Genomic DNA, 51,537 nt, shown 5'->3' with positions numbered 1-51,537 from the left:
GGTTCCCGGCGGCGAGCGAGGTCAGCGCGCCGCTGCTCGCCAGGTGGACGACCTTGTCCCCCGTCCTGGCGGCGAACGCGGTGTCCCCCGGCTTGCCGCGCAGCTTCACTCCGGCCTTCCAGTGGACGTTGACCGTGCCCTCGAAGATGTCCTTGCGGTTGGCGGGCGCCGACGCGTAGTCGCTCGCGTACGACGAATTCACCCCCCTGGACTGAACGCGGAACAGACCGCGCCCCGGCCAGAGCCAGCCGCCCTTGCCCGCACCCGAGGTCATCCCGTCCTCGTCCCAGTCGGAGCCGTCCGGGGTGAGAGTGTCGTAAAGGGTGTTCGCGTCGGGTTTGTAGACGAACTTGGTCGCCTCCTTGCCCGCGCCGCGCAGGATCAGGTAGTCGGCGTCGACGTGGATCTCGTGCGTGACGTCGAACCGGCCGGCCGGGAAGGTGATCGTGCTCAGTCTGCTGTAGCTCCCGGACGGCGAGCACGCGCTCTTGATGCCGTCGATCGCCGCCTGGATCCCGTTCGTGTCGTCGGCGCCGTCGCCGGGTTTGACGTTGTACTGGCTCGCCAGCTCCGCCGCGGTGACCTGACAGGTCGCGTCAGGGTTCACTTCGGCGGAGCCGGGCAGCGCGGCGCCGCCCCGATATCCGGCCTTGGACCAGTCGTAGAGCCCCGCGACCGGCGCGCGGCGATTGGCCGCGCCGACGTCGAGACCGGGCAGCGCGCCGGGTCCCGGCGCCGCGTCCGCCACATCGGGCGGTACCTGCAAGAGCGCGGCGGTGGCGACCACGGCGGCGGCCGCCGGTAGGACGGCACGACGAAGAGGACTTTTTCGGGACACCCGAAACCTCCGTGACGGACTGACGGAAGGTGTTGCGGCGTGTACACCCGGACTCACTCTTTATAGTTCACGTTCCTGTCACCCGTCAACGGATGTGAATAGCGTCCACGTATGTGAACGAGGTCAGTTCTCTCCCGACCGGAAACGGTCGAGCACCCGGCGCTCCCGTTTGGTCGGCCGGCCCGCACCCCGTTCCCGTCGCGCGACCGGCACGGCGGACTCGGGCGGCGGCGCGGGAGTCCGGTCGATGAAACAGGTCGCCGCGTCGGCGGCGCCGACACGTTTCTGGATCACCCGCGTCACTTCCAGGATCCGAGTGGTGTCGTGGACCCGAGCGCGCACCTCGTCACCCGCCACGACCGTGGTGGCGGGTTTGGCGGGTTTGCCGTTCACGCGGACATGGCCGCCGCGGCAAGCCGCCGCGGCATCCGGGCGCGTCTTGGTGAGCCGGACGGCCCACAGCCAGCGATCAACTCGAGTGGACTCCACAGCAGTACATAGTGGCCCATCCACCGGCACGATGCCCGGCCACCTGGGCCGGACGCCCGGAAAGAACTCCCACCTTTATTGCCACCCGACAGGGCCGCAGGTATAACTTGTTCTAAATCCCTCAACGGTGAGGAAGATCACGTGAGCGACGAAGCCATGTGGAGAAGCCCTTCCGGACAGTTATCCCGCCGTCTTTTCATTGCTGGAACTGGTTCTATCTTAGGAGCAGCCGCCCTGGGCGGGACCGCCTCCGCGAAAAGTTCGATCACCGATGCCGCGCGAATTCCGGCGCTCGTCGTAGGTTCCGGCTACGGCGGTTGCGTCGCCGCGCTCCGGCTCGCCGAGGCGGGCGTCGACGTCCACCTCGTCGAACTCGGCAAGGCGTGGGACACCCCGGGTACGGACGGCAAGATCTTCGCCAACACCACCACTCCCGACTATCGGTCCTTCTGGCTGCGGACGAGGACCAAACAGCCGTTGAGCAACTTCCTCGGCTTCCCGCTGGACAAGGACGTCCCGCGCCACACCGGGATCCTCGACGCCGAGGAGTTCAGCGGCATCACCGTCTACCAAGGTCGCGGCCTCGGCGGCGGTTCGCTGGTCAACGGCGGCATGGCCGTCACACCGAAGCGCGAGAACTTCGGCTCCGTCCTGCCCACGGTCAACGCCGACGAGATGTACGGCGTCTACTACCCGCGCGCCAACGCGGGCCTCGGCGTCGCCACCATCGACCCGAACTGGTTCGAGACCGCCGAGTGCTACCAGTACGCGCGGGTCGGCCGGAAACACGCGCAGCGGTCGGGTTTCCCGTTCCTGTTCGTCCCGGACGTGTACGACTGGGACTACATGAAGAAGGAGCAGGCGGGCACGGTCCCGAGGTCCGCGCTGGCCGGGGAGATCCTCTACGGCAACAACGCGGGCAAGAAATCGTTGCAGCAGACCTACCTCCCGCGGATCAAGGCGACCGGCCGGGTGACGATCTCGGCGCTGCACCGCGTCACCTCGGTCACGCCGGCTTCCGGCGGCGGGTACACCGTGGTGATGGAGCAGCTCGACACCGCCGGCACGGTCACCGGGACGAAATCCGTCACCGCGGACAAGGTGTTCTTCGCCGCGGGCAGCGTCGGCACCAGCAAGCTCCTGGTGAAACTCAAGGCCACCGGAGCCTTGCCCAACCTCAACAACGAGGTCGGGAAGGGCTGGGGTGACAACGGCAACATCATGTGCGGCCGGGCCAACCACATGTGGGACGCCACCGGTGCACTGCAATCGTCCATCCCAACGGCGGGCATCGACAACTGGGCCGCGGGCGGCGCGTTCGCCGAAGTCGCGCCCTTGCCGACCGGCATCGAGACCTACGCCTCGTTCTACCTGTCGATCACCAAGAACCCCAACCGCGGGACGTTCTCGTGGAACGCCGGAGCGAACAAGGTCGACCTCGATTGGCAGACCGCGTGGAAGCAGCCGTCGATCGCCATGGCGAAGACGATCTTCGACAAGATCAACGCCAAGGAAGGCACGATCTACCGGACGGACCTTTTCGGCGTGTACAAGATCTGGGGCGACCATCTCACCTATCACCCGCTCGGCGGCGCGGTGCTCGGCAAGGCGACCGACAATTACGGCAGGCTCCACGGCTATCCGGGACTTTACGTCATCGACGGCGCGCTGATTCCGGGTAATACCTCGGTGAACCCGTTCGTCACCATTACCGCGCTGGCGGAAAGGAACATCGAAAAGATCGTCGCGACCGACCTGTGAGTCCGCTCGCGTTCGCCGTTTTCGAGTGCCGCGAAAGCCACTTTCGGGACGTCTGATGTCCTGAAAGTGGCTTTCGCGACGTCGGGTTCTGGTGGAGCGCATCGGAGCGTGGCGCCCGGGACACTCCCCGCCGGGCTCAGAACTTCGGGAGCACGCAGACCGTGTCGATCCCCAGGACGTGATTCAGCCGCCCGAAGGCGAGCCAGGAACCGATGCTCATACTCAGTTCCACGATTTCCTTCTGGCTGTAGTGCTCGGCCATCCGCTTCCAGAACTCGTCGTCGATGCCATGGTGGTCGATGGCGTAGCGTTCGGCGTACTCGGCGGCCAGCCGGGTCCGCTCGTCGAACGCGTCGGTGGTGCGCCAGTCGGTCACCGCGTCGGCGAACTCTTCTTCGACCTTCACGCCGTCGCGTTCGGTCCGCCAGTCCAGGCAGAAGACGCAGCCGTTGATCTGCGCGATCCGCAGCCGCGCCGCCTCGAACTCGCGGAGTCCCAGCGTGGTGTGCGCGTAGACCGCGAGCGAGAGATTCGACGCCGCGACACCGATCCCGGGCACCATCTCGCCCCATACGTAGCCGATCGGGTCCTTGCCCTCGGGAATGTCGATGTTCATCGCGCGCTCCTTCCGAGCTTGCCGGTGGCCGGTCGCAGGGGGACGTCGAGTGCGTCGTAGAGGCCGGGTTTGGCGTCCGCGAGCCAATCGATGGCGCCGACCAGCCTGCCGACCGCGGTCGCGTTGCCGCCGGCCGACCGGTTTTCGCCCTCGTCGGTGGCCTCGACCGAGACTTCGATCCGGGGACGGCCTTCGATGATCACCCGATGCGCCCCGTCACCGCTGGGCGGCGTCGGCCAGTCCGGCGCGCACGACGCGTGGATACGGGTGACGTGCTCGATGACGATGCGGGGTTCTCCGTCCACGATCCCCTGCACTTCGAATCGGACCGCGCCCTGTGTACCCGCCTCGAACTCCCCCATCGCCCGCGTGGTCACGGTTTCGTCGAGCGGACGGCGGTCGAGCGTCTCGCGGATCTCGTCCAGTTCGACACCGAGGCCGCGGGCGATCAATCGCACCTGCCCGCCCCACACCATCGTCGGGACCGACGGGGCCAGCATCGGCGGCTGATAGTCCATCGGCTGTCCCATGCCGACCAGGTAGCGAACCGAGTCCGGCTGGTCGTAGGTGGAGTAGTCGAAGATCTCCTGGCAGCGGACCGCGTCCACGGTGGTGCCGAGTCCGCTGATCAGCAAGGGGAGGATGTCGTTGCCCCAGCCCGGATCGACACCGGAGACGAACAGCGAGCCGCCACCCTCGGCGATCGCCGCGAGCACCGGCTCCCGCAGTTCTTCCGGCGCGTTTCGCTGGTCGTACAACGCGTAGAGCGCGGGGGTCACCACCACCGCCCCCGCCCGGATCGCGCGGACGATGTCGGCCAGCGCCTCCGCGGGCCGAATGTCACCGGAAGCCGCGTACACCACCGCCCGCGGACCCGCCGCCAGAACCGCTTCGACGTCATCGGTCGCCGCCACACCCAGTTCGCCGTCGACTCCCGCGAGCGCGGCCGCGTCGCGACCGACCTTCGCGGAGTCGTGTACGAGCACACCGGTGAGTTCCAGCGCCGGATGCGCGTCGACGGCCCGGATGGAGGCACGGCCGATGTTGCCTGTACCCCAGACAACTGTGGGAATCATGAAGTCGAGGTTAACCGAATCCCGGATCGGTTCCCAGTACCGAAACAATCACGAAAACCGCAGGTCAGAGTGCATTACTCGGGTTCATTCGAGGCGGCAACGAAAGCGTTCCGGCACGCGGAACGAGCGCCGTTTTCGTCGGTGAGCGGCAATCCTCTCGACGGCCACCGACGGCCCTGTGTAGTGTGCGGTCTCGTGACGAGCCCCGAGTCGGACAGAACCTCGCCGCCGGTCGTCCGGCGGCGTGTCGTCCTGTCCGGCCGTTAGGTAGCGGCCTTCTTCGCTTTCCGATGACCCGCTTTCCGATGACCGAGCGCCGTTCCGTGCGCCCGGCCGGGTTTCCTCCTGTCCTGTGCACGGCTTCCTCCTGCTCGTCTTCTGTTTGGGAGTCGTCCGTTGCCTCTGTTCGTCTATGTCCTCGGCCTTGCCGTTTTCGCGCAAGGCACCTCCGAATTCATGGCCTCCGGTCTCGTGCCGGGGATCGCCGGTGAGCTGTCCGTCCCGGTGGGCGCGGCGGCCGCGCTGACGTCCGCGTACGCCGTCGGAATGATCGTCGGCGCTCCCGCCATGGCCGTACTCAGCGCGCGCTGGTCTCGCCGCCGGGCCTTGGCCGGGTTTCTGACCGCCTTCGTCGCGGTGCACGTCGTCGGCGCCGTTACGACGAGCTTTCCGGTGTTGTTCGGCACGCGGATCGTCGCGGCGATCGTCAACGCCGGGTTTCTCGCCGTCGCCATGCCTGTCGCGGTCGCCTTGGCGCCACCGGGAAAACAGGCACGAGCGACCTCGGTGCTGCTGGCAGGCATCACGCTGTCTTGCGTCGCCGGCGTACCCGCCGGAGCCATCTTGGGCGATCTCGCGGGCTGGCGATCCGCGTTCTGGGCGGTCGCCGCGTTGTGCCTACCCGCGCTGGTGCTGGTGTTCCGTTCGGCGCCCGCCGACGCGGCGGGCCCGCATGACGTCTCCATCAGGCGCGAAGTACGCGAGGTGAAGGCGCCTCCCGTCCGGCGCGCGATGGTCCTCGCAGCCTTGGTCAACGGCGCGACCTTCGCAACGTTCGCGTTCCTCGCGGTGATCGCGACGGAGGTCGCCCATCTCCCCGCCGGCGCGGTTTCCGCCTTGCTGGCGGCATTCGGTGTCGGCGCGTTCGTCGGGGTCACCGTGGCGGGCCGTACGGGCGATGGTGAACTCAAGCGCGGCTTGGTCGTCGCGTTGTGCGCCCTGCCGGTCGGCTGGGCGGTGCTCGCCGCGACCGGAGCGCATCCGGTCGCCCTGTTCGTCATGGCGACCGTCCAAGGTGGACTGTCCTTCGGTTGCGGTTCCGCGCTCGTGGCGCGGGTCATGCACGTGGCTCCCGGCGCGCCGACACTCGGTGGTTCGTTCGCGACGGTCGCGCTCAACGCGGGCGCGTTCCTGGGGCCGGTCCTCGCCGGTTTCGTCACGGAAGCGACAGGCGACTATCGCCACGCGGTCTGGATCAGCGCGTCGATCGCCCTCGTTCCGCTTCTGCTCGTCCGACGGAAGGAAGTACCACTCTCTGGGTAGCATCGGCGGATCATGGAGATGATCACCGTGCCGGCGGGCGAGGTCACGCTTTCGGACCGGCGGACGCAGCGGAGCTGGACTGTCGGCGTCGAGTCCTTCCTGCTCGCGCCCTGTCCGGTCACCCGCGGGTCCGGCCGTTTCCCTCTCGTCGAGGTCTCCTGGGAGGACACCCTCCGGTTCTGCAACACGGCGTCCGAACGTGAAGGGCTGACTCCGGCCTACCGGCTGGAGCCCGAGGTGACCTGGGACCGGACCGCGAACGGCTACCGCCTCCCCACCGAGGCGGAGTGGGAGCACGCCTGCCGCGCCGGCACGACCGGACCTCGCTACGGTCCGCTCGACGAGATCGCCTGGTACCGCGAGAACTCGGCGGAGTCCGTGCACGAGGTCGGCGGGAAGACGCCCAACGCCTGGGGCCTGCACGACATGCTGGGCAACGTCTGGGAATGGTGCTGGGACGTGTACGACGCGGAGGTGTACGGCGAGTACCGGGTGCTGCGGGGCGGTGGCTGGTTCGACGAACAGTGGAGTTGCCGGGCCTCGGTGCGGCGCCGCAGTCACCCGGCCTTCCACGTCGACGACGTCGGCTTCCGTCTCGCCAGATCACTGTGACCCCGGCTGGAGTCCTTGATGATCACGCGATTGAATGACGTCACGGACACCCCGCCGGGGTGCCGGAACCTGGAGGAAACCGTGACCGCTCCCCGAGACGTCGAACGCGTCTATTCCACCGCCGACGTCGTCGCGAAACTGCGCCGGCTCGCCGACGCTCTCGAGTCCGAGACCTCGTTCCGTATCCAGATCGCCGGAGAACGGTTCCGCGTCCCCGCCCGCGCGCAGTTCTCGATCGAGCACGAGCGCGGCGACGGCGAGGAAGAGGTCGAGTTCCAGCTGAAGTGGAAGATCGAGGAGACCGACTCGGACGACGACTCCGAAGGCACCGTCGTCTGATCTTCCATCCACAAAGGACTTGATGAGGCGGGCCCGTATCTCGATGGCGGGTCCGCTTCTTCCTTGCCGCTCCCCTGATGCCCTCTTCGCCCCTGCTTTCAGACGATGCCGCCGTTGGCGCGGAGAACCTGACCGTTGACCCAGCGGGCCGGGCCCGCGAGGAACGAGACGACCTCGGCGATGTCTGTCGGCGTACCGAGGCGTTCGAGCGGCGGCTGCGCGGCCATGCGCGCGACGGTCTCCTCGTCCTTGCCGTCGAGGAACAGCGCCGTGGCTGTCGGACCGGGGGCCACCGCGTTCACCGTGATGTCGCGGCCGCGCAGTTCGCGGGCGAGGACCAGGGTGATCGCCTCGACCGCACCCTTCGTGGCGGCATAGGCCGCGTACCCGGGAAGGGCGAGACCGAGCACCGAGGTGGAGAAGTTGACGATCGCGCCGCCGTCGCGCACGCGGCGCGCGGCCTGCTGGTCGACCACGAAGGTGCCGCGGATGTTGGTGCGGTGCAACCGGTCCAGCCGGTCGAGATCCAGTTCGGCCACCGACGCCAGATACATGGTCCCGGCGGCGTGGACGACGACGTCGATCCCGCCGAAGGTCTTCTCGGCGGTGTCGAACAGCGCCGAGACGGCGCTCTCGTCGGCAACGTCGGCCTGGACCGCGATCGCCTGGCCGCCCGAAGCGGTGATCGCGTCGACCGCGGCCCGCGCCTCGTCCTTGTTGCCGCCGTATCCGACGACGACCGCGAATCCGTCGGACGCCAGCCGCTCGGCGGACTCCCTGCCGATGCCCCGCGATCCGCCGGTGACGATCGCTACGCGTGTCATGATGCACTCCCATCAGGCGTTTCCATTGATAACATCATCAAGATATCACCGATATCGAACCAGCGCTACCGGCTTGGTGTTATCGTTGATACATGACGTTGACGACGAAAGACCGGCTGGTCCGCGCGGCGGCGGAACTTCTGCTGGAGGGCGGGCGAGACGCGTTGTCGACGCGTGCGGTCAGCGCCGCCGCGGGAGTGCAAGCACCCACGCTCTACCGCACCTTCGGCGACAAGGACGGTCTCCTCGACGCTGTCGCCACCTATGGCTTCCAGAGTTACCTGTGCGAGAAGCACCATCTCGGCGAGACCGAGGACCCGGTGGACGACCTCCGGCGCGGCTGGGATCTGCATGTCGAATTCGGCCTGTCCCAGCCCGCGTTCTACATGCTCATGTACGGCGAACCCCGCGTCCGCGAAGCACGCCAGGAGGCGGACGCGATGCTCCGCCGGATCGTCGAACGCATCGCCGAGGCCGGAAGACTGCGCGTACCGGTCGAACGAGCCGCCCAGTTGGTGCACGCGACCGGGATGGGCGTGATCCTCTCGCTCATCGCGAGCCCACCCGAAGAGCGCGACGCGGACCTGATCACCGCCGCGCGCGAACACGTCATCGCGACCATCACCGCCGAAAGCTTGGAGGCCGCTTCGGACATCCCCAGTCGTGCGATCGCGCTCAAAGCCGCCCTGGAGAAGGATCCCGGGGACGCGCTGACCCCGGCCGAGCACGCGATGCTCGCCGAGTGGCTCGATCGCGTCGCGCGGTGAGCTACCGGCCGACGGCCCTTGCCGCCGCGACGGCCTGCCCGGCGTAGGACCGTCCGAAAAGGACGGTGTGCACCAGGAGCGGGAACAGTTGATGCGCGCCGATCCGGTCGGTCCAGCCCTCGGCGAGCGGGGCGACCTCCTGGTAGGCGGCCAGCACCCGGTCGAGCAGCGGACAGCCGAACAACTGCAGCATCGCCAGATCGGTCTCACGATGACCGCCGTGTGCGGCCGGGTCGATCAAGGCCGCCTCGACGGCACCCCACAGAACGTTGCCGTTCCACAGATCCCCGTGCAGACGGGCAGGAGGTTCGGCCGGTCCGGAAATCTCCGGAAGCCGCGTGCAAGCCTGTTCGATCGCGGCCGCTTCGTCGGCGTCCAACGTGCCCTCGTCGACAGCGCGGCGGACATACGGCAGGACGCGGTGCTCGGCATACCACCGCGGCCATTCCTCCCCCTGCGCGTTCTCCATCGGAGCGACACCGATCCACGCGTCGACGGGCCCCTCCGGCGGAGCCGCGCCGAACGCGGGCGCTCCGGCCGCGTGCAACGCCGCGAGCCCCCGCCCCAGCCGTTCCGCCGCGTGGTGTGTCGGCCGACCTCCGCCGACCAGTTCCGTGACGAGCCATTCGTCGTCGTGGCCGCGGACCTCTGGCACCCGGACGGCTTCGGCCTCACCCAGCCACCGCAGTCCCGCCGCCTCCGCGGACGTCGCGTTCCGGGCATGCCCCCGTTTGACGACCACCGTGTCGCCGCTGTCCAACACCACTTCGGTGACCGCGCCCGAGAGCCCCCTCTCCTCGGCGACCGCTCGTCCGGTGATCCGCATGGCCGCCTCGGCAGGCATCGAAACCTGGGTCATGCCCAGCAACCTACCTCCACCGATCGGGTGAACGCTCGTTGTCTAGGGTGCTTTCAGGGGAACTCCAGGTGTTTTTCGTTTCCGAGGGGAGATCGGCCGTGCCCGAACGTCCGAGAATTCGTCATGCCGTCATCGCCGTGATGGCCGGCGTCGCGCTGGTCGGCTGCACGCCACCGTCGAACATCGGCCAGGCCAGAAGCGCCGCCGCCACGACGTCCGGAGAGGCGCCCGCCGGCCCGTCGCCGACGACGACGGAGATGCCGTACCTGACCACCACCCCCACGCTGGAAGTCACCGGCGACGCGGTCAAACCGGGTACGAAACTCAAATTCGGCGAGCAGGCGATCATCCCGTTCTACAGCCGGTACGCGAAGGGCGTCGTCGGGCTCACCGTCACCGTCGAATCGGTGAAGGCACCCGACGCCGACATCGACGGTCTGCCGCTCAAGGACGAAGACAAGGCCAAACTGCGCGGAAAGAACTTCTTCTTCTTACCTAACCAGGTAGACTTCTCGGGGTACTAGCAGGTCAGAGCACCGAGGCTAGACGACCCGCTAGGGCAATCCATGCGATATCCATGCCTTACGGAGACGACCATGCCCCGGAAGCCCCTACCTCTCGGCAGCCACGGCGACATCCGCCTCTACGGCTACCGCGACAACCTCTGGATTCCGAAGGGAGACCTTCCGGAGAGAATTCGTCTGCCTCGTTGGCGGGCAGTTACCAACTACCGAGGTTTCAACGGCCAGACCCGCCAGATCGAACGCACTGGTACCAGTGCCACCGACGCCACCGACCGCCTACGGCGTCATGTTGCCGAGCTGAACGCCATGCATGCCGTCGCCTCTGTATCGCCCACGTCCGCCCTCACCATCACAGAAGCGGATCCAGCGGACCTCTCCAACGTCGATCGCTATCTCCTCACTTTGATTCCCCAGCTGACTCTCGGTGCCCCCCTAAGCATCACCTCCCGCGTAGCCGATGGAATCCCCACCTACCTCGCCCGGGTCAAGGATGAGTGCACAGTCAGAACCGTTGATCGGTACATCAGCACGTTGCGAACTCACGTCGTTCCTCAGCTCGGGCGGCTTCTGTACACCGAATGCACTGTCAACCGGCTTCAGCTGTTTGACTCGGGGCTCGTCAGCCATCGCCGCGTCAAGCCGAAGAACGGCAAGACCAAGCAGGCCGCGACCAAGCTCACGCCCAGGAGTCGGCAGGTCGTGCGTGAGGTCGTCCGCGGGCTCATGCAGGTCGCTGTCGATGAGGGCATTCTTGACCACAATCCGGTCAAGTCGATGCGTCGCATCAAGGGTGGCGCTCAGAACCCCGCGAGGGCCTTGCCAGCTGAGACCGTGCCGGCTTTCTTTGCCGCGGTCGACAACGACCAGCGGGCTGTGGATCAGGATCTTTCCGCGATCATCCGGGCGCTGTTCGGACTTGGCACTCGCATCGGGGAGACCCTGGCGATCACCTGGCGGTATGTAAACCTGTCGGACGCACCGATCAGGCGAACCGCCTTCGAGGGAACCCCTGACGAAAGCCACCGAACGATCCCGCCCCGATACATCTGGATCAACGGCAACATCACCGAGCCGGACCTGGCGCCACGGTACCGGGCACCAGTCAAGACGAAGCGGTCGAACCGAGTAGTCGCAATCCCCGACTTCCTGTATCTGCTGCTCACTCTTCGTAAGAGCGCGGACGCCTCAGATGACGAGCCCGTGTTCCTGAACCCTGGACCTGATACCTGGCGCTCGCCGAAGCGTGTGAGTGACGCCGTCTGTGCGTTGCGAGAGCGCATCGGCATACCCGGTTTGAAGACCCACACTGGCCGCAAGACCGCATCGACAGTGCTCTACAACAACGGCTTCCGGGACACGGACCTTTCGGACCAGTTCGGGCATGCCACCGCTGACTTCACCCGTTCCAATTACGTCGACCCTGCACCAGCAAATCCTGAGGCCGCAGTGGTCCTTGACCGTGCCTACAGCGAGGAACCCTAGGCAAGACGAGAGCGTCGACCCCCGAAAGGTCGACGCTCTCGTGTATCTCGCCCGTCGGTCGTCCCTACCAGCCCTGCTGGAACGCCCTGCAGTGAAAAGGGTAGCGCAGGGCCTGCATGGAACCAGGAATGCAAAAAGCCCCGCCAAGCGGCCAGCTCGACGGGGCAAAACCGCGGCACCCTCCTCAGTGGAGCTTCGCTGCCACCTCACGAATCAGCGCGGCCGATCGCTTCGGCGACAACGCCGCCGATTGCAGCAACTCGAACTGCCGCAGGTACACCTGGATCTGCGACGGGTCGACGACGTTGTGCTCGCCGGCCTGCGCCTCGATCGACACCATGTTCTCGTCGTAGATCGCGAACGTCGCCAGCGGGTACACCGGCCATGCCGTCGTGAACGGAATCACACGGAGGTCGATGGACGGCACCGTGAGTGCCTGCTCGGCCATCTGCTCCAGCTGGTCGATGAGGGTCTCGGTGGTACCGAACCGGGCCCAGAGCGCCGCCTCGCCGAGCACGAACTTGAAGGACCTGCCTGGTTCGGTCAGGGCTTTCTGGCGGGCCATGCGCGCGGCGACGATCTTTTCACGCTCGGCCTCGTCGGCGCCGAACGCGGCTGGACCGCCCGGGATGGAGAGCGCTTCGCGCGCGTACGCCTCGGTGTGGAGGATGCCGGGGCACATCCCGTGAAGGAAGTCGCGGCTCACCTTGGTCATGCGCTCGATGCTGCCGATCGCCTCCTGCGCATTGGCGCCTCCGCCGCGGGCGTAGAAGGTGTGCAGCCAGCTCTTGTGCTCGTGGTGGGCAGCCTCGGCGAGCTGGTGCAGTTCGTCCCGGATGCCGGCGTCGAGCTGTAGTTTGTCAGCCCACGCGTCGACGTCCTCGTGGGTGGCGGTCTGCCGCCCGGTCTCGAGCTTGGACACCCGGGACTGTGTCCAGGTGAGACGGCGGGCGAGTTCGCTGCCGGAGATGTCGGTGGCCGCCCGGAGTTCGTGCATGCGGGCGGCCAGCCGAGCCTGGTTGGGGAGGATGGGCCTGGGCACTGGTTATCGCCTCAGCTCGCCACCGGCAGGTGCACGGCCAGCTCCGGCCGCGCCGAGACATAGTCCCTCCAAGGGATGCCGCGGTCGAGCGCTGTTTCGCGCCACGCCTCGGCCTGGGCAAGCCGTGTGGGGTCGTCGACGAGTCGGGATCCGAGCCAGCTTCGCCGCTCGTCGTCGGCATAGACCATCTCGTAGAGGCGGTCGTCGAGGAGCCAGTAGTCGTGGTTTTCCGGTAGGTCGGCTGGCCACGGGTCATTGGCCGCGAGCGGGATGATGCGGACGTCTTCGCCGGCGTCGACGTTCGGCGCGTACGCCCACGTGAGTTCGTATCGGAGGTAGTCGGTCAGGGGTTCGCGAACGACGTGGACGCGGCTCATCGACCGTCCGGCCGCAGCGGCGGGGCGGACGACGTCGGTGACCCACCAGTCGTTCTCGGGATCGAGGTCGAAGTCGACGCCGGCGAGGAACGCCGCGTAGGCGGCGTCCTCGTCGGGCGACCCGTAGGACTGCAGCGTTTCCAGCCGGTAGGCCCGGTTGGTGAACGTGCGGAAGAGGTCGTCGAACTCTGACCCGATCGGGATCAGAGAAGTCACAGAAGGCCTCGCTCCTTCGCGATCTTCATTGCGGCGACGAGGATCTGCGGGTCGATCTTCACTCCGCCCTCGTCGGGCAGGTAGCTCGGCAGTTCGGAGTTGGGTACGTGCGTCCCCTGGACGACGAACGTGCCGTCGTCCGCGTCCACGTGGACGGAGGGGCAGCCGTTCTTCCCCGACTGCGGGTCCTTGGCGAGAAGCTCCAGTCGCATGTTCCGACCTTCCTATGCGAGGGGTATTCGACTCGCTCATGGTGTCTCCTCGGGTCGTCATGGTCAACAGTCGGCCGATCGGGTCACGCCCTCTTGACCCTAGGATACCCCTCGAATAGTGTCAGCCTCGATGACGCCGGAGGGTGTCTGAACAACTCCAAGACCTGTCGCAGGCTCGGGCTGGACCCCGACCGCCCCCGAGCCTGCGGCATCCCACTCGACACCCCGTAGCGGATCTTGTGCATGCAGTTGTGGTCACGGTGGGTCATTGCGCGTAACGGGTGTTGCTCCATCCGGCTGGCATGGCGTCAGGCAAGATGCGTAGTGCAAGGCCAAATGGTGAACTGGATCTCATTTACGGTCAGAACTGAATGCTTTTCACGCCCCGGCTCCAACCAGTAACGGTCGGTGCGCAACACGACGAACCGTCCGCTACCGGACATCCTGGGGAGGGTGAGGCAGATGACGCACACGCAGACTCCGGCCGCCACCGTAAGAGGCATGCAGGGCCAGATCTTCGACATCTGCGTGGAGAAGGGTCTCGCCCCGAGCGACAGCTGGAACCTGGGCGCACTCGCACTTGCGCACACCGCGTATTACGAGGACGGCGAGATCCACGAACGCTGTATCACCCTGAAGCCACGCGGCATGTCGGAAGAGCAGCTTGAGGCGATCCTCGAGCGTGCGCTGGCTGACGTTCGCCAGCGCCGAGCCGTGGATTAGCTCGTCGCCTCCTGCGATCGCACCATCTCGATCGATCGCCCCTCGAACTCATCTGCTTCAAGAATCTCCTCGGCATCAACGCCGGCACGCTCCGCCTGTTCGGCCAGCAACGTCTTCCGCATCAAGTACAAGTGAGCCTTCCGCGAGGGCTCACTGAGCTGCTGGAACACTGACGCGACTTCGCGCTGCGAGATTGTCGGCCCGCCAGGCCGCTCAGGCGCGAGCCCCGGGTCGAGGCCTCCGAGTCTGAGCAGTTCGGCCGCGTCCAGGCCTACGACCTGGGCGGCGGAAACGACGTTGTCGGGAGTCGGCGTGTACTCGACGACGATCCCCTTTGCGACCGTCCTCTCCCCTTTTTCGATGTGCTGCCACGTTGCCGCGGAGAAACCAGCAGCATCGCTCGCCGCACGCAAGCTCAGCTTGGCTTCTTCCCGCTTTCGCTTGAGGAGCTCCCCGAGCGGCCATGGACCGCGTCGCCCCTGTGTTTCTGTCACGGTCAGCAATGATGAGGCAACCCTTGCTTTCACGCCACGTGAACACCTGTTCGACTCACCGTGTTTACACAGCTCAGAAGGGGTTTGGACACGAGAACTTTCGTAAACATTGCATGTTTACAAAAGTTCACATAGCCTTTCGTTCATGACCGATACGCCACTCGTCACCACCCGCCCCTGGGTCGAGCTGAAACGGATCATCGAGCTCGATGGCAACTGGAAGCAGGACGCCCTCGCCGAGGGCGTCGGCGTCTCCAAGGCCTACATCTCGCAGCTCCTCACCGGGCACCGACCGCCGAGCCGCAGCATGATCCAGCGCTTCGCCGAACTGCTCCGAGTTCCCTGCACGATGATCGAGCCACCGAACCCGCCCACCCGGTGGGCTTACCGACTCGACGAGGTGGCCGCGCGGATCGGCCTCACCGAGAAGGACGTCCTGGACCTCGTCCAGTCCCGTCAGCTGACCCCGCTGCTCGCCGGCGGGCACGTCCTCATCACCGACAAGGCCCTCGACGACTTCTTCAGCCGCGAGGCCGAAAGTGACGACGTTTCCTGCGGTGATGCCGCATGAGCGACACCAGGCCTGCTCCCGCCGTCCTCGCCGGCATCGACCCCACAGCGTGGATGTCGCCCCGCGAAGTAGGCGAGATCATCGGCAAGTCGAAGTGGACCGTGCACACCATGTGCAAGAACGGTGTGCTCGGCGCCCGCCGCGTCGGGAACCGGTGGAAGATCTCCGGCGCCCACGTCATCGCGCTGCTGACCGGCACGGACAATCAGGCCGCGCCCGCGACGGAGGCGTCGTGAACCGCGCCGTGTACTCCGCCGAGGCCAAGACGGCGACCCTGGTTGTTCCTGAAACGCCCGACGACTGCAAGCACTGCGGGATGCTCGGCACGCCCGCGGTCGCCGGTGTCTACTGGGAATCCGCGACCAGCACGACGTTCGGCTACACGGAACCCTGCGCTTCCTGTCTCCCCCAGGTTGTCGAGGACGCCCTCGCCGACAGCTGCACAGGTACCCGCGTAACCGTCGAGCAGTTCATCGTCGAACCGGCTGACGCCAGGATCATGGCGGCCGCCGCATGACAACCGCCACGCACCTGCATCAACTCGGCATCGACCCGACGATCGCTGAGCTCGTCCTTCCGCCTGGCGCAGATCGGCGCGAATGGCTCCGTGTTCGGCGGTCCGGCATCGGCGGCTCGGACGCCTCGACACTCGTCGGGCTGTCGAAGTACACGTCGGTCGTCGAACTTTGGATGGACAAGTCCGGCCAGCTTCCGCTGATCACCGACGAAACTCCTTCCGAGGCCGCCGAGATGGGCCAGCTGCTGGAGCCGATCGTGCGGGACCGTTTCGCTCGGCTTCACGACGTCTCCGTCGAACTGGCCGGAACCTACCGGTCTCGCGAGTTCCCGTGGATGCTGGCGAACCCGGATGGCATCGTCAACCGTGCCCGCGGCTACGAGGGCAAGACCTGCAACCAGTTCGTCGGGCACGAGTGGGCGAACGGACAGACCGCCGACCACGCTGAACTGCAGGCGCAGTGGGGCATGGCCGTGACCGGTCTCCCGGCATGGCACGTCGCTGTCCTGATCGGCGGGCAGCACAACGAGTACCGGCTCATCGAGCGCGACAACGAACTGATCGAGGTTCTCGTCGACGTGTCCCGGCGGTTCTGGTTCGACCACGTCAAAACCGGTGAGGCGCCGGAGTGGGATGGCTCGGACGCCGCGACGAAGTTCCTCGCCGAGCGGTATCCGACGTCGCTCGGCGGCGATGTCGACATCGACCCGGACGAGCGCGACGACATCCTGCTCACCCGCGCAAAGACCACTGCGGCCGCCAAGGCCGCCTCGGCAGACGAGGACGCGGTGAAGAACCGGGTCCGCGGCCTCATCGGCGACGGCGACCGGCTGATGTGCGGCGACCAGGAAATCGCGACCTGGCGCAACACCGGGAAGTTCTTGGAAAAACGGTTCCGCGCCCAGCATCCCGACCTCGCCGCCGCCTACACCCACACCGTCCAAACGACGGAACTCGACACTGAGCGGCTCGCCGCCGAACATCCCGCCGCCTATGCGGCATGCCGGGCGCGGGTCCTCAACTTCAAGTCCTGACGCATCAACAGCCAGCCCACCGTCATTCAGGGAGCACTATCCACATGGGAACTGACCTGACCCAGCGCGTCCGCCGCAACACCAGCGGCGAGAAGGCGCCTGCCCGTACCGACGCTGACGAGAAGGCCACGCGCGAAGAAGCCGGACGAAAGATGCTCGGCACGCAGATCGCGCAGATGCAGAACTCGTTCCAGGCGGCGATGCCGCGCGGGACCGAGGCAGCGCAGCTTGTGCGGGACGCGATGACCTGCCTCCGCCAGACCCCCAAGCTCGCAACGTGCGAGCCCCAGTCTGTGCTCGGCGCGCTGATGACCTGCGCACAGCTCGGTCTCCGGCCCGGTGTGCTTGGCCACGCATGGGTGCTGCCGTTCTGGGACAACCGGTTCGAGTGGCTCGACGACCGCGGCCGCAAGCGCACCGGTGGTTTCCGGGCGCAGCTGATCGTCGGCTATCAGGGCATGGTCGCCTTGGCGTACCGCTCGGATCAGCTGCAGGACCTTGTCGCGCGCACGGTCTACGAGAACGACGTCTTCGAGGTCGAGTACGGACTCGACGACAAGCTGGTCCACAAGCCGCTCATGACCGGCGACCGCGGCGAACCGATCGCGTACTACGCCGTCGCGAAGCTCACTACGGGCGGCCGCGTGTTCTACGTGATGAGCCACCCGGACATGCTGGAGTACCGCGACAAGTACGCGATGGCGAAGAACCGTGATGGCGAGATCGTCGGGCCGTGGCGGGACAACTTCGAGAGCATGGCGCTGAAGACGTGCGTCCGTCAGCTATCGAAGTGGCTGCCGAAGTCGACGGAGTTCGCGTCGGCGATCGAGGCGGACGGCACGATCCGTGTGGACGCCTCCCCGAACCCGGACGCGATGCTGCACGGCGAGCAGCCCCTGCCAGATCTCGACGGTGAGGTTGTCGATCACCAGCCGGACGCGGCAGCCGAAAAGTCGGCGACCGAGGGCGCCGACCCCGTCCCCACGGTGGACGAGCATCAGATGAAGCGGCTGCACGCCCAGCTCGGCGAGCTCGGCGTGACCGACCGGGACCGGCATCGCACGCTAGCAATGCTGCTACAGCGCGAGATCTCCTCGGCGAACGACATCACCGCAGACGAGATGCCCAAGCTGATCGAAATGCTGGCCGACATCCTCAAACAGGGCGACCCGAAGGCCGTCCTTCAGGCCACCCTCGCCCAACTTGGCAACGGAGAGTCGTGAAGCCGCTGCTGCTGCGTGGCAACGCCCGCGCGCTCCCGATCGCGGACGAGTCCGTCGACCTGATCGTCACCAGCCCGCCGTACTTCGGGCTCCGCTCCTACCAGGACGGCGGCGAGCACTACATGGGGCAGATCGGTGCGGAGGCCTCGCCACGCGAGTTCATCGACGCGCTGATCGAGTGCACCCGCGAAATGACGCGCGTGCTCAAACCTACCGGCAGCATCTTCGTCAACCTCGGCGACAAGTACAGCGGCGCCCAAGGCCAAACGCAGATCAACATCGGTGGGCGAAAGCACATGACCGATACTGCCGCGACGTGGCGGCAGACGAACCCGCGTCGAACTGGCATCCCGAACAAGTCGCTCATGCTGCTGCCGGAGCGTTACCGGGTTGCCTGCGTAGACCAGCTCGACCTGGTCGCGCGGGCTGTGCTGGTCTGGTCCAAACCGAACGGTCTGCCAGAGTCGGTGACCGACCGGGTGCGCCGCTCGCACGAAGACTGGGTGCACCTCACCAAACTGCCCAGGTACTACGCCGACGTCGACGAGATCCGTGACCCGCCGTCCGGCTATACCCGTCCGAACGGAACCGGCCGCGAGCCGCGCGGCGGGCAGAAGCCGCGGAAAATGCTTGACGCTACGAACCCGCGCGGCCGCGTTCCCGGCTCCGTATGGGAGATCCCGACCCAGCCGCTCCACGCGCCGGCTTCGCTCGGCGTTGACCACTTCGCCGCGTTCCCGATGGAGTGGCCACGCCGACTCATCACCGGCTGGTGCCCGCCCGACGGCGTCGTGCTCGACCCCTTCGGCGGCACCGGCACCACCGCCCTCGTCGCCACCATGCTCGGCCGCCGAGGCATCTCGCTCGACCTCTCCGCCGACTACGCCCGGCTCGCTACCTGGCGAGCGGGCGACGCTAAAGAGCGAGCACGCGCAGCTGGAGTCGACGCGACGAACGTGTCGCCGGAGATCCCGGGTCAAACCGCGCTCTTCCCGAACGAGGCGTCAGCATGACAACGCCGCGCGGTCCCGGGGCGCTGACGGCGCACGAGGCCCGCGCGGCGCTCGTCGACTACCTCGCGCAGTGCATCCGCGACGCAGAGCACTACGAGCAGCACGGTGAACCCGAGCGCGCGCAGGCGTACCGAGACGTCGTCGACGACCTCAGCGCGCTGCTCCGGCGATGGGACATCGCCACCGAACAACCTCGCCCGCCGTAGTCCGGCCTGGGCACCGAGCACAACCTACGAACCACCCCGCACGAAAGGCCTCCCCTCATGCCACGCGACCACGCACGGCTGTCGCTCAGTATCTGGGCCAACGAAGACTTCAAGGCGTGCACTGCAGGCGAGCAGCGTGTCTTCATGCTGCTGATCTCGCAGGAGCGCATCAACCGCGCGGGTGTGATCGACCTGAGGGAACGCCCGTGGTCGAAACTGGCGTCCGACACGACACCGGACGACATCCGCACAGCGCTAAAGGGCCTGGAATCCCGACGGTTCGTCGTGATCGACTACGACACCGAAGAGCTGCTCGTCCGCACCTTCATTCGCGGTGACCGGATCTATCGGCAGCCGAACGTGCTGAAGAACGCGCTGAACGCGGCACAGCAGGTGCAGTCGGCGAAGTTGCGGTCGGTGCTCGCCGACGAGCTGCGGCTGTGTGTGCCGTTGATCCCGAGCGATCGTCGGGATCCGGACGCGAATCGTGAGGGTGTCGCAGCCCTGGCCGATCGGCTGTGCCCGCCGTCGTCCCCTCCCCCGGGAAACCCTTCCGATAAGGGTTCCGCGAAGGGTTCCCCGAACCCTTCCGCGAAGGGTTCGCTGGAGGTCCCCGAATTGCCCGATTCGGAACCCTTCCCCGAAGGGTTTCCGGAAGGGTTCGTCGAACCCCCTGGGGAGGGGGAGGGGGTTGGGGAAGCTTCTAAGTCACCAGATTTAGTGGTTGCTACGCGCGCACACGCACGCGAGGACGTGCCCCCTGGCGTCGACAATCGACGTCGCAAGATCGACGCACTCAACGCGACAGCAACCCGATCGGAGACCCGTACGCTCATCGCCGCTTGGACGAGCGGACACATGACGCCACTGAGCCAGAAGAAGATCCAGCAAATGGCCGACGAGGTCGACCGGGCCGTTCGCGCCGGGCGGGACATCGAGTGCCTCGCCGCGGCCCTCCGTACCTGGAATGCCCGGGCCGATGTGTACTCGCCGAAGATGCTCATCGAGCTCTACGACGACGCGGCCGGACGCAAGAACGCGGGCCAGTCCGCCGAGCAGCCCTTGGTAGACAAAAACGGCATGCCGCGCATCGATCCGCAGAACATTCCCGACGAGTACCTCGACCGCGCCACAGTCGACAGGATCCTTGGCCCGGACCACACCTCGCCGCCGTTCTACGAGCCCGATGCCGATCCGGAGTTCCCGCGCGACGAGACCGAGCTGCAGCAGCGACACGACTTCTTCCAGGCATGGATGGCTGAGAGGCTCGCCGAGCGCCGCCCGAAGGCACGCCGAAGCCTGATCCGCGCATGGAACGCGAAGCGCGAGGTGGCTTCGTGACCGAGCACGACGACCCATTCGGGGAGGGCGGCTACGGTGACGGCACTCCCCTGCCGCAGTACAGCCACGGTTCCGAGGAGATCGTCCTCGGCAACATGATCGCCCTTGGCGAGAAGGCGGTCACCGAACTCGAAGGCGTCCTTGCGGAGCAGGACTTCTACCTGCCTGCCCACCAGGCCGTGTACCGGGCGATCGTGGCCGTCCTCAACCGGGGCGGCCGGACGGACGCGGTGTCGGTGGCGCTCCACATCAGCGAGCACCTGACGCAGACCGACGAGCTGCAGAAAATCGGCAACGCGACGCACCTCCACACACTGCTCAGCAGGGCAGGAGGCGGTGTCGGAGCCATGCTCTACCACGCCGACATCGTGACCAAGTTCGCGCTCAAACGGCGCATGGTCGAGGCCTCGGCGAGGATCGCCGATCTCGCGCAACGCCCAGTCGACGACGTCGACGGGATGCTCGACCAGGCGCGCGGGCTGCTCGAAGACATCGCGAAATCGCGCGAGTCCCGCGATGGACGCGACGGCGCCTGGATCTCCGACCTCGTCAACGCACGCCTGATGCACTACACCGAGCCCAAGGCTCCGCGGCTGGCCACCGGTTTCCACGATCTCGACGAGATCCTCGAGGGCGGCCTGGAGCCCGGCACGTTCACCGTCGTCGGCGCGCGGCCCGGCATCGGCAAGTCCATGATCGGGTTCCAGTTCGGGCTGAACATCGCGATGACATTCGTCGAGGCGGCTCAGGACCTCGCCAAGGGCACCGTGTTCGCCAGCGCCGAGATGTCCCGCTGGGAACTCACCGACCGCGCGATCGCCCAGATCGGCGGCGTCCGGCTGAGCCACCTGACCCGCCGGACCCTGTCCGAGGACGACTGGAATCGGGTCTACACGGCCCGACACAAGCTGCAGGACGTGCCTCTGTGGGTCGAAGACCGCCCGGACATCACGCCCGCGCGGCTGCGCAGCATGGGCCGCACGATGAGCCGGACCAAGGCCGGCTGCGGGCTGATCGTCATGGACTACCTGCAGCTGGCGACACCCGATAGGCGCATGGCGTCGCGGCTCGAAGAGGTCGGTGACATCTCGCGGCGGATGAAGCTCCTGGCGAAGGAGCTCGACTGTGCGGTGATCGGCTTGGCGCAGCTGAACCGCAACGTCGAGTCCAGGTCGTCGCCGCGGCCGATGAAGTCGGACCTGCGGGAAGCCGGGAACTTGGAGCAGGACGCGGACAACATCCTGATGCTCTGGAAGGACCCCGACGAGCCGGACTCGTTGCGGATCACCGTCAGCAAGCAGCGGCAGGGGCCGGAGGGCGAAGTGACGATCGCGTATCAGCCTCAGTTCGCCCGTGGGCGGTCGCTGACGCGCCTGCACGTCGTCTGACCCCGACGAGGCTACTGAGGGACCCTGGGGCTCCATAGGCCGTCCTTTGTGGCCCCCTTCGGTCGCCGACGTGCATGCGAGACCAGAGCCAGCACAGCCGGCGTCTGATCGCTCCGCTCTCCGCCGCTACGCCAATTCGGGCAAGCCACACTCACCTCTTGCATGTTTACAAAAGTTCACATAGCCTTTTGTGAACCAGCCGATGGAAGCCTCTCCCAGGAGGACGACATGACCGCCCGCATCAACATCCCGAAGCCGAAACCGCCCACCCAGCCCCGCAAACACACCCAGGCCATCCCCGCCCACCTCGCTGGCCACCCGACCGCCTCGCTCTCCACGGTCTGGACCTACGACACCCGCGACCCACACGCCGTGCAGATCGACTTCCGCCAGGAGAAGAACACCACCTGGCTGTTCGACCGCTCGCTGCTCCTCGACGGCCTGACCTCCCCCGCTGGCGAGATGGACGTCCAGGTCTTCCCCAGTGACGACAGCCAGCACGTCATCATCCGGCTCCGAGTCCCCGGCGAAGGCCAGGCGGACATCGCGTTCCCGATCGAGGACGTCCGGCAGTTCCGCAACATCACGTACGGCATGGTCCAGGTCGGCGCCGAGCCCGAGCAGATCGTTCCTGGCGTCGAGAGTTTCCTCCGCAAGGCAGCCGAACACCTCGGCGGTGACTCGTGAGTCGCGAAATCCGCCGTGTCCCGTTCGACTTCGACTGGCCGCTCAACAAGGTCTGGCACGGCTACCTCATGCCCAGGCGCCTTGTCGACGAGACGCCGTGCCCGGCGAACTGCAGCAACGGCTATTCCGATCACGCGAAGGCGCTGCGGGACCTGTGGTACGGGCACTCCCCCTTCGATCCCGCCACAACCGGCTCGGTCGCGCTCACCTCCAGCACTCCGGCAGTTCGCGCCTTCGCCGAACGCAACGTGGCCCGCTCTCCCGAGTACTACGGCCAGGGCGAAGACGTCATCGTCCGCGAAGCCGCTCGGCTTGCTGAGCTGTGGAACAGCCAGTGGTCTCACCACCTGACCGATGAGGATGTCGCTGCCCTCGTCAGGGCCGGACGCCTTCGCGACCTTACCGACACCTGGACCCGGGGCGAGGGCTGGAAACCGAAGATCCCTTCGGTCATTCCTACCGCTGCCGAAGTGAACGAGTGGTCCCTTTATGGACTGGGGCACGACGGCATCAACGAGTCCATCGTCGTTCGCGCACGATGCGAACTCGACGGCCAGCCCGTCGAGTGCCCCGCTTGCAGCGGCCACGGATCGTTGGAAGCGTTTCCTTGCCAGCGCGCCGAGGCCGATGCGTGGCAAGCCACGCCCCCGCCGAACGGCGACGGCTGGCAGATGTGGGAAACCGTCTCCGAAGGTTCGCCCGTCTCCCCGGTGTTCGCGACCGCCGAAGACCTTGCGCAGTGGCTGACCACCGCCGAGGGCGGCAAGAACGCTGGCCCCTCGCGCCGTCCGATGACGATCGAGCAGGCCCGCGGCTTCGTCGAAGCGGGCTGGGCTCCGTCGTTCTTCGGCAACGCGGGCGGATTGCACGACGGCGCGGCCTACGTGGGAACCGAAGCGGCCGTGGGCAAACTGTTCGAACAGGACGGCAAGTCATGACCGAGCCGGACTTCCTCGACCTGCTGCTCGGCGTGTGGCGCGCCGACATCGAGTCCGTCGAGTTCCCGACGTTTGCCGACCTGCTCATCCCGCCGCCTCGGCAGAACCAGCACATGCCGAGCGAACCCGGCGGCAACCAGTGAACCCCGGCAGAGAAGCGGCGCTTCTCGACGACATCCGTGCCGCGATTACCGCCGGCTTCCGGACCGTCGTCGACATCAGCCGCCACGTCCAGACGGCCAGCACCGGGCGAGGCGAGACCGGCTACCCCGACCACGAAGTCGTGCACGGCCTCGGGCACCTGACCCGCGTGGGCGAGCTCGACTGCATCGCCACGAACCCGCCGCGGCGCTGGGAGTACCAGCTCCGCACCACGCACACCCGAACGCTCGACTGCATCTGCGGCCCGGTCATCACCGCGCCCGGCATCCACCAGCACCACGGTCCCGAGCCGCACGTGTTCGTCGCTGCCAACGGCGACGACATCGCGCCGGACGGCACCGCCACCGAAATCCACCAGTAGCCCCAGGAGAACCAGCCCGCCATGACTGAAACCCGTCTCGTCGACGTGATCGGCAGCTACTGCCACATCGATGGGCCCCACGACGACGAAACCATCACCGACGCCGCAACCTCCGTTGCCGAACTCGTCCGCTACCTCAACCACGCCACCCAGGCCCCCGTCGCCGAACGGACGCTGCAGTGGGCCGCGACGACCTACCGGATCGTGTCGAACCTGTCGACGGCCCTGCACAGGTGCGACCAGTTGTTCGCGCAACTGATCAGCGGCCTGGAAAAGCAGGCCCGCAATCCCCGACTGTACGACGACCGGCGCGATCGGCCGGGCGCCCTGACCGCGAACGAAGCTGCGGATGAACTGCAGTCACTTCGGCCGATGCTCGGGCAGGTGACGTCCGCTTTGGACCGTGCCCGGGTGCTCACCGTCCACCTCGGCAACGACGCCTAGCGGTTTTAGCCCTCCGCTCACAAATCCTCCAGCAGCAAGGAGAACCAGCCCGCCATGACGAAAGCCGACAAGCGTCCCGAGACCATCGCCGATCTCCCGGAATCGAGCACCGAGCCTGTCCCTCTCGCGCAGATCGAACTCGACGGCCACGCCGTCAACAACGGACTGTTGAAAGCCGCCGACGAGTTCGTCGCGTTCTTCAAGATCCTCTACCAGGACGACCTCGTCGTGGACTTCATCGGAAACCGGATGACCATCGGTCGAGCGCGGAGCGCCGAGGAGCTCGCGAAGGAGCTCAAGGCGAAGCAGGACGGATGGGACAAAACGAACAGTGAGAAGGTCGCCGCCGAGAAACGCGACAAGCTCAAGATCGGCGACAAGTTCAACCTCGTTGAGGACTTCTCGTCGTGCCGCCTGTACTCCACGGTTCCGTGCTCGCTGGAGTGGCAGCACCGCGGCAAGCACATCGAGGTCAAGGACGGCGTCGTCACCAAGGTCACCGAAAACACCCGAGGCTGACCGTGCCCGCCGCCCACCAGCCCCGTGTGGCCGCCCTGACTTCCCCACAGGCGCGGCCACGCGGCCTCCCTCCGAACTGCCGCCGCTGCCAGCGGCCCATGGTCAGCCAGCGCGCCAACCAAAGGCCAGCAAATGCGGTCCGGATCAGCGGCCGCCGGCTGTGCCGTGGTTGCCACTGCTGGGCGACGCGCACTGGGCACCTCGACGACTACCCGCGCGCGACCCGCCGCGCGATCGACGTCGCCGAAGACCACGCCCACCTTCACGAGCACGGCCTCACCGACCAGGAGATTGCCCGTCGGCTCGGTATGAAACTCGACAGCCTGCACCGCGCGCTCTACCGCGCCCGGACGTACGAAAGCGCAACAGCATGAGCAAAAGCAGGTCAGCAAAGCGTCGCACCGCGACCCACCGTCCCGCAAAACGGCGCCGCCGTTTCCGGCACGACGATCCGACCGCCGTCGATCTGTTCTCCGGTTTCGGTGGCCTCACCGAGGGCATCCGCCGCGCCGGGTTCGAGACGATCATGGCGGCAAACCACTCCGAGTACAAAGTGGACATCCACGAGGCGAACCACCCGACCGCCGAACACTGGATCGCCGACCTGGTCGACAAGGAATCAGGCGACTACCACGACGTGCGGGACCTCCCCGCAGCTGACCTGCTCGCCGCCGGAGTGAGCTGCGTCAACCACTCGCCGGCCAATACCCAGAAGGCCTACGAGCAAGGGCTGACGTTGTTCGGCATGGACGACCCGGACTACGAGGCGCGGGTGACCCGGTCGGAGCGGGACCGCGCGACGGCGAACTGCGTGCTCCACTACGCCGCTGTGCACCACCCGAGCCTGATCTTGGTGGAATGCACAACTGAGCTCGCGTCGTGGGGTCCGGCCCTGCAGGGCAAGAAGATCGGGGACGGCAGCACCTACAAATGGTGGCTCAAGCAGTTCGAGAACCTCGGCTACCGCCACAAGATCATGTACCTCAACTCGATGTTCTTCGGTGTCGGCCAGTCGCGCGATCGCGGCTACTGGGCGTTCTGGGACAAGAACCTCCCGACGCCGGACCTGGAACATCGTCCGGAATCGTGGTGCGACCGCTGCGACGAGGTCGTGCCCGCGGTGTGGACGTGGAAGACCGGCGTGCCGCCGACCGGTTCCGTGCGGTACGGCCAGCAGTACAACTACCGGTGCCCGCGCTGCCGTCGCGAGGTGTTCCCGCCCGTGACGCCGTCGCTGTACTCGCTCGACCTGACAGATCTGGGGCCCCGCATCGGTGACAGGCCGGTCAAGAAGCAGCGGGACGGCTCGATCGGGCACCTGTCGAGGACGACCATGGCCCGCGCCGAGCGTTGCTTGCAGCGGTTCGGGGACTTCCCGGCCGTACTGCTCCCGGCGAAGGCCGTGCGTGGCACCGAGCGCCACCCGTGGCAGCCGATGGGCACCCAAACCAGCCAGCAGGAAACGGCGATCCTGTCGACCGGTGCGGTGATCGCCGCACACCGCCACAACGGCGACGGCCAGCACCTGACCAGGGCGATGGACACCGTGACAGCGACGCACGAGAAGGCGGTGCTGTTCGCCGCGGTGAACAACTACCAGGGGGCGCCGCGCGGGCTGCACAAGCCGACGTCGACACAGGTCGGGTCCGAAACTCTCAGCCTCGTGTCGGCGGGTGTGCTGCCGTACCGGAAGAACACCGTGCCGACCGTGCACGACGAGGCGATGCCGACCGTCACGTCCGACCAGATCCCCGGTCTGCTGACGGCTGCCGGGTTCATCAAGAACAACGGCTCGTTCGACCAGGCCCACTACCGCGCCCATCCTGTGAGCGACCCGCTCGGCACGCTCGTCGCGTCGAGCGCGAACCAGTCGCTCCTGTTCTCTGGCTGGTACAAGCAGAACGGCTCGATCGAGACCGCGACGGCGCCGCACCCGCTTGCCGATCCGTTCGGCACGATCACCGCCCGCGACACCACGGCGCTGCTCAACGCCGAGTGGCGTGCCGCGCTCTCGGAGCTGACCGTCGAGGACTGCCACTTCCGGATGCTTCGCGCGTACGAGGTCGGAAGGGGGTGCGGGTTCGACACGACTTTCCCCGGCCACGAGGGCGCGTTCGTCGTGTGGGGTTCCGACCGGGACCAGGTCGACGGCTTCGGCAACGCCGTCTCGCCCACCGTCGGCCACTGGGCGGGGGCAAGGCTCCGCGCCTGCCTCCATGGCACAACGGCCGCCGCATGAACCGCCCCGCCAATCACCAGGAGCAGCTCGCGATGAGCAGTCACACGACCGCGAACACCGAAGCCGACCAACTGCAGCAGCGCGTCCAGCGGGCGATCAGCGACCCAGGATCAATTCTTCCGCGCGAGAAGATCGCGCACCTCGACGGCAACGCCGAGCCGATAACGCAATGGAGCACCCGCGCCGTCATGGCGGTAATCCACGGACTGCAGGCCGAGCGCGACACGGCCGTCTCCCTGCTCGCAGGCGACACCCCGTGGCCGACCGACGCCGGTGTTCTCGTCTCACTGCACCAGCAGCTCGACGAGCTAGACCACCAGACTCGGGGCGGAGGTGCGCAGGGCGGGGAAGCGCCGCCGGAAAACGACAGGGACGGGGGCAAACCGAGCAACGTCGCGCCGGAGCCGGGTCGTGGAACGGCTACACCCGCTAACACCCTCCGCCCCGACCAGGCCACCGAACTCGACCAGCTTCGGGAACTCCGGCTCATGGTCAGCCAACTCCTCGGGATCTCCCAACAACCCGACGGGCTGACCAGCAGCCGCATCGCCACCGTCCTCTCGGAAATGGTCGTCATGGCTGGCCACTACTCAATGGCCGCTGAGCAACGAGACAACCTCGCCGCCGGAGCGACGCGAGTACAGCAACAGATCGAGCACCTGCCATGCCTCAGCCCCCGCTGCCCCGAGGTGCTGTGCTCCCCGTGTTCCGCCAAGAAATCACTCCACGAGCTCCTCATCACGTTCGACTCACTAGCACTGACGGTCGACGAAATACCTGCTCGTGAAGTCGAGGGCGACGCCGACGGCCCCTGGTACGTGCGAATCCTTGACGAGCCCGTTCACCACACCACCACCGGCGCGCCGGTCCACATCGACTGGACCCACGACGGCAGCATGATCGGCATCGAGGTGCTCGAAGCCGGCCAGCTCCCCAAGGAGCCATCGTGAGCCGCACGAAGCTGGACTTGGTCTGCATTCTCGACGGCTGCACCAGGCCTCGCAAAGCCCGCGGTCGATGCCCGTTCCACTACGAGAAGGCCCGCCTTGCCGGTGAGTTCGGCGACCTCGGCAAGCAATGCCAGGTCGAAGGCTGTCGCCGGAGACACGCCGCCAAGGGCTACTGCCAGCAGCACTATGACGAGCATCGGCACGAACTACGCAAACGTCGCAGCGTTCCCAATCCTGAACAACATTTGATCTATCTCCGCAGCCTTGTTGGCATCCCTGCTGAGGGCCCGACCGAAGAACAGCGCCGACGCTGGACGCTCCAGGAGGCATCGTGACCGACCAGACGATAAATGTGACCACGTCGGCAGCCACACAGACAGCACGACAGGCAGTCGTGGACGACTTCGTTGCCGAGCGCGAGAACTTCATCACCGCGCTGAAGAACAGCCCCGAAGCTGACGCGGACTACCACCGGTGGCAGGGGCATGTCGAGGCCCGGCGGCATCTCGCGGAGCGTCTCGCCGCCACTGGGTCTCCGGTGGCGAGAGGTCGCTCGTCTTCGGGAGCAAGTGGAGCGGGCATGACCGACGCCAAGACGGAGATCGCCGCGTTCGTGGACCGGATCTTCACCAACGAGGCGTGGGCAGAGTCCGGTGCCGAGGTCGCCACTGAAGCGATGCGGATCCTTCGCGAAGCCGGGTGGCGACCGCCGCTGCCGGACGTGGACGGGCCCGACCTCGACGGGGACGACGAGAGCCCGGTCGCGTTGGCTGCTTCGTACCTCGCGCCGTTTATCGGCGCCCCGACCCATCGCCGCATCGACCTCGCTGTGGCGCGCGGGCTGGACGACCTCGGCCTGCTCGCGAAGCCGGTGCCGGACGAGATCGCCGTCATCGCAGCCGAACGTCGCCGCGTCGTCGAGGTCGAGGGATGCACCCCGGAGCGCGACGACGGCTACGTCCACAGTCAGCTCGTGTACGCGGCCGCTGCCTACCTCGGCGAGACGGTTGGCGCTCCGGCGTGCCTGCTTCCCGGCCAGCTGTGGCCGTGGGCATACGAGGGCTTCAAGCCTGGTGATGCCTTGGCGAACCTCGTGAAGGCGGGGCAGCTCATCGCGGCCGAGATCGCGCGGCTGCAACGAACCCGGGCCCGCGCCGAACGCGAACAGTCCACATCGAACACCGCCGGGCAGGAGACGACCCGTGGCTGAGACAGTGTGCGGCCGCGGGCACCGCATCGGCGACTGCGCCACCACGCCCGGGCCGCACGAGCCCGCGAACGTGTACCGCTACCGCGACGGCCGTCGGGCGTGCCTTCGGTGCACCCGTGCGCAGTGGCGCCGCCAGTGGCAGCGCAAGGCGGTGCGTCGTGGCTGAAGTCGGCTACCACTGCCCGAGGTGTTCGCTGACGTGGCGTTGGTACGGCCCCGCTGGTCGCCGCGAGTGCGACAACGAGCACGTGTTCCAGCTCAACGACGACGGCACCCTCGCCGAGCTCGTCTACCCCGACTTCACCGCCGAGCAGATCCGCGCGGCCGAGGCCGAGGCGTACCGCGAACGCAAGACCGACCAGCTGCCGGACCGCCGCGCCGCTCTTCGGGTGCTGCGCGACGAGCACGATGCCGACGCCATGTGGCAGCACACGAGCGGAGTGAACCCATGACCGACCAGACCACATGCCCGCGCGGCTGCGTTGACACCGACCCCGACGGTGGCTGCCAGGCGTCCATCGCGATTCCGTGCCCGCTCGGTAACTGGCAGGAACCCGAGCCCTACCACGTCTCGGCGGGCATCTGCCGGGACTGCCACGCGCCCCTCGACAGCTGCTACTGCGGGGAGGAGTGACCACGTGAAGGTCTACTTCGAGCCGCGTGACTGGTGGATCGGTTACTACCGGGGCGACACCCACCACTACGTCTGTCCACTCCCGACACTTGTCATTCGCTGGAACCGGCGAAAGAGAGGCCCGGCATGACCGACCAGACCGAACCCGCCGGCGCCGAGATCCAGCGACTTCGGTTCCTGAACGGCGAGGCCGAGCACCAGCTGAACCGCGCGCTCGCCGAGTTGCGCGAGCGGACAGCCGAGCGGAACCAGCCTGAACGTCACAGACGTCATCGCCGCGCTGAAGAACCTGGCAGCTGTCCGCGAAGCGACCGTGGTCGCCGAGAACCGGGTCGAGTACATGCGCGACGACGCGAAACGCATGCATGACGAACTCAATCGGCTACTGCGCAAAGGAAAAGAGGTCACCCCGTGACCGCCCTACACGACGAACACGCGACGCTCGCCGACCTCTTCCAGCCCGTCCCCGACACCGACCTCGCCGTGCTGCTCGCCGCCGAAGGACTCCACCCCGTCGGTGCCGTCGACGAGGAGGTGCAAGGTGACTGAACCCGTCCTACTTCCCGCCGGATGCTGGTGGATTGACCGCGACGACTGCTGGGAGATCACCCACCACCCGACCCGCGAAGACGCCGAAGCCGACCACGCCGACCGCATCCGAGGCGACTACGGCTACCCGTTGTCGGTCAAGGGCGCGTTCAAGATCTACCCCGGCGAGGCCAAACAGGAAACCCTGCGCTGCTACGAAATCGACTGCCCCGAGTGCGGTGAGACGGTGCACGTCACCCGGCGCTACGACATCTGCGGCGCCTGCGAAGACGACATCGTGACCCCGGCGATCCCCTACGAGGACCCGGACCAGGTCGAGCTCTTCGACGTCGTTCCCCACCCACGACATCCCCGGCCAGCCCCTCAGCCGCGTCGTCATCTTCCAGGAGTCGTGATGGCCGTCCCGACGCTGATCACTACCATCGGTCCCGCCGGCGCGGGCAAGACCACCCTCCGCCGCGCTTGCCGACCGCACCTGCCGTACGTCAGCCTCGACGAGAACAGGGCCCAGCTCGCGCCCTGCGGCTGCAGCAACAGCCTCGAGCACACACCGGCGGCGGTCGAGATGGCCGTGCAGGGCGCCCGCTCGGTCCTCGCCGCCGGCGGCACGGTGTGGTGGGACGCGACCAACGCCGACCGGGCGGCCCGCGCGACGTTGCTAGTCCTCGCCGCCGAGTATGAGGCGAGGACGGCAACGCTGGTCCTGGTGCCGCCGTTGCTGACCACCCTCGCCCAGAACCAGCGGCGGGACGACCGGCCGTGCCTGGTGTGCGGGTTCGCCCGTCGTGTTCCCGAAGCCGAGGTGTGGCGCATGCACCAGGCCATCGCCGCGGACCTGCCGACCCTGCCCGACGAAGGCTGGCACTGGATCACCTACGTGACCGTCCCCGCCTACTGCGAGGTTCCGTGATGCCCGAAGTACCGCCCATCCCAGCCCGATGCGCCGCACGTCCGACCATCGGCGGCCGCGTCATCCCGTGGATCAACGTACGGCTCGCCGACGGCGGCGTCGACTTTCGCGCCCAGCACACCACCCGCCTCAAAACCGCCCTGAACGGCAAACGATGCCAGGTGTGCAGCGAACCCCTCACCTCCCCGATCGTGCTGCTCGGCGGCCCGACACACCTGCGACAGCTGCTGTTCGACGAGCCGCCGCTGCACCCCGAGTGCGCGGTCTACACCAGCCACGCATGCCCCGTCGTCAACGGCACCGCCACCAGCCTCCCGTCCGGGCGGAAGCTGTCAGACGGAACACGCGGGCAGCAGTGCTTCGTCAAAGGCTGCGACTGCGGCGGCTGGATCCCCACACCAGGTGACCCAGACCGGCAGCACCCGACCGAACCACACCCATGGTTCGCCATCTACGCCACCGGTTTCAACGTCGCCGTCGCCCCGGACGGCGAAGTGCTCGGCGCGCTGCTGATGCCCGCCCAGGTCCGCCGCGTCAGGCTCGTATCCCGGCCCGGTGAAGGCCGCTGCTGGACCACGGTCACCGACGCACTCGCCGGATACGAGGCGCCCGACATGCACCCGGCGACTGAAGGGTCAGGCACACGATGACGGCCACCCAGCACGAGATGCCCAAGGATGGCACCGAGCCCGCCGACGAGATCGTGATGCGGCTCGTGAGCCACGCCGACGGCGACCCCGCGGTCGTCGAACGTATCTGCCGCGACCTCTACCGCACGCTGGGCCGGCGGTACACCACCCCGGCCATCCGCCGCGGCGATGTCCAGGCCGAGTACCTGTCCGAGACGATCGCCGCGTTCTGCAACGACCTCGCCAACATCGCCGAGGCCAACGCCGACTACCTGCAGACCATGCCACGGCGGATCCAGCGGAAGCGCACCAAGGGCTGGCGGCTCCCGGCCGGTGCGGTGTGCGTAGACCGCTCGACGCCCTGGGGCAACCCGTATGTCGTCGGCATGATCGTCATCTTCCCTGGTCTGCCAGGGATCGAGTATACGATCCGGGACGTGGAGGAAGCGGTGAGCTTCTACCAGCAGTGGCTGGCCGGAGATACCGACGCGCCACTCCCCCTCGCAGGTCCGCTTCCTCCGCCGCCGAACCGGGAGCAGATCCGCGCCGCGCTGGCCGGTCACGACCTTGCCTGCTGGTGTACCCGCGGGGCTCCGTGCCACGGCGACATCCTCCTGCCGCTCGCCAACGTCGGCGGCGCACCATGAACACTGCTGTGATTGGTCAACTCGACAAGCTGGCGGACAAGATCACCGGCGGATACCCGGTGCTGGACCGAGCACGGGACCGAGCCCGCGAGGTAGCGAACATCGTCTCTGCCGCAGTGAAGGTCGACCCGACCCTGCTGGACCACGACCGCAGCCGAGATCTCGACCTCTGCGCCGAGCTACTTCGGCAGCTGCATCCCCTTGCTCGCCAAGCCGCACTCGCCCTGGAACACGCCCGCCTCACCGAAGCCGATGCTTCGCGAGAGGAGTTCGCGCGCATCGGCAAGATCAACCCGCTCGCGCCGGACGAGCTCGACGCCCTGTCCGAGCGAGCCGTCGAGATCGCCGAGCGTGTGTCCGCCGCAGCGCTACCGGACTGGAACACGCCGCTCCGGATTCGGGAACGCTCCGAGCGGCTGCTGCCCAGTCCAGAGGTCATCACGTGCCTGGCCGATCAGCTCGCCCAAGCCGTGCGACCGGCCGCCGAGCTCGCACACCCTGCCCCTGTCGCAATCCGGCTCGGCGCCCTTGTCGATCAGCTGCGCGTCATCAGCGCCGACCTCCCGGACGGTGATGCGTGACCGCCGCCCGGTTCGAGATGTCCGAGCAAGACCTGCAGCAGCGGATTCTCGACGTCGCCGAGCTCTACGGCTGGCGCCGCATCCACCACCGCCCCGCGAAAACCGCCAAGGGCTGGCGCACCCCGATGCAAGGCGACCCCGGCTTCCCTGACCTCGTTCTCGCACGGGACGGCGTCGTCATCGTCGCCGAGCTCAAGTCCCGCCGCGGCCAGCCCACCGACGACCAGAAGCTGTGGCTCGAAGCGCTCGGCGCGCACGCCCGGCTCTGGCGGCCCGTCGACTGGCCCGCCATCGAACAGGAGCTCCGGAGACGCCGATGACCGAACCCGAGTTCACCGCGGACCAAATCGTCGACGGTATCCACTGCGCACTCGCCGACGGCGAGGTCGCCGTCGTTCCCGGCCTGCTGAAGCTGCTCGCTGTTCAGGATCCTGGCCGCGCCGAGCATCTGCTCAACACGATCGAGGCAGGGCTCGCCCTCGCCCGGAATCCGGATGCTCGGCTCGTCGAAACCCTGACCCGCACACGAAAGGCTCGTTCATGACCAACCTCGTCGTTACCGTGACCCCGACAATCATGGAGGGCACGGTCATCCGTTGGTATCGCTCGCTGTCCGCAGCATCCACTGGCGGGCAAGCGGTGGCATCCGCGTCCCGCAACGGATTCAGCTTCTTCATCATGCTCACCCGAGCAGACAACCCTCTTATTGACGCCGTCCGGGACGCACACGATGCGCTCGCTGCCGGGCATGTCAACGAAGTGGAGACCATCGCGACCCACCGACGCCACAGCCTGTTCGGCCCGCTCGTGCCGGTCGACGAAGTCACGACCTGAGGAGCCTCGTGGTTGAGCACTGGAAGTGGAAGCGCGCCGGTCAGCGTCGGAGCGACCTGGACAAGTATCGGGCGGTGGCGGCCGCGCAGAACGGCGAGGAACGTCGCAAAGCGAATCTGGCGCTCGCGTATCAGCGGTGGCGCGACGGCGAACTGTTCCCGTGGCGGATCACGCTCGCACTAGACTACCGCGAGCTGGAGGGGCCGGAGGTCGATGCGGCGTGCGGTGTTGCCGAGCCGTGCGTCGACATGTGGGAGGACGGGCACCTCTACCCCACCTGGGACCAGCTCCTCGCGCTCGCCGAGCTGACCGGATTCACACCGGTGTTCTTCACGATCAAGTCCGAGCCGCCACGGTTCGAAAACACGTCGGCGGCGTTCCACACCAAGCCGAAGGACTGGCCGGATCCGCCTGTGCTCGAGTTCCTGCCCGAAGCCTACGAAGCGATCCGGCGAACGCTCTGACGAAACGATGCAGGGGCCTTCACGAACGAATGCCGGGCAAGTCCAGTAAGGACCTGCCCGGCATTCGTCGTGCCGAACCTGTGTCAGCCGTTCGTGACCCTCGCCGCCATCGAGCTGCGAAGCGACTCCTCAGTCCACAGCTCCGGGCCGACGTCCGCGCGAAGCTCAACACAGAACTCCTCGCCGTCGACGAGCCGCACCGCCTCATCGTCCCGGCACCCCTGGATGATCTCGTCCGCTGTGTCCCCCGGCTCGGGAACGACACAGGAGATTTCGTACTGGCTGGCGTACTTGATCCTCATGGCATCAATTATCCCTGCTCTGCAAGCTGTGTTCCGTCGCCGACAGTTTCTGTCCACGATCTGGCCAGTGGGCGGCACCCCAGGTCGCGCGCGCGAAGTCGCCTGTTTCCAGCTACACCAGGCAATCCCCACTGCTCAGCAGAACTCGTCGACGAAGTCCTCAATCGACAGCGCGGCACCGGAACCCATGTCCGTGACAACGCAGCCTTCCCACGCAGGGCTGCCGTCGTAGAGTGATCACTCGGTCGTGACGTACGGCCCTTCCGCGTAGCTACCGTCGCCATCGGGCCCAACCACCATCTGCTGCCGCTGGCCGTCCCCGGCGAAGAACGCCACGCGGATCTCCCGATCGGCGCCGTACGGCTCGACGGTGATTTCCGAGCCGGTACTGCCTGCCTCGACGTTGGCCAGCCAGTTCCGCACGAACTGCCGCTGTCCGACGGTGGCCGAAGCGGGCATCGTGACCTCAAGTTCGCCCATCCTGATGACGTTGATGTTCATGTCTCTCCTCGCTGCGCGTCTTTGTCAACTTTCGGGCCACTGGTCAAACCGCCTCAAGCACGCCCGGCACCAGCATCACACTGAGCACTACGAGCACCGGGAACACGATCCAGGTCTCGAACCCCTTGCCCGTGCGGAACCGCAGCCACTGCGGCGGCCGGATCTCGTACCAGGTCTCACCCGCGATCAGCAGCGGGAACAGGAACGGGCAGCCGGACTCGGTCACCGCGTCGCCGAGGTCGTGCACGACGCAGCCGAGCGCGACCGCGATCCCCAGCCACACCTGCACGCCGTCGAGCGCGACCAGGCCACCGCTTTTCACCATAAGCGTGACGAACCCGGCCGCGCCGGCCAGACCGACCAGGTCGCCGAGCACGTGGTCCGCGAGCAGCAATCCGAACAGCAGGACAGCCAGCACCGCCCAACGGCCGCCCGCCGCGGTGCCGACCGCGGTGAGCGCGCCGAGCGCCAGTGCGAACAGGACAGTGTGCGACAGGTGCCGGTGCTGGCCGCTGCAGCGCTCGTCACGAGGTCCCTTCGTCACTGCGTACAGCCGTCGCGACGACCATCGCAGCAACCGTGAGATCCCGCCCGTGATTCGGCCAAGGAAGCGGGAAGCGGTGGCGCCTGGGTGATCGAGGTCCGGCAGCAGTGCAAAGCCGGCGGTCGTCGCGGCGAACACGAGCACCTGCGGTCCGCCCGCGAGACCGGCCAGCGGCGCGGCAGCAAGCCCCGCACACCAGCCAGTCAACGCGTGCGTGCGTCCCATCACGACGACGGCTCGCCCGGTTCGCGAGAGCCCCGACCGACCGCCATCCCCGTCTGAACCGGCCGACCCATACCACCACGCCTGCGCAGACCGAACCGGGCGAGACGCCCCTGTCCTCCCCTGCGACCGAATCGCTGCCACCCGCCGACGTTGACGGTGACCTCCACCGGCTGACTACGGTCGAGCAGCGCCCGGATTCCGTGGAGCTCCTCCACGAGCGCCGCGATCGCCTCGGCTTGAGCGACCGCCGCGAGCGCGCGAGCGCGAGCAACGTCCTCCGTCGTGCCCCTCGCCAGCTCGCGAAGGTGCTCCAGGTTCGTGTTCATGCTGTGTCCTTTCTCAACTGTGCTCAGTGATAGGCGGCAGCGACGAACTGGTCCGAGTCCTGGTCGTAGTCCCAGTCATCCTCGACATGCCAGTAGCGATCGGCGAGGAAGTCGGTGATGTCGCTCAGATCGTCGGTCATCGGAAGATCGCTGGAATAGCTCGTCCATATCTCGTCAGCGAGTCCGTCCTCGACGGCATCCTCACTGTCGTACAACCCGAGGGCGGCACCCAGCTCGTCATTGGAATAGATCGCGATCATCAGTTCCTCACTCGATTGTCGGCGTCCTATCGGCGCCCGCGAGTGGCGAGCCAGGTCGTCATCAACGACGCCAGCACCCCCACCACCCGGTGCGCCGCCTGATCCAGTTCCGTCAACGCCGTACCCGGCCCTGCCACATCGACCACACCTTCGCGACGCTGCACGGTGGCGTGCTCGACGTAGTCGCTCTTCCCCAATGCCCGAGCCGCGGCCAGTAATGGCGCACGCCGATCGATCACGTAGTGAGTGATCGCGTTGATCCCCATCCCCGCCGTGAGCGCCAGCCACGGCACTCGAAACCCCAGCACACGTGTCACCGCGACCGCGCCAACGATCTGGGTCGCCGTGTAGGTCGCGACGTGCCGAGCGCAATGCCGCCGCCCTTCTGGCCCGGGAAGCCCCTTCCCTGCCGCGTCCGGGTTGGACTGGATCCACTGATCGCACAGCGGATGCAGATCAGCGAACGTTGCCTGAAGCGCCGCATACAACGCCAGCGCGCGAATGGTCTTCATCGGTTCCTCACCCTCGATCTCCTGATGGTTCGACGCTCTTCCTCAGCCAGTCCGCCCCAGACGCCGGCGTCCTGGCCGGATGCCAACGCCCACGCCAGGCAGTCACCCGCGACCGGGCATCTGGCGCACACCGCTTTCGCCCTACGTTCCTGGCGGACTGCCGATTCCCCGGTGCCGACCGGGAAGAACAATTCCGGGTCCTCACCACGGCATTCGGCGTCGTGTCGCCAATCCGCCATCACGTCACCTCCCCTTCTGCTTGAGCCGGAATGCGTACTCATCGACGATCGACCACAACCACAAGCGGTCACGAGCTCGTCGTGCCTGCCCGATCTGCTGCACCGACACGGTCCCCAGCACCCCGGCGAGCAACGCCAACGCGATCAGCATGTCGCGGCCTCCGGTCAGCATCAGGGCTGCGACACCAAGCACGACCGCCACGAGGCCAGAAGCAAGCCCGGCGAACGTGTGCCGATTCGGGACACGGGTCGAGAGCTCGTCGAACGCGAACGCGATCAACACGTTCGCCTCGTACTTCGTAAGACCAGGAAGCCGGTCTGGCGGCCGGTGCGGGTCGAACCCGACCGGTTCGCCGTATCCGTTTTCGGGCATGGTGCAGCTCCGTCCAAAAGGGAAGGCTGATCACTAGTTCTGTGCGTGCCCCTCAGGGGATTCGATCCCCGACCTCACGTCTCAAGACGGTGAGAGGCGAAAGTGCTACGAGTCGAGAACCGCGATACCCGCGTCGGTGATGTGCAGCAAGTCGTCCTCGTCCGGCCCGGACAGGAGCTCGTTGTCCAGCAGCGGTGCGATCAGGTCCCACTCGTCATGCTGACGGAACTCGTCCGCACCCAGAGGCTTGCTGTAGAAGAGGTCGAGGATGTCGGTGTCGAAGTCGTACGCGCGCTCCGTCTCGTCGTCCTCGCCCTCGTCCTCGTCGTGGTCCATGTACTCGACGCCGGTCGCGGTGATGGTGATGTGCGTGCTGTCGTCGCCGAAGGTGACGAGTCCGGCGTCACGAAGGTCGAAAAGCAGCTGCCACTCGGCGTCGTCACCGACCTCGGCGACAGGCTGCGGCACGCCGTAGCAGCCATCCAGCGCGTCACGATGCTCCGGTGTCAGAGCCGCGGCGGCCGAATCGCTCTCGGTCTCTTGGTCCAAGTTCCCCCTGAACAGACCAGAAAGAAGCCCCATGGTCAGCCCCTCTCGTAAGCATTGAGGACCGCGTCTGCGACGTCGTCGTCGTAGCACTGACGCAGGCACCATTCAGCCTCTTCGTCGCCAAGCTCTTCGACGTAACCCGCATAGCAGTCGACGAGAAAACCGATGTTGTTGGCCATGCTGTCCTCCAGGGAGCCATCGTCAGCCCGGTCTCGATTCCGGGGACACCACGCGGGGAAAGCGCGGTGTTTCGGCTCAGCGGTGGAAGGTCATCGCCACTGGCTGACGCCAGCACCGCAGCACGAGCAGCCCTTGCTGTGCGGGAGGTTCGTGCGGACCGGCTCCTTCGTGAGCAAGCCGAGATAGCGCGACCACTGGTCCAGCGCCCGGCCGTGCAGACGGTCCCGCACCACCCGGATCGCGATCGCAGTGCGCGGCGCGTTCACGTCGAGCAGCAACCCGAACTCCAGCAGGCGGCCGAGCATCAGGTCGTCGTTGCCGTCGATGCCGCGCTCGACGTCCTCGGCGATCGCGCGGCCGTGCAACTCCTCCAGGACCTCGACGCGGATCGCCTCCAGCCTGCGGATCCGATGTGCGGGCCAGCCTTTGCGGGTGGCCTCGGTGATCTCGCCAACCAGCTCGGCGGCGCGATGGTTGAGGGCGTCGATGGTGCGCACGTCCATACGGATCTCCAATCGAAACATGCTGCGTGGAAAGGGCTTTCGGAGTGCCCCCGCTCGGTCGCGAACCGGCGGCGCCTACACGCTGCGAGGGCGAAAGATCAGTACAGGTTGGTCATCTCGCGGTGGTCCACCACGCGCACGGCGTCGGTGTCCAGGTGCGCCACCAGGTAGCGGGCGCCACTCACGGCCGCGTGCACCGCCCAGCAGCGCGTCGGGTGTCCCTGCGTCGCATCGCCGCGCACGTTGCACAGGCGCCCCACGTTGTTGCCGTCGTCGGCGACCAGGCGCGTGGCCCCGTCGACGGGTACCGCGATGTCGTTCGTCGCGTAGCCGACCGTGCCGTCCGCGTAGCGGAGAACGTTCCACGTGCGGCCGAGCAAGTGGGCGGTGCCCTCGACCATCGCCACGCCGCAGTCGCGGGAGAGCAGGGTCAGGACGTGGACACCGCGACGGACGGTGAGGGTGCTGGTCATCGGGGCCTCCATGGCTCTACTGCTCGCTGCTCGTGCCACAACTATAGGCCACAGCAGTTGGCCTAGCAACCCTTATAGGCCACATTGTGTGGCATACTTCCACGGTGACCCCAGACGAAGCCCGCGCCAAACTCCGCAAACTGGCCAAGGAACGAGACCGCATCGCCGAAGCTGAGCCCAAAGCGATCATCGAAGCCATCGGGGCTGGCGTCCCGCAGAAAGACATCGCCGCCGACCTCGGCCGCACCCGCGAACACGTGCGCCGCGCCGCACGCGCCAACGGAATCGAGGGCTGATCAGTGACAGACCAAGTTGCCGACACGGCCGCCGACAACACTCCACGAGGAGACCGAGCGTGACTGATAACGAGCAGCGCCTGGTCGACGAACCACGGCAGACGTACTTCATCACCGCGAAGGAATTCCCGGTCGCGATCGGGATGGAAGACGTCACGTACGCCGAGGCGCTCATGGTCGCCACCAACTGCATGTTCGAAGGACAGCTTCTCAACGGACCCGACACCGGCCCCGAAGGCTTCGTCGTCTCCTTCGACCACGTCGCCGGCGTCCGCGTTACGCCCAAGCAGCCCTCCGGACCGGCGATGCAGATGCCCGCCGAACTCGTGCGCGACTTGCTTGCCGAGCGCGAGGGAAGCAAGTGGGTTCCGGATTCCGCCAGCGCCAATGGTTCGTGAAGAATCGTTTCACGATGCCGTGTGATAGCGCGGGAACGGTCGAGATGGCACGATCGACCGCACACCCCAAGAGAGGAGAACCCGTGGCCGACATCCAGATCTCGGACGACGTGCTCACCATCGCCACAAAGCAAGCCGCGGCCACCGGCCTCAGCCTCGCCGACTGGCTCGCGCGTGCCGTCACCGAAACCGCAGCCCATCAAGCACCGGTCGCCGAACTGCTCGTCGACGACGGCGGCTTCCCCTCCCCGCGGCAGCACGACTAGTCGCCGTCCTCGTCCTCGAAGGCGCCTGCCCCGACACGGGCGGGCGCCTTCGTCGTTTCCACAAAGGGCTTTCCGTCCGGCGCGAGCGACCGCCACGAACTCTCGGCCAGCTCCAGCTCCAGCTCACGGTCCAGGACGATCTGGTCTGCGCCGCGGCGGGACCGGGCGGCCAGGAGTACGGCGCCACCGGCGACAAGCAGGCAGCCGATGCACACGACCACAAGCAGTGCGGGCGGCGACGGCCACAGCAGCGCGATGATGAGCAGCAAGCCACCGAAGACACCGAAAACCTTGGCGGCACCAGTAGTCCAGCCGCCGTAGTCGCGGTCCCGCTCGGCCTCTCGAACCCCGCGCTTCGCGAGCCGGATTTGGTTGGCGATGTCCTCCAGCCTCGCCTCCTGCGCTTGCCAGGCGAGCAGCTCGGTGGTGAGCCGCGTGATGTCGGTTTGGAAGTGCTCGTAAAGGTCGTCTCCCCGCCTCTGTGCGTCACGCATTGCAGTCGCGGCGAGGATCTTGTCTTCGAGCTCCTGGATCTTGCCCTGTACGTCCATCTCACCATTCCTTGTTACGTGGAGTAAACAAACAAACAAACACACCAAACGTCGCGCCTACGGGGCACACAGGGGTCAGAGCAGGCCATTCTCGATACTCGACCCGCACGGGCCGAGGTTTGTTTGGTGTGTTTGTTAACACTGGGTAGTCATGCCGCGCAGTAGCGCCCGCCTTCATTACGGACCACAGCCGACCCGTCCTTCACCAGGTCACCCAACGTGTTCGTGACCACCTGGGCCTTCACTTCAGGCCCCTCCTCGGCGAGCGCGGCGATGATGTCCCCTCGCGTGAGCTCTTCGTCCGAGGCCTGCACGATCGCGACGATCCGCTCCCGTACCGTGCGCCGCGGCAATGTCGTCACGACCGTCGCCATCCCCTCCGACTCCACCGCCTCAGCCGCCGAAGACGACCCAGCCACAGGAGCACTCGCACCGGCGAAGAGCGCGTCCAACTCGGCTGCGGTTTCGGCGAACGCCACGTCGTACGAGTCGGCGGCCATCTCGACACCGCCGACGTTCTCGCCGTGACGATCCTCCTCGTCAGAGTCGTCGGCGTCGGCCATCGGTCCGGCGTTGCGCAGGTAATGATCGAACTCGGGCGTCGCGTACTGGAATCGGTTGCTGTACAACGCACCGGCGAATTCCGCGGCGACTCGAGCGGAGCCTTCGTCGAGGTCGTGCCCGAACATGCGGCGCGCCCACGCCACGTCGGAGACGGTCAAGCCATCATGCAACTTCGGCTTCGATGGATCGATCTCCTGGATATACGGCGCTTTCAGCTTGATGATCGGGTCGTCGGCGCCCGGGTTGTCCCAAAACTCCCCCTTGTGGCGGGGGTTCTCCAAGTTGTAGTCCTCGGTCGCACGGCCGATCTCGGCGATGTCACCGACGTGGAAGACGCTCTTCCAAGCCAGGCCGTTGTTGATGTCGGTCGTGTGGGGCCCGAAGTTGGGATCCGTCAACCGGTGGCAGGCCAGGTGGAGCCAGACCTCCGCGCCGCCGGCTTCGTTGACGAGGCTGTAGGCCAGCTTGCTCATGGTGTAGGCGACGCCGTCGATCTTGACGCTGATCGTGGTGTTCTGGAGGGCGCTCGGCGCATTGGCCTCGTCGAACTGGATGAAGATCGTCTTGAAGTTTCGCCGGGCGTCCATCGGCTGGTTCTGCCGCCACCGGGCGATGACGAGCGCGGTCGCCAGCATGATCAAGGTGTGCTGCGGGCCGAACACCACCCAGCCGAATGGATGCTTGAACTCGGTGCCCTCGTAGGGCGCAATCCACCCGGCGATCAAGTCGTAGAGCTTCGAGGTGCCGCACACCCACTGGGTCGCGTTCGTCATCTTGGTCGTCGCGGCCAGCTTGCAATTGATCTTGCTGGATTTGCCCCACCTCGACTGGCCGATGTCCGCACCATGCTGATCGAGCCGACGGTAGGTCGGCTGCCCATTCACCTCGTACCCGCCCATCTGCGGATCACGCGAGGTCGTCGGCGACAGGTCGTCGACGAACGGCCGCACCGCCGAGAGCACGTCCTCGAACAGCACTACGAGCTCGTACACGCCGGCCTCGGGCTGCTCGATCAGGCTGACCCAGTCTGAGTACAACTTCGTGCCGGTGATCTGCCGCAGCGCGATCGCCATCTTTTTCCGGTCTTCGGCGGTCAGCTCGATCTTCTCCTGGGGCTTGCTGGACCGCCGACCCGCACGCGCGACCGCAATGGCGACGTTCTGAGTCATCAGCTCGATCTCCAGCAGCGCCCGCACACCGAGCGGACGTCCCGTGTCCAGCGCGACGATGACCGCTGGCTCGGAGATCTGCAGCCAACTGTGCCCCGACAACATCAGAGCCCACCCGATCTTCGCGTGCACCTCGTCCTCAGGGGTCGCGAACTGCTGGTGTACTGCGGTGCCGCTGTCGTTGCCGACAACCGCGGACGTGCCTGGCGCGACAGCGAGTTCCTTGCTGGGAGCCGGTGTCCGTCGCGCCAGCATGTACTCCTGCGACCGCGCCACCCCGTATTCGACGCCAGCGAGCGCGAGCAGCGCGACCAGCCACGCCAGCCACAGCACCGGACGCAGCTGGAAGAGGATGATCCAGCTCGCGTGGATCGCGATCGCGCCAGTGACCCATCGGGCGATCACCTGCCGACGTGCCCGGGTGAGCTTGTCGAAGACATCAGCCACACCGACAGTGGTCTTGGCGGCGATCGAGCAGCCGCCCGCGGCAACGACCACGATCGGGACGCTGATCAGCATCGGCACGTGGAACAGCGCCAGCCCGGCGGCGGTGGCCATGCTCACGACGGCGCCGAGCACCGTCCAGAACATCTTCCACGGAATCATCGGGTCGTCCTTTCGCGACGAGAAGTCGATGGGGAAAGGTCCGGGTGGGACCAGGTCGGGGGCTAGCCCCACCCGGAGATCAGCGGCTAGCTGGCGGCGACTTCTTCGGCCTTGGCGTAGAACGCGGCCGCCGTGCCACGGCGTTTGTCCGCGGTTTCCTCAGCAGCCGCGGCTTCGCGACGCAGCTTCGACGCTGCGGGCTGCATGCCCCTGCTGGTCATCTTCGCGGCGGACCGCCGAAAGTCGTCGGCCTTGGCCTGCAGCTGCGCGGCGTCCGACGCGGCGGCATCACCGGCTTCGTTGCAGGTGGCCTTCTGCGTTTCGGGCGTGGAGGTGTCCACCATGTTCAGGTACTGCTGGGTGTCGACGCTCATTCCGTTTCCCTTTCCATCCATCCCGGCCGCGCGCACTTGGGCGGCCAAGTCGTCCATTTCGGAGGTTCCGTATTCCCGCAGATCACCGGCGGCCGTTTCCGGCGCCGAATTCTCAGGTCGAGGCTGAGACGGGAACCCGGCATCGTCGACGGGGTTCTCCTTCAGCCACTCGTCGACAGCGACCTTCTCGGCCCGCTTCTCCGCCAGCTCGTCGCGCTGCGCCAGCACCACCAAGCCACCCATCGCCTGTCGCGCACGACGCTCCTTCCGGCTCTTCGGCTTAGTCCGCTCGACTGGCTTCGTCGCCGCAGCCGCGGGTGATTCGCCCGGCGAGGCAGGTACTGAACGCTCGCGACGACGTTGGCGCCGCGCCGCCCATTTCCGACGCTCGCCAGCCGGACGATCACGCCGCGCCTCGGGTCGATTCGCCTTGGCATCCTCTGTTGCCGAAGTCTCTGGCGCCTCGGACGCCAACGTGGCTTCCGCAACCGGATTACGTCGGCCACGCCACCAGCCGCGGATCCGCTGAACCCGGGACGGCGGCGGCGCGTGCCGGACCTCGCGCTGTCCCTTCGACTCCGGTCGGCCAGCAGGCGGGGCAGGCGGCGTGTACCGACGATCGCGACGACGCGCGAACCAGCCCTTGTCTGGACCGCAGACCAACGTCTTGTCGGTCCGGGTTCCCTTCGGCGCCGGATCCCGATGCCGCCGATTCCCGCCGTCCGAACTACCTCGACCGCGGCCTCCGAGGCGCCACAGGCGCCGACCCGAGCCGGATGCCGAGCCGCCGCCCGCGCCACCCGAAGCGCCTCGCGAACCCGACCCGCCGCCGGCGCCGTGGCTCCCGGCAGCTCCTCGGCCACCGCCCGAACCTCGGGTCCGGAGCCGATTCCACAACGAGCCGCCACTGCGACTGCCCGCACCGGTGCTGCCCATGCTGGCGCTACGGCCACTGCTGGGCGCTCGTCCACCTGCACCCGAACCGCCACGACCAAGCCCACTACCCGCGCCGTGGCTTCCGGACCTGCCAGTAGTGCCGCTACCGCGTCGGCCGCCCCAGTTCAGCGGGTTGAGCTTCCCGCCGGGACGCTGGCGAGAACCACCGCCAGGCCCTCCGGATCCCGACGGACCACCGCCACGTGTACCCATCCCGGGCGCACCGGAGCCGGTCCAGTGGCCACGCTTTGCCCGATTTGCACCGGAAAGCTGCCTGCTGCCCGCGCGCGAACCGACGACTCCATGAAGGCCTGCCGCTCCCGCACCTGCTCGACCGCGGCCAGGCCCTCCGGGCAGCCCACCAGCTCGCCCCCCGGCGGGGCCTCTACCACGACGCGGGATCAACCCCGCCTTCTCCGCTCCGAGACGACCGCGGCCGATCCTTGGTCGCATCGACCCCGCGCCGCTACTGCGACCACGCAGGCCTGCGCGCCGGACCCCTCCGCCACCCCGTCCGCTCCTGCTCTTCGCCGATCGGGCACCAAGCACGATGACGATGATCACCGTGGCCAACCCGATCACAATCACTGCCACGACGGGCGATCCGCTGTACATTCCCACTCCTGCCGTTGCTCCGGCTATCGGCAGCGTCCACCAGAGCAGGCGCTGCTTCGGCACTCCTTTGGTTCGCAAGCCGGTCGGCTTCTTGTCGCCCTGCTTGGCGTCCCCTGTGGCTTCGCTGGCCGAGGCCTCCTCACCCGGGGCCGACGCCGACTTAGACGAGTCGCCGCCGGCCTCGGGCCCGCGCGGGGAACGCGGAGGCCTTGGGGGCGTGGCCTTCGCGAACGCTTCCGGCAGCGCCGACTTCGGGGCTTCGCCGCTGTCGTCCGCCATCACAGATCTCCCTTGCAGTCGATCAACGGAGCTTGGAAAAGGCGTTCCCGATGCCGTCGGCGATCTGCATTCCGAGGCCGAAGATTCCGCCGATGATGTCGCCGATCGCGTCGCCGACGGAGGCACCGTTCTGCAGCACCTTCCACAAGATCGCGATGACGACGACCGCGAGGATCGCGCCGATGATCCAGCCGACGAGCGACTTGGCTGCGTCCAACATGTGGCTACTTCCCTTCCGCCTTGACGGCGTTGTAGGCCTTGATGGAGTTCCGGACCTGGCGGTCCGAGACGTTGAACTGACCGGCGATGTACTTCCGGTCCAGAGCGCCGAGCGACTGCCCCTCGGCTTCCGCCCGGGAGAGATAGCGGCCGATCCGGTCGAGCGCGGTGCCCTCGCCGTTGAGTTCCGCCGGGGTCGGCGCGAAGCGCACACGGTCGGAACTCGCCGAGTTCCGCACCAGACCGCCGAGCACCTTGCGGCCAGGCTTCCGCTCGCCTTCCGCCGCCGGAACCGTGCTGGTCGCAACAGGGGCGGAAGTCGGTTTCTGTGTCGGTGCGGAAGCCGGTTTCGGAACACGCTTCGGCTCCGTGTTCCGCTGCCCCGGCTCCGCCTCGGTGGCAGGGAGTTCCAGTCCGAGCTCCTGCGGGAGTTCCGGCCAGAACTGTTCGACGATCGCCCCGGCGGAAGTCAGTTCGGCCCAGCCGAGCGGAAGGGACAGCGACTTCCGCTCCGCGACCGCGACCCCGGCGGAAGCCGGATCCGACGACGCGGGTTCCGCCACGAGACCATCGTGGGAACCTGGCGCGAGGAGGATCCGGACGCGCGGATCGGTCACCGGAACCGGCACCTCGGGAGCGCCGTGCTTCGCGACCCACGCCATCCGCCATGCAGTCTCGCGCGACATCTGCGAACCGTGCACAGCGCGGTATCCGGCCGCGGCGCGCATCACCATTGGGTGCCGCCGCCACCGCAGTGCCTGCAACCGAACCTCGACCAGTGTCAGGCCCGTGGCGTCGTGCCGGGCACGGTGCATGTACAGCTCCCACGCGCCGACACCCATCAAACTGCCGAGGGCGGACACGATCCCGATCGTCGGGTTGACCTCGCGGCCGTGGTCGTAGTTGATCCAGGCCGCGGTCCCGGCGAACACGAATGTGCCGATCCTGAAGAGACGGACAGGGTGCTCACGCATGGAGCGGGCGTAGAGGATCGCGCACAGCCAGCACAGCACCTCGACGAGCAGTGTGTACGCGACGGCCCGCCAGGCGGCCGGATCACTCCACAAGCCGTGCGCGAGCTTCGCGAGGAACCAGTCGAACTGGGAAGGAACAGCGACGGCGACGGACAGCGCGATCGTGATGACGGTGACGATGAGGCTGGGACGATCACCGGGCTGAGCCGCTCGTTCGGCGTGGCGCGCGTCGCGTTTCTTCGTGCGGAAGGCCATCCGGCCGAGCTTCCGACGCTGCCAGAACGTGAGCTCGACCTTGGTGCCGGTGTTCTTGCGGATCATCAGGCGGCTCCTGCCCGGGCAACCCAGCGGCTGATGGTCGACTGCGGGATGCCGCACTTGTCGGCGAGTTCGCGTTGGGTGATGCCATCGCGGGTGAGGAGTTCGGCGGCGACGGACCCGCCGATGCTGGAGAGGTGGCGGTCCTGGCCGAGGCGGCCGAGGAACTTCACGAGCTGGTCCGTTTCCTGGTTGGCCAGGTCGGTGTAGGTGAGCGGTTCGTCGGTGCTGGTTTCCGTGGCCGGCCGCTCGTCGGTGTCGGGCTGCATGGCTCGAATGGTGCCAGGTTTGACCCAAGAATGGGTCACGCATAGCTAGCTTGGAGTAGCGATCAGGCGCACTAGGGACCGGTTTGTGGCCAGCTACCTGCACCTATGCATACGCAAAGAGTTTGCGAAAGTTGACAAACATTGAACGCTCGCCGAATTGCCCAGACATCAAGCGCCCACCAGCTCGACGAAGACACCACCGACCAGCTCATTGCCCAGATCAACGCCGCGCCGAGTCCGTCGAGACCGCCACCTGAAGGCACCTACAACCGCGCCTCCCGCCCGACTTGCCGTGGAAACTTTCGCTAACCAAACGTCCAGCGTCGTGTTAGCGTCAGCGTGCTTCCGGTGCGCAGCCCGCGGTTACTTCACTGGATCTGAAATCCCGCAGGCGACTTGATCACGGAAGCACTCGGCTTCAGGTGCCCGGTGCGCAGAGAACGGTTACTTCGCCTATTAAGCGGGTGGTCGCGGGTTCGAGTCCCGTCCGCACTTGTGCGGTAGCTCAGTTGGCAGAGCACCTACGTACCGTCCTCGACTTGATCACGGGCCCGCCTGAAGCCACACAACTTCACAACCTCCCGGTGCGCAGGCGCACGGAACCCCAGTCAGGCTCCCCCGGCAGTCCCCCACCCCTCGTTTGGAACTGCTGCCCGACCGTGGCCCATCTCGTACGCCGACCTGATCACGGGAGGCCCCTACTCCAGGGCCTCTGGTCCTTCTGTGGCGTCGGCCTCCCCTTACCACGAAAGGGTTCGAGGCCCAGTGTCCAAATTCAACACCGCCACCACCCGCCCCGCGCCAACTTCGCCGATCACCAGCGAGCCGACGCCGTCCGGCACCACATTCGAGGGCGGCGACGGATACGCGCGCGACACCAAGTCCGAACTGTTCCTTTTGGCCGTCACGAACCTCGTCGGCGAGCCCACCTTCTACGAGCCCACGGGCGACCGGGACAGCCGGTTTGTGCAGCTCGTCCACGCCGCCACCCTCGACGATCCCGACTGGACCGCGCGGTTCCTGCGCTGGCTCCGCACCGACGGGCACATGCGCAGCGCCGCGATCGTCGGCGCCGCCGAATTCACCAAGGCCCGCCGCAACGCGGGCCTCGACGGCCTCTCACGCCAGGTCATCGACTCCGTCCTCCAGCGCGCCGACGAACCGGGCGAGATGCTGGCCTACTGGACCACCCGGCACGGCCGCGCCATTCCACGCCCCGTCAAGCGAGGTGTCGGCGACGCGGTGAAGCGCCTGTACACGCAACGGTCACTGCTGAAGTGGGACAGCAGCACGAGTCGCGTGCGGTTCGAGGACGTCCTGAACCTCACGCACCCGCCGGCCGACTCCGAAGAGCAGGCCCAGCTGTACCTGTACCTGCTCGGCTCGAGGTACGGCCGCCGCTCGACGGCCGAACTGCCCGAGCTCGGCACGCTGCGTCTGAACGCCGAGGTTCGCGAACATGCCGCCATGGCACCGGAAATCCTGCTGCAACCTGACACATTGCACTCCGCGGGATTCACCTGGGAGGCGGCGCTGTCGCTGGCCGGATCCCGGGTGCCGAAGAAGGACCTGTGGGAGGCGGTGATCCCGTCCATGGGTTACATGGCGCTCCTGCGGAATCTCAGGAACTTCGACGAGGCAGGCGTGGCCGACGCGTTCGCCGAGCACGTGTGCGCCAGGCTGGCCAATCCGGTCGAGGTCGCCCGGTCGAAGCAGCTGCCGATGCGGTTCCTGTCCGCCTACCGTGCTGCACCATCCCTGCGGTGGGCATGGGCGCTGGAGCGCGCTCTTGCCCTGTCGCTGTCGCACGTTCCCGAGATCAGCGGCCGCACCCTGATCCTCATCGACACCTCCGGATCGATGGACTCGACGTTCAGCACGGACGGCACGCTGAAGCGCTGGGACGCGGCCGCGGTGTTCGGGCTCGCCCTCGGTTTCCGTTGCCAGGGCGCGGACATCGTGTCGTTCTCAAACGGCTACTGGGGCGGCCCGGGGTCGATGACGTTCGACCAGCGCGCCGGCGAGTCGCTGCTGAGCGCGCTTAGCAGGTGGAAGGACGGCGGTTTCTTCATCGGCGGCGGCACGGACACGATCGGCGCCGTGACGCGGCACCTGAATGCCAGCCACGATCGCGTCGTCATCCTCACCGACGAGCAGCACTCGACCGGGAACGTCGCGACGGCCGTCCCGTCCCGGATTCCGCTCTACACCTGGAACCTCGCGGGCTACCAGCGCGGCCATGCGCCGTCCGGCGGACACTTCCGGCACACCTTCGGCGGGCTGACGGACGCGGCGTTCCGGATGATCCCGCTCCTCGAAGCGGGCAGGAACGCCGACTGGCCCTTCTGATGGACGTCATCATCGCGTGCGCGGCTGCGGCGATCTACCTTGCCGCAGCCGCGCACTACGCAAGATCCAGAGTCCGGTTCTGGGCCCAGCACGGGTTCGTCTTCGATGTGCACCTCAGCAGTGACCACAGGCGCTGGCAGCTGGCCGTGCTCGCCGTTGGCGCAGGTCTCGTATGGCCGCTCTTCGTGATCGGCACCGGCGCTGTGAAGTGGTTGTGGGGCATCGCCGATCGCGATCAGAACCGGATCGCGCGGCTCGAAGCGGACGTCGCCTTGTGGCACTCGAAGCGGAACGTCGGCAGCGAGGACGAGCGACGCCTGGCGCGCGACATCGCCAACACGTTGCAGGAAGCACTCGCTACAGCGAAGGGCAACCGATGATCATGCAGAATGGCCGCGTCTTCGTCGCAGTACCGAGCGAAGGCTGGCAGCCGATCGGCCGCGCCGAGGAGTGGGCCACGTCAGAACCTGACGAGCCCCAGCGAGTCCTTGCGGGATTCCGGACACCACAAGACCTATTCGATGTAGCAGCGCGACGTGAGCTCACGGTGCAGGTCGCGCTCGACCCCGCCACGGATGGGCGCCTGATCATGGCGTTGTGGTCCGGGCGGATGTCGACGGTAGCGATCGAGCAACGCCTTCAAGCCGAGCGCGGAGTTCGCCCACCGACCGGCGTCGGGCAGCGGAAGGACCCGGCCAGCCCGTACCCGACCCGCGCTGCGCACGCGCGGGCTCGCGCTCGCCGGTCGGCCCTGGAACGTCGAGATCGTCGACGGATGCGGGCAGGTCGGCTACCGCTTGGTCCCTACTCAGCTGTCCTGCTCCGATTCACGATCCCGAACGCACAGGCCAGTTTGGTCCCGACCGACCTCGCCAGAGACACCGCGGTGGCATTCCGAGGCCTGTCGGGCACGCTGACCGCGGTCGGCGGCTCGATCAGGTCGATCATCCAGAACCTGGTCGCTGGCGCGGTTCTCGCGCACCCGCCGACCGCCGCGGCGCGGGAACTCGCGGACCAGCTGTCGCAAGACCGCCAATGCGGCTGCCGTACATGCACCTGGCGACGCGCCGTTCCGGGCATCGACCACCTGCGCCCGATCCCGTGGACCACCGATCGGATCGAGACCAACGACCCGGCCGAAACGCATCACGATCGGGTCGTTCGCGACGCCGCGACCGGACAGCAGCGGCTCGACTACTCCGGCAGCGGTGGCAGCTGGGCGGACTTCCTGCGGCGCGTCGACGACCTGATCGACGAACCACCCGGACCGGGACCTGCCTTGCCGGACGGCAACAGCGAGCCTTGAGCCTCCCGACCAGGATCCAGAACGGAGGCGTCATGCCTGACACCACCCCCGAGTTTCCGACCAGCAGGACGACGATCGTCTACGTCGACACCGAGCACGACCGCGTCACCCAGCTCGACCGCGTCCAGCCCGAGCACCTCGCCGAGCACGGCCGCCGCAGCCTCCGGATCGCCGAGGCGCTCCTCGAGGAAGCGCTCGACAACGTCCGGGACGCACT

At 67.1% G+C, this 51,537-nt stretch carries 76 protein-coding genes and 1 tRNA gene (2 of these 77 cut by a window edge); 48 read left to right on the top strand and 29 right to left on the bottom strand.

Annotation, left to right across the window (positions count from 1 at the left end):
• Together ACFWMR_RS02405 and ACFWMR_RS02400 are read right to left on the bottom strand one after the other, a co-directional pair.
• Positions 1–838, bottom strand: the beginning of a protein-coding gene (locus tag ACFWMR_RS02405) for a cellulose binding domain-containing protein (RefSeq protein WP_378376364.1). The gene continues 1,505 nt to the left of window position 1, outside the view; 838 of the gene's 2,343 nt are visible here — the first part of the coding sequence; the start codon lies at positions 836–838; its stop codon lies beyond the left edge, outside the window.
• A gap of 123 nt (positions 839–961) precedes the next feature.
• Entirely contained in the window at positions 962–1,327 is a 366-nt protein-coding gene (locus tag ACFWMR_RS02400) for an RNA-binding S4 domain-containing protein (protein WP_378276860.1), read from the bottom strand.
• Between the two features lie 141 nt (positions 1,328–1,468).
• Here ACFWMR_RS02400 and ACFWMR_RS02395 point away from each other — a divergent pair, with 141 nt between their 5' ends.
• Entirely contained in the window at positions 1,469–3,088 is a 1,620-nt protein-coding gene (locus ACFWMR_RS02395) for a GMC oxidoreductase (RefSeq protein WP_449224315.1), read from the top strand.
• Positions 3,089–3,224: 136 nt separating this feature from the next.
• On the opposite strand, the gene ACFWMR_RS02390 is transcribed toward ACFWMR_RS02395, so the two are convergent.
• Together ACFWMR_RS02390 and ACFWMR_RS02385 are read right to left on the bottom strand one after the other, a co-directional pair.
• On the bottom strand, positions 3,225–3,704 hold the full coding sequence (locus ACFWMR_RS02390; RefSeq protein ID WP_378376362.1) for a carboxymuconolactone decarboxylase family protein: 480 nt from the start codon (positions 3,702–3,704) through the stop codon (positions 3,225–3,227).
• A complete protein-coding gene (locus ACFWMR_RS02385; RefSeq protein WP_378376360.1) occupies positions 3,701–4,780 on the bottom strand; it encodes an NAD(P)H-dependent amine dehydrogenase family protein in 1,080 nt (359 codons plus the stop codon). The genes ACFWMR_RS02390 and ACFWMR_RS02385 overlap by 4 nt, the downstream gene beginning before the upstream one ends.
• A 396-nt stretch (positions 4,781–5,176) precedes the next feature.
• Here ACFWMR_RS02385 and ACFWMR_RS02380 point away from each other — a divergent pair, with 396 nt between their 5' ends.
• Genes ACFWMR_RS02380 through ACFWMR_RS02370 form a run of 3 tightly spaced genes read left to right on the top strand, consistent with a single transcriptional unit; the run spans position 5,177 to position 7,273 of the window.
• A complete protein-coding gene (locus ACFWMR_RS02380) occupies positions 5,177–6,322 on the top strand; it encodes a Cmx/CmrA family chloramphenicol efflux MFS transporter (protein ID WP_378376358.1) in 1,146 nt (381 codons plus the stop codon).
• A gap of 12 nt (positions 6,323–6,334) precedes the next feature.
• Positions 6,335–6,934 (top strand): formylglycine-generating enzyme family protein, encoded by a 600-nt coding sequence (locus ACFWMR_RS02375; protein ID WP_378376356.1) that lies wholly within the window; start codon positions 6,335–6,337, stop codon positions 6,932–6,934.
• Between the two features lie 18 nt (positions 6,935–6,952).
• On the top strand, positions 6,953–7,273 hold the full coding sequence (locus ACFWMR_RS02370; protein ID WP_244199621.1) for an amphi-Trp domain-containing protein: 321 nt from the start codon (positions 6,953–6,955) through the stop codon (positions 7,271–7,273).
• Between the two features lie 98 nt (positions 7,274–7,371).
• Here the strand turns inward: ACFWMR_RS02370 and ACFWMR_RS02365 are convergent, their stop codons facing one another.
• Positions 7,372–8,097, bottom strand: a complete 726-nt coding sequence (locus ACFWMR_RS02365) for an SDR family oxidoreductase (RefSeq protein ID WP_378376354.1) — start codon at positions 8,095–8,097, stop codon at positions 7,372–7,374.
• A 92-nt stretch (positions 8,098–8,189) separates the two neighbouring features.
• Here ACFWMR_RS02365 and ACFWMR_RS02360 point away from each other — a divergent pair, with 92 nt between their 5' ends.
• Positions 8,190–8,864, top strand: a complete 675-nt coding sequence (locus ACFWMR_RS02360; RefSeq protein WP_093933599.1) for a TetR/AcrR family transcriptional regulator — start codon at positions 8,190–8,192, stop codon at positions 8,862–8,864.
• A 1-nt stretch (position 8,865) separates the two neighbouring features.
• On the opposite strand, the gene ACFWMR_RS02355 is transcribed toward ACFWMR_RS02360, so the two are convergent.
• Positions 8,866–9,723 (bottom strand): fructosamine kinase family protein, encoded by an 858-nt coding sequence (locus ACFWMR_RS02355; RefSeq protein WP_378376352.1) that lies wholly within the window; start codon positions 9,721–9,723, stop codon positions 8,866–8,868.
• 98 nt (positions 9,724–9,821) lie between these two features.
• Here ACFWMR_RS02355 and ACFWMR_RS02350 point away from each other — a divergent pair, with 98 nt between their 5' ends.
• Both ACFWMR_RS02350 and ACFWMR_RS02345 read left to right on the top strand, forming a co-directional pair.
• On the top strand, positions 9,822–10,247 hold the full coding sequence (locus tag ACFWMR_RS02350) for a hypothetical protein (protein WP_378376350.1): 426 nt from the start codon (positions 9,822–9,824) through the stop codon (positions 10,245–10,247).
• A 72-nt stretch (positions 10,248–10,319) separates the two neighbouring features.
• Positions 10,320–11,729, top strand: coding sequence for a site-specific integrase (locus ACFWMR_RS02345; protein WP_378376348.1), 1,410 nt, complete (start codon positions 10,320–10,322; stop codon positions 11,727–11,729).
• 184 nt (positions 11,730–11,913) lie between these two features.
• On the opposite strand, the gene ACFWMR_RS02340 is transcribed toward ACFWMR_RS02345, so the two are convergent.
• The 3 genes from ACFWMR_RS02340 to ACFWMR_RS02330 are packed head-to-tail and all read right to left on the bottom strand — an operon-like array spanning position 11,914 to position 13,576.
• Positions 11,914–12,771 carry a helix-turn-helix domain-containing protein gene (locus tag ACFWMR_RS02340; RefSeq protein ID WP_378376346.1) on the bottom strand — a complete coding sequence of 286 codons (858 nt, stop codon included), beginning with the start codon at positions 12,769–12,771 and terminating at the stop codon, positions 11,914–11,916.
• 11 nt (positions 12,772–12,782) lie between these two features.
• Positions 12,783–13,364, bottom strand: coding sequence for a DUF6879 family protein (locus tag ACFWMR_RS02335; protein WP_378376344.1), 582 nt, complete (start codon positions 13,362–13,364; stop codon positions 12,783–12,785).
• Complete coding sequence (locus ACFWMR_RS02330) at positions 13,361–13,576, bottom strand: hypothetical protein (protein WP_378376342.1); 216 nt, start codon at positions 13,574–13,576, stop codon at positions 13,361–13,363. Before ACFWMR_RS02330 ends, ACFWMR_RS02335 begins: the two co-directional genes overlap by 4 nt.
• 462 nt (positions 13,577–14,038) lie before the next feature.
• Here ACFWMR_RS02330 and ACFWMR_RS02325 point away from each other — a divergent pair, with 462 nt between their 5' ends.
• Positions 14,039–14,299 (top strand): hypothetical protein, encoded by a 261-nt coding sequence (locus ACFWMR_RS02325; RefSeq protein ID WP_378376340.1) that lies wholly within the window; start codon positions 14,039–14,041, stop codon positions 14,297–14,299.
• Here the strand turns inward: ACFWMR_RS02325 and ACFWMR_RS02320 are convergent.
• The gene (locus ACFWMR_RS02320; protein WP_378376338.1) at positions 14,296–14,793 is read right to left on the bottom strand and encodes a helix-turn-helix domain-containing protein; all 498 of its coding nucleotides are present in this window, start codon (positions 14,791–14,793) and stop codon (positions 14,296–14,298) included. The genes ACFWMR_RS02325 and ACFWMR_RS02320 overlap by 4 nt on opposite strands.
• Before the next feature lie 145 nt (positions 14,794–14,938).
• On the opposite strand from ACFWMR_RS02320, the gene ACFWMR_RS02315 reads away from it, so the two are divergent.
• The 23 genes from ACFWMR_RS02315 to ACFWMR_RS02205 all read left to right on the top strand — a co-directional run bounded on the left by ACFWMR_RS02315 (position 14,939) and on the right by ACFWMR_RS02205 (position 30,230).
• Positions 14,939–15,364 (top strand): helix-turn-helix domain-containing protein, encoded by a 426-nt coding sequence (locus tag ACFWMR_RS02315; RefSeq protein WP_378376336.1) that lies wholly within the window; start codon positions 14,939–14,941, stop codon positions 15,362–15,364.
• A complete protein-coding gene (locus ACFWMR_RS02310; protein WP_378376334.1) occupies positions 15,361–15,600 on the top strand; it encodes a helix-turn-helix domain-containing protein in 240 nt (79 codons plus the stop codon). The genes ACFWMR_RS02315 and ACFWMR_RS02310 overlap by 4 nt, the downstream gene beginning before the upstream one ends.
• Entirely contained in the window at positions 15,597–15,881 is a 285-nt protein-coding gene (locus ACFWMR_RS02305; RefSeq protein WP_378376332.1) for a hypothetical protein, read from the top strand. Before ACFWMR_RS02310 ends, ACFWMR_RS02305 begins: the two co-directional genes overlap by 4 nt.
• On the top strand, positions 15,878–16,915 hold the full coding sequence (locus tag ACFWMR_RS02300) for a YqaJ viral recombinase family nuclease (protein ID WP_378376330.1): 1,038 nt from the start codon (positions 15,878–15,880) through the stop codon (positions 16,913–16,915). The genes ACFWMR_RS02305 and ACFWMR_RS02300 overlap by 4 nt, the downstream gene beginning before the upstream one ends.
• A 44-nt stretch (positions 16,916–16,959) precedes the next feature.
• The gene (gene recT, locus ACFWMR_RS02295; RefSeq protein WP_378376328.1) at positions 16,960–18,138 is read left to right on the top strand and encodes a recombination protein RecT; all 1,179 of its coding nucleotides are present in this window, start codon (positions 16,960–16,962) and stop codon (positions 18,136–18,138) included.
• Positions 18,135–19,151 (top strand): DNA-methyltransferase, encoded by a 1,017-nt coding sequence (locus ACFWMR_RS02290; protein ID WP_378376327.1) that lies wholly within the window; start codon positions 18,135–18,137, stop codon positions 19,149–19,151. The genes recT and ACFWMR_RS02290 overlap by 4 nt, the downstream gene beginning before the upstream one ends.
• Positions 19,148–19,357: a hypothetical protein gene (locus ACFWMR_RS02285; RefSeq protein ID WP_378376325.1), complete on the top strand. Its 210-nt coding sequence runs from the start codon at positions 19,148–19,150 to the stop codon at positions 19,355–19,357. The genes ACFWMR_RS02290 and ACFWMR_RS02285 overlap by 4 nt, the downstream gene beginning before the upstream one ends.
• Before the next feature lie 57 nt (positions 19,358–19,414).
• Positions 19,415–20,698: a hypothetical protein gene (locus tag ACFWMR_RS02280; RefSeq protein ID WP_378376324.1), complete on the top strand. Its 1,284-nt coding sequence runs from the start codon at positions 19,415–19,417 to the stop codon at positions 20,696–20,698.
• The gene (locus tag ACFWMR_RS02275; protein WP_378376322.1) at positions 20,695–22,086 is read left to right on the top strand and encodes a replicative DNA helicase; all 1,392 of its coding nucleotides are present in this window, start codon (positions 20,695–20,697) and stop codon (positions 22,084–22,086) included. The genes ACFWMR_RS02280 and ACFWMR_RS02275 overlap by 4 nt, the downstream gene beginning before the upstream one ends.
• A 228-nt stretch (positions 22,087–22,314) precedes the next feature.
• Entirely contained in the window at positions 22,315–22,773 is a 459-nt protein-coding gene (locus ACFWMR_RS02270; protein WP_378376320.1) for an SsgA family sporulation/cell division regulator, read from the top strand.
• Positions 22,770–23,711: a hypothetical protein gene (locus ACFWMR_RS02265; RefSeq protein ID WP_378376318.1), complete on the top strand. Its 942-nt coding sequence runs from the start codon at positions 22,770–22,772 to the stop codon at positions 23,709–23,711. Before ACFWMR_RS02270 ends, ACFWMR_RS02265 begins: the two co-directional genes overlap by 4 nt.
• Positions 23,708–23,854: a hypothetical protein gene (locus ACFWMR_RS02260; RefSeq protein WP_378376316.1), complete on the top strand. Its 147-nt coding sequence runs from the start codon at positions 23,708–23,710 to the stop codon at positions 23,852–23,854. Before ACFWMR_RS02265 ends, ACFWMR_RS02260 begins: the two co-directional genes overlap by 4 nt.
• Complete coding sequence (locus tag ACFWMR_RS02255; protein ID WP_378376314.1) at positions 23,851–24,234, top strand: hypothetical protein; 384 nt, start codon at positions 23,851–23,853, stop codon at positions 24,232–24,234. The genes ACFWMR_RS02260 and ACFWMR_RS02255 overlap by 4 nt, the downstream gene beginning before the upstream one ends.
• 45 nt (positions 24,235–24,279) lie before the next feature.
• Complete coding sequence (locus tag ACFWMR_RS02250) at positions 24,280–24,678, top strand: hypothetical protein (RefSeq protein WP_378376312.1); 399 nt, start codon at positions 24,280–24,282, stop codon at positions 24,676–24,678.
• Positions 24,679–24,732: 54 nt separating this feature from the next.
• A complete protein-coding gene (locus ACFWMR_RS02245; RefSeq protein WP_378376310.1) occupies positions 24,733–25,197 on the top strand; it encodes a DUF7432 family protein in 465 nt (154 codons plus the stop codon).
• Between the two features lie 98 nt (positions 25,198–25,295).
• Entirely contained in the window at positions 25,296–25,571 is a 276-nt protein-coding gene (locus tag ACFWMR_RS02240; RefSeq protein ID WP_378376308.1) for a hypothetical protein, read from the top strand.
• Positions 25,568–27,436: a DNA cytosine methyltransferase gene (locus tag ACFWMR_RS02235; RefSeq protein WP_378376306.1), complete on the top strand. Its 1,869-nt coding sequence runs from the start codon at positions 25,568–25,570 to the stop codon at positions 27,434–27,436. The genes ACFWMR_RS02240 and ACFWMR_RS02235 overlap by 4 nt, the downstream gene beginning before the upstream one ends.
• Positions 27,433–28,386, top strand: coding sequence for a hypothetical protein (locus tag ACFWMR_RS02230; RefSeq protein WP_378376305.1), 954 nt, complete (start codon positions 27,433–27,435; stop codon positions 28,384–28,386). The genes ACFWMR_RS02235 and ACFWMR_RS02230 overlap by 4 nt, the downstream gene beginning before the upstream one ends.
• Positions 28,383–28,721 carry a hypothetical protein gene (locus ACFWMR_RS02225; protein WP_378376303.1) on the top strand — a complete coding sequence of 113 codons (339 nt, stop codon included), beginning with the start codon at positions 28,383–28,385 and terminating at the stop codon, positions 28,719–28,721. Before ACFWMR_RS02230 ends, ACFWMR_RS02225 begins: the two co-directional genes overlap by 4 nt.
• A gap of 59 nt (positions 28,722–28,780) precedes the next feature.
• Positions 28,781–29,596: a hypothetical protein gene (locus ACFWMR_RS02220; RefSeq protein WP_378376301.1), complete on the top strand. Its 816-nt coding sequence runs from the start codon at positions 28,781–28,783 to the stop codon at positions 29,594–29,596.
• Positions 29,589–29,762, top strand: a complete 174-nt coding sequence (locus tag ACFWMR_RS02215; RefSeq protein ID WP_378376300.1) for a hypothetical protein — start codon at positions 29,589–29,591, stop codon at positions 29,760–29,762. Before ACFWMR_RS02220 ends, ACFWMR_RS02215 begins: the two co-directional genes overlap by 8 nt.
• Positions 29,755–30,048 carry a hypothetical protein gene (locus ACFWMR_RS02210; protein WP_378376298.1) on the top strand — a complete coding sequence of 98 codons (294 nt, stop codon included), beginning with the start codon at positions 29,755–29,757 and terminating at the stop codon, positions 30,046–30,048. Before ACFWMR_RS02215 ends, ACFWMR_RS02210 begins: the two co-directional genes overlap by 8 nt.
• Complete coding sequence (locus tag ACFWMR_RS02205; RefSeq protein WP_378376296.1) at positions 30,045–30,230, top strand: hypothetical protein; 186 nt, start codon at positions 30,045–30,047, stop codon at positions 30,228–30,230. The genes ACFWMR_RS02210 and ACFWMR_RS02205 overlap by 4 nt, the downstream gene beginning before the upstream one ends.
• A 66-nt stretch (positions 30,231–30,296) precedes the next feature.
• On the opposite strand, the gene ACFWMR_RS02200 is transcribed toward ACFWMR_RS02205, so the two are convergent.
• A complete protein-coding gene (locus ACFWMR_RS02200; protein WP_378376294.1) occupies positions 30,297–30,593 on the bottom strand; it encodes a hypothetical protein in 297 nt (98 codons plus the stop codon).
• Positions 30,594–30,641: 48 nt separating this feature from the next.
• Between ACFWMR_RS02200 and ACFWMR_RS02195 the strand changes: the two genes are divergently transcribed.
• The 9 genes from ACFWMR_RS02195 to ACFWMR_RS02155 all read left to right on the top strand — a co-directional run bounded on the left by ACFWMR_RS02195 (position 30,642) and on the right by ACFWMR_RS02155 (position 34,844).
• Positions 30,642–30,779, top strand: coding sequence for a hypothetical protein (locus ACFWMR_RS02195; protein ID WP_378376292.1), 138 nt, complete (start codon positions 30,642–30,644; stop codon positions 30,777–30,779).
• Positions 30,772–31,689 carry an AAA family ATPase gene (locus ACFWMR_RS02190; RefSeq protein ID WP_378376291.1) on the top strand — a complete coding sequence of 306 codons (918 nt, stop codon included), beginning with the start codon at positions 30,772–30,774 and terminating at the stop codon, positions 31,687–31,689. Before ACFWMR_RS02195 ends, ACFWMR_RS02190 begins: the two co-directional genes overlap by 8 nt.
• Positions 31,689–32,339 carry a hypothetical protein gene (locus ACFWMR_RS02185; protein ID WP_378376290.1) on the top strand — a complete coding sequence of 217 codons (651 nt, stop codon included), beginning with the start codon at positions 31,689–31,691 and terminating at the stop codon, positions 32,337–32,339. Before ACFWMR_RS02190 ends, ACFWMR_RS02185 begins: the two co-directional genes overlap by 1 nt.
• Positions 32,336–32,965: a DUF4326 domain-containing protein gene (locus tag ACFWMR_RS02180; RefSeq protein WP_378376288.1), complete on the top strand. Its 630-nt coding sequence runs from the start codon at positions 32,336–32,338 to the stop codon at positions 32,963–32,965. The genes ACFWMR_RS02185 and ACFWMR_RS02180 overlap by 4 nt, the downstream gene beginning before the upstream one ends.
• Entirely contained in the window at positions 32,962–33,546 is a 585-nt protein-coding gene (locus tag ACFWMR_RS02175) for a hypothetical protein (RefSeq protein WP_378376286.1), read from the top strand. Before ACFWMR_RS02180 ends, ACFWMR_RS02175 begins: the two co-directional genes overlap by 4 nt.
• A complete protein-coding gene (locus tag ACFWMR_RS02170; protein ID WP_378376284.1) occupies positions 33,543–33,866 on the top strand; it encodes a hypothetical protein in 324 nt (107 codons plus the stop codon). Before ACFWMR_RS02175 ends, ACFWMR_RS02170 begins: the two co-directional genes overlap by 4 nt.
• Positions 33,863–34,090 (top strand): hypothetical protein, encoded by a 228-nt coding sequence (locus ACFWMR_RS02165; RefSeq protein WP_378376282.1) that lies wholly within the window; start codon positions 33,863–33,865, stop codon positions 34,088–34,090. Before ACFWMR_RS02170 ends, ACFWMR_RS02165 begins: the two co-directional genes overlap by 4 nt.
• Positions 34,087–34,380, top strand: a complete 294-nt coding sequence (locus ACFWMR_RS02160; RefSeq protein WP_378376280.1) for a hypothetical protein — start codon at positions 34,087–34,089, stop codon at positions 34,378–34,380. The genes ACFWMR_RS02165 and ACFWMR_RS02160 overlap by 4 nt, the downstream gene beginning before the upstream one ends.
• A gap of 74 nt (positions 34,381–34,454) precedes the next feature.
• The gene (locus ACFWMR_RS02155) at positions 34,455–34,844 is read left to right on the top strand and encodes a hypothetical protein (protein ID WP_378376278.1); all 390 of its coding nucleotides are present in this window, start codon (positions 34,455–34,457) and stop codon (positions 34,842–34,844) included.
• An 83-nt stretch (positions 34,845–34,927) separates the two neighbouring features.
• Here the strand turns inward: ACFWMR_RS02155 and ACFWMR_RS02150 are convergent, their stop codons facing one another.
• From ACFWMR_RS02150 to ACFWMR_RS02095, 12 genes are all read right to left on the bottom strand, one after another.
• Positions 34,928–35,146, bottom strand: a complete 219-nt coding sequence (locus ACFWMR_RS02150; RefSeq protein ID WP_378376277.1) for a hypothetical protein — start codon at positions 35,144–35,146, stop codon at positions 34,928–34,930.
• Positions 35,147–35,383: 237 nt separating this feature from the next.
• Positions 35,384–35,647 (bottom strand): hypothetical protein, encoded by a 264-nt coding sequence (locus ACFWMR_RS02145; protein ID WP_378376275.1) that lies wholly within the window; start codon positions 35,645–35,647, stop codon positions 35,384–35,386.
• Between the two features lie 43 nt (positions 35,648–35,690).
• Positions 35,691–36,419 (bottom strand): metal-dependent hydrolase, encoded by a 729-nt coding sequence (locus tag ACFWMR_RS02140; RefSeq protein WP_378376273.1) that lies wholly within the window; start codon positions 36,417–36,419, stop codon positions 35,691–35,693.
• Positions 36,416–36,742 carry a hypothetical protein gene (locus tag ACFWMR_RS02135; RefSeq protein WP_378376271.1) on the bottom strand — a complete coding sequence of 109 codons (327 nt, stop codon included), beginning with the start codon at positions 36,740–36,742 and terminating at the stop codon, positions 36,416–36,418. The genes ACFWMR_RS02140 and ACFWMR_RS02135 overlap by 4 nt, the downstream gene beginning before the upstream one ends.
• A 23-nt stretch (positions 36,743–36,765) precedes the next feature.
• Positions 36,766–37,002: a hypothetical protein gene (locus tag ACFWMR_RS02130; RefSeq protein WP_378376269.1), complete on the bottom strand. Its 237-nt coding sequence runs from the start codon at positions 37,000–37,002 to the stop codon at positions 36,766–36,768.
• Between the two features lie 26 nt (positions 37,003–37,028).
• The gene (locus ACFWMR_RS02125; protein ID WP_378376267.1) at positions 37,029–37,514 is read right to left on the bottom strand and encodes a hypothetical protein; all 486 of its coding nucleotides are present in this window, start codon (positions 37,512–37,514) and stop codon (positions 37,029–37,031) included.
• On the bottom strand, positions 37,511–37,753 hold the full coding sequence (locus tag ACFWMR_RS02120; RefSeq protein WP_378376265.1) for a WhiB family transcriptional regulator: 243 nt from the start codon (positions 37,751–37,753) through the stop codon (positions 37,511–37,513). Before ACFWMR_RS02120 ends, ACFWMR_RS02125 begins: the two co-directional genes overlap by 4 nt.
• Before the next feature lie 4 nt (positions 37,754–37,757).
• A complete protein-coding gene (locus ACFWMR_RS02115) occupies positions 37,758–38,126 on the bottom strand; it encodes a hypothetical protein (protein ID WP_378376263.1) in 369 nt (122 codons plus the stop codon).
• A gap of 105 nt (positions 38,127–38,231) precedes the next feature.
• On the bottom strand, positions 38,232–38,675 hold the full coding sequence (locus ACFWMR_RS02110; protein WP_378376262.1) for a hypothetical protein: 444 nt from the start codon (positions 38,673–38,675) through the stop codon (positions 38,232–38,234).
• Positions 38,676–38,710: 35 nt separating this feature from the next.
• Positions 38,711–38,854, bottom strand: a complete 144-nt coding sequence (locus ACFWMR_RS02105; RefSeq protein ID WP_378376260.1) for a hypothetical protein — start codon at positions 38,852–38,854, stop codon at positions 38,711–38,713.
• A 90-nt stretch (positions 38,855–38,944) separates the two neighbouring features.
• Positions 38,945–39,358 carry a hypothetical protein gene (locus ACFWMR_RS02100; RefSeq protein ID WP_378376258.1) on the bottom strand — a complete coding sequence of 138 codons (414 nt, stop codon included), beginning with the start codon at positions 39,356–39,358 and terminating at the stop codon, positions 38,945–38,947.
• 98 nt (positions 39,359–39,456) lie between these two features.
• Positions 39,457–39,831: a hypothetical protein gene (locus ACFWMR_RS02095; protein ID WP_378376256.1), complete on the bottom strand. Its 375-nt coding sequence runs from the start codon at positions 39,829–39,831 to the stop codon at positions 39,457–39,459.
• 104 nt (positions 39,832–39,935) lie between these two features.
• On the opposite strand from ACFWMR_RS02095, the gene ACFWMR_RS02090 reads away from it, so the two are divergent.
• The 3 genes from ACFWMR_RS02090 to ACFWMR_RS02080 all read left to right on the top strand — a co-directional run bounded on the left by ACFWMR_RS02090 (position 39,936) and on the right by ACFWMR_RS02080 (position 40,791).
• Positions 39,936–40,127, top strand: a complete 192-nt coding sequence (locus ACFWMR_RS02090; RefSeq protein ID WP_378376254.1) for a hypothetical protein — start codon at positions 39,936–39,938, stop codon at positions 40,125–40,127.
• A 59-nt stretch (positions 40,128–40,186) separates the two neighbouring features.
• Positions 40,187–40,525: a hypothetical protein gene (locus ACFWMR_RS02085; protein ID WP_378376252.1), complete on the top strand. Its 339-nt coding sequence runs from the start codon at positions 40,187–40,189 to the stop codon at positions 40,523–40,525.
• 83 nt (positions 40,526–40,608) lie between these two features.
• Complete coding sequence (locus tag ACFWMR_RS02080; protein WP_378376250.1) at positions 40,609–40,791, top strand: hypothetical protein; 183 nt, start codon at positions 40,609–40,611, stop codon at positions 40,789–40,791.
• On the opposite strand, the gene ACFWMR_RS02075 is transcribed toward ACFWMR_RS02080, so the two are convergent.
• The 6 genes from ACFWMR_RS02075 to ACFWMR_RS02050 all read right to left on the bottom strand — a co-directional run bounded on the left by ACFWMR_RS02075 (position 40,788) and on the right by ACFWMR_RS02050 (position 47,665).
• Positions 40,788–41,342 (bottom strand): hypothetical protein, encoded by a 555-nt coding sequence (locus ACFWMR_RS02075; RefSeq protein WP_378376248.1) that lies wholly within the window; start codon positions 41,340–41,342, stop codon positions 40,788–40,790. The genes ACFWMR_RS02080 and ACFWMR_RS02075 overlap by 4 nt on opposite strands.
• 149 nt (positions 41,343–41,491) lie before the next feature.
• Positions 41,492–43,681 (bottom strand): hypothetical protein, encoded by a 2,190-nt coding sequence (locus ACFWMR_RS02070; protein WP_378376246.1) that lies wholly within the window; start codon positions 43,679–43,681, stop codon positions 41,492–41,494.
• A gap of 86 nt (positions 43,682–43,767) precedes the next feature.
• Complete coding sequence (locus ACFWMR_RS02065) at positions 43,768–44,298, bottom strand: hypothetical protein (RefSeq protein ID WP_378376244.1); 531 nt, start codon at positions 44,296–44,298, stop codon at positions 43,768–43,770.
• A 1,609-nt stretch (positions 44,299–45,907) separates the two neighbouring features.
• Positions 45,908–46,105: a hypothetical protein gene (locus tag ACFWMR_RS02060; protein ID WP_378376242.1), complete on the bottom strand. Its 198-nt coding sequence runs from the start codon at positions 46,103–46,105 to the stop codon at positions 45,908–45,910.
• Between the two features lie 4 nt (positions 46,106–46,109).
• Complete coding sequence (locus tag ACFWMR_RS02055; RefSeq protein ID WP_378376240.1) at positions 46,110–47,399, bottom strand: hypothetical protein; 1,290 nt, start codon at positions 47,397–47,399, stop codon at positions 46,110–46,112.
• Positions 47,399–47,665: a helix-turn-helix domain-containing protein gene (locus tag ACFWMR_RS02050; protein ID WP_378376239.1), complete on the bottom strand. Its 267-nt coding sequence runs from the start codon at positions 47,663–47,665 to the stop codon at positions 47,399–47,401. Before ACFWMR_RS02050 ends, ACFWMR_RS02055 begins: the two co-directional genes overlap by 1 nt.
• A 428-nt stretch (positions 47,666–48,093) precedes the next feature.
• Here ACFWMR_RS02050 and ACFWMR_RS02045 point away from each other — a divergent pair.
• The 5 genes from ACFWMR_RS02045 to ACFWMR_RS02025 all read left to right on the top strand — a co-directional run.
• Positions 48,094–48,160, top strand: a tRNA-OTHER gene (locus ACFWMR_RS02045).
• Between the two features lie 270 nt (positions 48,161–48,430).
• The gene (locus tag ACFWMR_RS02040) at positions 48,431–50,014 is read left to right on the top strand and encodes a TROVE domain-containing protein (RefSeq protein WP_378376237.1); all 1,584 of its coding nucleotides are present in this window, start codon (positions 48,431–48,433) and stop codon (positions 50,012–50,014) included.
• On the top strand, positions 50,014–50,394 hold the full coding sequence (locus tag ACFWMR_RS02035) for a hypothetical protein (protein WP_378376235.1): 381 nt from the start codon (positions 50,014–50,016) through the stop codon (positions 50,392–50,394). Before ACFWMR_RS02040 ends, ACFWMR_RS02035 begins: the two co-directional genes overlap by 1 nt.
• A gap of 506 nt (positions 50,395–50,900) precedes the next feature.
• Positions 50,901–51,320: a hypothetical protein gene (locus ACFWMR_RS02030; RefSeq protein ID WP_378376233.1), complete on the top strand. Its 420-nt coding sequence runs from the start codon at positions 50,901–50,903 to the stop codon at positions 51,318–51,320.
• A gap of 32 nt (positions 51,321–51,352) precedes the next feature.
• Positions 51,353–51,537: the 5' portion of a hypothetical protein gene (locus ACFWMR_RS02025; RefSeq protein ID WP_378376231.1), read on the top strand. Its footprint extends 58 nt past the window's final position; the window shows 185 of its 243 coding nt (coding positions 1–185); its start codon is at positions 51,353–51,355; its stop codon lies off the right edge, out of view.

It is taken from the genome of Amycolatopsis thailandensis (genome assembly GCF_042723255.1).
GTDB classification, from domain to species: Bacteria; Actinomycetota; Actinomycetes; order Mycobacteriales; family Pseudonocardiaceae; genus Amycolatopsis; species Amycolatopsis thailandensis.
Note: the sequence above shows the minus strand (reverse complement) of the source record. Positions and strands in the feature narration are given on the sequence as shown.

What these genes read in the sequence shown, in the direction of transcription:
- ACFWMR_RS02390 (WP_378376362.1), bottom strand. Translation starts at nt 3,704, where the DNA reads ATGAACATCGACATTCCCGAGGGCAAGGACCCGATCGGCTACGTATGG.
- ACFWMR_RS02385 (WP_378376360.1), bottom strand. Translation starts at nt 4,780, where the DNA reads ATGATTCCCACAGTTGTCTGGGGTACAGGCAACATCGGCCGTGCCTCC.
- ACFWMR_RS02375 (WP_378376356.1), top strand. Translation starts at nt 6,335, where the DNA reads ATGGAGATGATCACCGTGCCGGCGGGCGAGGTCACGCTTTCGGACCGG.
- ACFWMR_RS02370 (WP_244199621.1), top strand. Translation starts at nt 6,953, where the DNA reads ATGATCACGCGATTGAATGACGTCACGGACACCCCGCCGGGGTGCCGG.
- ACFWMR_RS02365 (WP_378376354.1), bottom strand. Translation starts at nt 8,097, where the DNA reads ATGACACGCGTAGCGATCGTCACCGGCGGATCGCGGGGCATCGGCAGG.
- ACFWMR_RS02360 (WP_093933599.1), top strand. Translation starts at nt 8,190, where the DNA reads ATGACGTTGACGACGAAAGACCGGCTGGTCCGCGCGGCGGCGGAACTT.
- ACFWMR_RS02355 (WP_378376352.1), bottom strand. Translation starts at nt 9,723, where the DNA reads ATGACCCAGGTTTCGATGCCTGCCGAGGCGGCCATGCGGATCACCGGA.
- ACFWMR_RS02345 (WP_378376348.1), top strand. Translation starts at nt 10,320, where the DNA reads ATGCCCCGGAAGCCCCTACCTCTCGGCAGCCACGGCGACATCCGCCTC.
- ACFWMR_RS02330 (WP_378376342.1), bottom strand. Translation starts at nt 13,576, where the DNA reads ATGCGACTGGAGCTTCTCGCCAAGGACCCGCAGTCGGGGAAGAACGGC.
- ACFWMR_RS02325 (WP_378376340.1), top strand. Translation starts at nt 14,039, where the DNA reads ATGACGCACACGCAGACTCCGGCCGCCACCGTAAGAGGCATGCAGGGC.
- ACFWMR_RS02315 (WP_378376336.1), top strand. Translation starts at nt 14,939, where the DNA reads ATGACCGATACGCCACTCGTCACCACCCGCCCCTGGGTCGAGCTGAAA.
- ACFWMR_RS02310 (WP_378376334.1), top strand. Translation starts at nt 15,361, where the DNA reads ATGAGCGACACCAGGCCTGCTCCCGCCGTCCTCGCCGGCATCGACCCC.
- ACFWMR_RS02300 (WP_378376330.1), top strand. Translation starts at nt 15,878, where the DNA reads ATGACAACCGCCACGCACCTGCATCAACTCGGCATCGACCCGACGATC.
- recT (WP_378376328.1), top strand. Translation starts at nt 16,960, where the DNA reads ATGGGAACTGACCTGACCCAGCGCGTCCGCCGCAACACCAGCGGCGAG.
- ACFWMR_RS02285 (WP_378376325.1), top strand. Translation starts at nt 19,148, where the DNA reads ATGACAACGCCGCGCGGTCCCGGGGCGCTGACGGCGCACGAGGCCCGC.
- ACFWMR_RS02280 (WP_378376324.1), top strand. Translation starts at nt 19,415, where the DNA reads ATGCCACGCGACCACGCACGGCTGTCGCTCAGTATCTGGGCCAACGAA.
- ACFWMR_RS02270 (WP_378376320.1), top strand. Translation starts at nt 22,315, where the DNA reads ATGACCGCCCGCATCAACATCCCGAAGCCGAAACCGCCCACCCAGCCC.
- ACFWMR_RS02260 (WP_378376316.1), top strand. Translation starts at nt 23,708, where the DNA reads ATGACCGAGCCGGACTTCCTCGACCTGCTGCTCGGCGTGTGGCGCGCC.
- ACFWMR_RS02245 (WP_378376310.1), top strand. Translation starts at nt 24,733, where the DNA reads ATGACGAAAGCCGACAAGCGTCCCGAGACCATCGCCGATCTCCCGGAA.
- ACFWMR_RS02240 (WP_378376308.1), top strand. Translation starts at nt 25,296, where the DNA reads ATGGTCAGCCAGCGCGCCAACCAAAGGCCAGCAAATGCGGTCCGGATC.
- ACFWMR_RS02235 (WP_378376306.1), top strand. Translation starts at nt 25,568, where the DNA reads ATGAGCAAAAGCAGGTCAGCAAAGCGTCGCACCGCGACCCACCGTCCC.
- ACFWMR_RS02230 (WP_378376305.1), top strand. Translation starts at nt 27,433, where the DNA reads ATGAACCGCCCCGCCAATCACCAGGAGCAGCTCGCGATGAGCAGTCAC.
- ACFWMR_RS02205 (WP_378376296.1), top strand. Translation starts at nt 30,045, where the DNA reads ATGACCGACCAGACCACATGCCCGCGCGGCTGCGTTGACACCGACCCC.
- ACFWMR_RS02200 (WP_378376294.1), bottom strand. Translation starts at nt 30,593, where the DNA reads ATGCGTTTCGCGTCGTCGCGCATGTACTCGACCCGGTTCTCGGCGACC.
- ACFWMR_RS02185 (WP_378376290.1), top strand. Translation starts at nt 31,689, where the DNA reads ATGCCCGAAGTACCGCCCATCCCAGCCCGATGCGCCGCACGTCCGACC.
- ACFWMR_RS02180 (WP_378376288.1), top strand. Translation starts at nt 32,336, where the DNA reads ATGACGGCCACCCAGCACGAGATGCCCAAGGATGGCACCGAGCCCGCC.
- ACFWMR_RS02175 (WP_378376286.1), top strand. Translation starts at nt 32,962, where the DNA reads ATGAACACTGCTGTGATTGGTCAACTCGACAAGCTGGCGGACAAGATC.
- ACFWMR_RS02165 (WP_378376282.1), top strand. Translation starts at nt 33,863, where the DNA reads ATGACCGAACCCGAGTTCACCGCGGACCAAATCGTCGACGGTATCCAC.
- ACFWMR_RS02160 (WP_378376280.1), top strand. Translation starts at nt 34,087, where the DNA reads ATGACCAACCTCGTCGTTACCGTGACCCCGACAATCATGGAGGGCACG.
- ACFWMR_RS02150 (WP_378376277.1), bottom strand. Translation starts at nt 35,146, where the DNA reads ATGAGGATCAAGTACGCCAGCCAGTACGAAATCTCCTGTGTCGTTCCC.
- ACFWMR_RS02145 (WP_378376275.1), bottom strand. Translation starts at nt 35,647, where the DNA reads ATGAACATCAACGTCATCAGGATGGGCGAACTTGAGGTCACGATGCCC.
- ACFWMR_RS02135 (WP_378376271.1), bottom strand. Translation starts at nt 36,742, where the DNA reads ATGAACACGAACCTGGAGCACCTTCGCGAGCTGGCGAGGGGCACGACG.
- ACFWMR_RS02130 (WP_378376269.1), bottom strand. Translation starts at nt 37,002, where the DNA reads ATGATCGCGATCTATTCCAATGACGAGCTGGGTGCCGCCCTCGGGTTG.
- ACFWMR_RS02125 (WP_378376267.1), bottom strand. Translation starts at nt 37,514, where the DNA reads ATGAAGACCATTCGCGCGCTGGCGTTGTATGCGGCGCTTCAGGCAACG.
- ACFWMR_RS02120 (WP_378376265.1), bottom strand. Translation starts at nt 37,753, where the DNA reads ATGGCGGATTGGCGACACGACGCCGAATGCCGTGGTGAGGACCCGGAA.
- ACFWMR_RS02115 (WP_378376263.1), bottom strand. Translation starts at nt 38,126, where the DNA reads ATGCCCGAAAACGGATACGGCGAACCGGTCGGGTTCGACCCGCACCGG.
- ACFWMR_RS02105 (WP_378376260.1), bottom strand. Translation starts at nt 38,854, where the DNA reads ATGGCCAACAACATCGGTTTTCTCGTCGACTGCTATGCGGGTTACGTC.
- ACFWMR_RS02100 (WP_378376258.1), bottom strand. Translation starts at nt 39,358, where the DNA reads ATGGACGTGCGCACCATCGACGCCCTCAACCATCGCGCCGCCGAGCTG.
- ACFWMR_RS02095 (WP_378376256.1), bottom strand. Translation starts at nt 39,831, where the DNA reads ATGACCAGCACCCTCACCGTCCGTCGCGGTGTCCACGTCCTGACCCTG.
- ACFWMR_RS02075 (WP_378376248.1), bottom strand. Translation starts at nt 41,342, where the DNA reads ATGGACGTACAGGGCAAGATCCAGGAGCTCGAAGACAAGATCCTCGCC.
- ACFWMR_RS02070 (WP_378376246.1), bottom strand. Translation starts at nt 43,681, where the DNA reads ATGATTCCGTGGAAGATGTTCTGGACGGTGCTCGGCGCCGTCGTGAGC.
- ACFWMR_RS02065 (WP_378376244.1), bottom strand. Translation starts at nt 44,298, where the DNA reads ATGGGTGGCTTGGTGGTGCTGGCGCAGCGCGACGAGCTGGCGGAGAAG.
- ACFWMR_RS02060 (WP_378376242.1), bottom strand. Translation starts at nt 46,105, where the DNA reads ATGTTGGACGCAGCCAAGTCGCTCGTCGGCTGGATCATCGGCGCGATC.
- ACFWMR_RS02055 (WP_378376240.1), bottom strand. Translation starts at nt 47,399, where the DNA reads ATGATCCGCAAGAACACCGGCACCAAGGTCGAGCTCACGTTCTGGCAG.
- ACFWMR_RS02050 (WP_378376239.1), bottom strand. Translation starts at nt 47,665, where the DNA reads ATGCAGCCCGACACCGACGAGCGGCCGGCCACGGAAACCAGCACCGAC.
- ACFWMR_RS02035 (WP_378376235.1), top strand. Translation starts at nt 50,014, where the DNA reads ATGGACGTCATCATCGCGTGCGCGGCTGCGGCGATCTACCTTGCCGCA.